General features: G+C 67.4%; 48 protein-coding genes and 1 tRNA gene (1 of these 49 cut by a window edge). 36 read left to right on the top strand and 13 right to left on the bottom strand.

The features are described 5' to 3' along the window. From ACE3OU_RS11690 to ACE3OU_RS11610, 17 genes are all read left to right on the top strand, one after another. Positions 1-1,921 carry the 3' portion of a bifunctional 3-phosphoshikimate 1-carboxyvinyltransferase/cytidylate kinase gene (locus tag ACE3OU_RS11690; RefSeq protein WP_374241738.1) on the top strand. It extends 38 nt beyond the left edge of the window, so the window shows 1,921 of its 1,959 coding nt (coding positions 39-1,959); the start codon falls outside the window, past its left edge; its stop codon occupies positions 1,919-1,921. A gap of 94 nt (positions 1,922-2,015) precedes the next feature. Continuing rightward, positions 2,016-3,722 (top strand): 30S ribosomal protein S1, encoded by a 1,707-nt coding sequence (rpsA, locus tag ACE3OU_RS11685; RefSeq protein WP_374241737.1) that lies wholly within the window; start codon positions 2,016-2,018, stop codon positions 3,720-3,722. Positions 3,723-3,733: 11 nt separating this feature from the next. Further along, entirely contained in the window at positions 3,734-4,018 is a 285-nt protein-coding gene (locus ACE3OU_RS11680) for an integration host factor subunit beta (protein WP_079434022.1), read from the top strand. Between the two features lie 97 nt (positions 4,019-4,115). Then, a complete protein-coding gene (locus tag ACE3OU_RS11675) occupies positions 4,116-4,424 on the top strand; it encodes a lipopolysaccharide assembly protein LapA domain-containing protein (protein WP_374241736.1) in 309 nt (102 codons plus the stop codon). Positions 4,425-4,428: 4 nt separating this feature from the next. Next, positions 4,429-5,604 (top strand): lipopolysaccharide assembly protein LapB, encoded by a 1,176-nt coding sequence (lapB, locus tag ACE3OU_RS11670; RefSeq protein WP_374241735.1) that lies wholly within the window; start codon positions 4,429-4,431, stop codon positions 5,602-5,604. Positions 5,605-5,697: 93 nt separating this feature from the next. Then, positions 5,698-7,020, top strand: coding sequence for a UDP-glucose/GDP-mannose dehydrogenase family protein (locus tag ACE3OU_RS11665; protein ID WP_374241734.1), 1,323 nt, complete (start codon positions 5,698-5,700; stop codon positions 7,018-7,020). A 143-nt stretch (positions 7,021-7,163) separates the two neighbouring features. Then, positions 7,164-8,054 carry a cysteine synthase CysM gene (gene cysM, locus ACE3OU_RS11660; protein WP_374241733.1) on the top strand — a complete coding sequence of 297 codons (891 nt, stop codon included), beginning with the start codon at positions 7,164-7,166 and terminating at the stop codon, positions 8,052-8,054. Between the two features lie 8 nt (positions 8,055-8,062). Then, on the top strand, positions 8,063-8,869 hold the full coding sequence (locus ACE3OU_RS11655; RefSeq protein WP_374241732.1) for a 3'-5' exonuclease: 807 nt from the start codon (positions 8,063-8,065) through the stop codon (positions 8,867-8,869). A 52-nt stretch (positions 8,870-8,921) separates the two neighbouring features. Beyond that, positions 8,922-8,998 (top strand) — tRNA-Val (locus tag ACE3OU_RS11650). 148 nt (positions 8,999-9,146) lie between these two features. After that, positions 9,147-11,063: a threonine--tRNA ligase gene (gene thrS / locus ACE3OU_RS11645; RefSeq protein ID WP_374241731.1), complete on the top strand. Its 1,917-nt coding sequence runs from the start codon at positions 9,147-9,149 to the stop codon at positions 11,061-11,063. A 27-nt stretch (positions 11,064-11,090) separates the two neighbouring features. Beyond that, positions 11,091-11,612, top strand: a complete 522-nt coding sequence (gene infC / locus ACE3OU_RS11640; RefSeq protein WP_374241752.1) for a translation initiation factor IF-3 — start codon at positions 11,091-11,093, stop codon at positions 11,610-11,612. A gap of 175 nt (positions 11,613-11,787) precedes the next feature. After that, on the top strand, positions 11,788-11,985 hold the full coding sequence (rpmI, locus tag ACE3OU_RS11635) for a 50S ribosomal protein L35 (protein ID WP_374241730.1): 198 nt from the start codon (positions 11,788-11,790) through the stop codon (positions 11,983-11,985). A gap of 14 nt (positions 11,986-11,999) precedes the next feature. Then, on the top strand, positions 12,000-12,359 hold the full coding sequence (gene rplT / locus ACE3OU_RS11630) for a 50S ribosomal protein L20 (RefSeq protein WP_141349527.1): 360 nt from the start codon (positions 12,000-12,002) through the stop codon (positions 12,357-12,359). Positions 12,360-12,432: 73 nt separating this feature from the next. After that, positions 12,433-13,464 (top strand): phenylalanine--tRNA ligase subunit alpha, encoded by a 1,032-nt coding sequence (pheS, locus tag ACE3OU_RS11625; protein ID WP_374241729.1) that lies wholly within the window; start codon positions 12,433-12,435, stop codon positions 13,462-13,464. A gap of 3 nt (positions 13,465-13,467) precedes the next feature. After that, complete coding sequence (gene pheT / locus ACE3OU_RS11620) at positions 13,468-15,846, top strand: phenylalanine--tRNA ligase subunit beta (protein ID WP_374241728.1); 2,379 nt, start codon at positions 13,468-13,470, stop codon at positions 15,844-15,846. Between the two features lie 6 nt (positions 15,847-15,852). Beyond that, complete coding sequence (locus ACE3OU_RS11615) at positions 15,853-16,158, top strand: integration host factor subunit alpha (protein WP_374241727.1); 306 nt, start codon at positions 15,853-15,855, stop codon at positions 16,156-16,158. Next, positions 16,145-16,522, top strand: coding sequence for a MerR family transcriptional regulator (locus ACE3OU_RS11610; protein ID WP_374241726.1), 378 nt, complete (start codon positions 16,145-16,147; stop codon positions 16,520-16,522). Before ACE3OU_RS11615 ends, ACE3OU_RS11610 begins: the two co-directional genes overlap by 14 nt. A gap of 122 nt (positions 16,523-16,644) precedes the next feature. On the opposite strand, the gene rsgA is transcribed toward ACE3OU_RS11610, so the two are convergent. Then, positions 16,645-17,538: a ribosome small subunit-dependent GTPase A gene (gene rsgA / locus ACE3OU_RS11605; protein ID WP_374241725.1), complete on the bottom strand. Its 894-nt coding sequence runs from the start codon at positions 17,536-17,538 to the stop codon at positions 16,645-16,647. Next, positions 17,535-18,788 (bottom strand): M48 family metallopeptidase, encoded by a 1,254-nt coding sequence (locus ACE3OU_RS11600; RefSeq protein ID WP_374241724.1) that lies wholly within the window; start codon positions 18,786-18,788, stop codon positions 17,535-17,537. Before ACE3OU_RS11600 ends, rsgA begins: the two co-directional genes overlap by 4 nt. Before the next feature lie 134 nt (positions 18,789-18,922). Here ACE3OU_RS11600 and orn point away from each other — a divergent pair, with 134 nt between their 5' ends. From orn to ACE3OU_RS11565, 7 genes are all read left to right on the top strand, one after another. Beyond that, positions 18,923-19,468, top strand: coding sequence for an oligoribonuclease (gene orn, locus ACE3OU_RS11595; protein WP_374241723.1), 546 nt, complete (start codon positions 18,923-18,925; stop codon positions 19,466-19,468). A gap of 15 nt (positions 19,469-19,483) precedes the next feature. Then, positions 19,484-19,627, top strand: a complete 144-nt coding sequence (locus tag ACE3OU_RS11590; RefSeq protein ID WP_374241722.1) for a hypothetical protein — start codon at positions 19,484-19,486, stop codon at positions 19,625-19,627. Between the two features lie 145 nt (positions 19,628-19,772). Then, positions 19,773-20,261 (top strand): hypothetical protein, encoded by a 489-nt coding sequence (locus tag ACE3OU_RS11585; protein ID WP_374241721.1) that lies wholly within the window; start codon positions 19,773-19,775, stop codon positions 20,259-20,261. 468 nt (positions 20,262-20,729) lie between these two features. Then, positions 20,730-24,110: a site-specific DNA-methyltransferase gene (locus ACE3OU_RS11580; protein WP_374241720.1), complete on the top strand. Its 3,381-nt coding sequence runs from the start codon at positions 20,730-20,732 to the stop codon at positions 24,108-24,110. Between the two features lie 8 nt (positions 24,111-24,118). Continuing rightward, positions 24,119-25,549: an AAA family ATPase gene (locus tag ACE3OU_RS11575; protein ID WP_374241719.1), complete on the top strand. Its 1,431-nt coding sequence runs from the start codon at positions 24,119-24,121 to the stop codon at positions 25,547-25,549. Then, on the top strand, positions 25,546-26,133 hold the full coding sequence (locus ACE3OU_RS11570) for a hypothetical protein (RefSeq protein WP_374241718.1): 588 nt from the start codon (positions 25,546-25,548) through the stop codon (positions 26,131-26,133). Before ACE3OU_RS11575 ends, ACE3OU_RS11570 begins: the two co-directional genes overlap by 4 nt. Before the next feature lie 14 nt (positions 26,134-26,147). After that, on the top strand, positions 26,148-29,003 hold the full coding sequence (locus ACE3OU_RS11565) for a BPTD_3080 family restriction endonuclease (RefSeq protein WP_374241717.1): 2,856 nt from the start codon (positions 26,148-26,150) through the stop codon (positions 29,001-29,003). Positions 29,004-29,090: 87 nt separating this feature from the next. Here the strand turns inward: ACE3OU_RS11565 and ccoG are convergent, their stop codons facing one another. Together ccoG and ACE3OU_RS11555 are read right to left on the bottom strand one after the other, a co-directional pair. After that, positions 29,091-30,482, bottom strand: a complete 1,392-nt coding sequence (ccoG, locus tag ACE3OU_RS11560; protein ID WP_374241716.1) for a cytochrome c oxidase accessory protein CcoG — start codon at positions 30,480-30,482, stop codon at positions 29,091-29,093. A gap of 137 nt (positions 30,483-30,619) precedes the next feature. After that, positions 30,620-32,032, bottom strand: a complete 1,413-nt coding sequence (locus tag ACE3OU_RS11555) for a PLP-dependent aminotransferase family protein (RefSeq protein WP_374241715.1) — start codon at positions 32,030-32,032, stop codon at positions 30,620-30,622. A gap of 106 nt (positions 32,033-32,138) precedes the next feature. Between ACE3OU_RS11555 and ACE3OU_RS11550 the strand changes: the two genes are divergently transcribed. Together ACE3OU_RS11550 and ACE3OU_RS11545 are read left to right on the top strand one after the other, a co-directional pair. After that, on the top strand, positions 32,139-33,974 hold the full coding sequence (locus tag ACE3OU_RS11550) for a caspase family protein (protein ID WP_374241714.1): 1,836 nt from the start codon (positions 32,139-32,141) through the stop codon (positions 33,972-33,974). Beyond that, entirely contained in the window at positions 33,967-34,887 is a 921-nt protein-coding gene (locus tag ACE3OU_RS11545) for a hypothetical protein (RefSeq protein WP_374241713.1), read from the top strand. Before ACE3OU_RS11550 ends, ACE3OU_RS11545 begins: the two co-directional genes overlap by 8 nt. 12 nt (positions 34,888-34,899) lie before the next feature. On the opposite strand, the gene ACE3OU_RS11540 is transcribed toward ACE3OU_RS11545, so the two are convergent. Continuing rightward, on the bottom strand, positions 34,900-35,535 hold the full coding sequence (locus tag ACE3OU_RS11540) for a 3'-5' exonuclease (RefSeq protein WP_374241712.1): 636 nt from the start codon (positions 35,533-35,535) through the stop codon (positions 34,900-34,902). Then, positions 35,532-37,445 carry a DUF294 nucleotidyltransferase-like domain-containing protein gene (locus tag ACE3OU_RS11535; protein WP_374241711.1) on the bottom strand — a complete coding sequence of 638 codons (1,914 nt, stop codon included), beginning with the start codon at positions 37,443-37,445 and terminating at the stop codon, positions 35,532-35,534. Before ACE3OU_RS11535 ends, ACE3OU_RS11540 begins: the two co-directional genes overlap by 4 nt. A gap of 182 nt (positions 37,446-37,627) precedes the next feature. Here ACE3OU_RS11535 and ACE3OU_RS11530 point away from each other — a divergent pair, with 182 nt between their 5' ends. After that, a complete protein-coding gene (locus ACE3OU_RS11530; RefSeq protein WP_374241710.1) occupies positions 37,628-38,305 on the top strand; it encodes an alpha/beta hydrolase in 678 nt (225 codons plus the stop codon). Positions 38,306-38,322: 17 nt separating this feature from the next. Here the strand turns inward: ACE3OU_RS11530 and ACE3OU_RS11525 are convergent, their stop codons facing one another. Continuing rightward, positions 38,323-38,778, bottom strand: a complete 456-nt coding sequence (locus tag ACE3OU_RS11525) for a MaoC family dehydratase (protein ID WP_374241709.1) — start codon at positions 38,776-38,778, stop codon at positions 38,323-38,325. Between the two features lie 270 nt (positions 38,779-39,048). After that, a complete protein-coding gene (locus ACE3OU_RS11520; protein ID WP_374241708.1) occupies positions 39,049-39,951 on the bottom strand; it encodes a LysR family transcriptional regulator in 903 nt (300 codons plus the stop codon). 129 nt (positions 39,952-40,080) lie between these two features. Here ACE3OU_RS11520 and ACE3OU_RS11515 point away from each other — a divergent pair, with 129 nt between their 5' ends. After that, complete coding sequence (locus ACE3OU_RS11515; RefSeq protein WP_374241707.1) at positions 40,081-41,610, top strand: acetyl-CoA hydrolase/transferase family protein; 1,530 nt, start codon at positions 40,081-40,083, stop codon at positions 41,608-41,610. A gap of 110 nt (positions 41,611-41,720) precedes the next feature. On the opposite strand, the gene selD is transcribed toward ACE3OU_RS11515, so the two are convergent. Then, positions 41,721-42,806, bottom strand: coding sequence for a selenide, water dikinase SelD (gene selD / locus ACE3OU_RS11510; protein WP_374241706.1), 1,086 nt, complete (start codon positions 42,804-42,806; stop codon positions 41,721-41,723). Positions 42,807-42,840: 34 nt separating this feature from the next. Between selD and mnmH the strand changes: the two genes are divergently transcribed. Next, a complete protein-coding gene (gene mnmH, locus ACE3OU_RS11505; protein ID WP_374241705.1) occupies positions 42,841-43,902 on the top strand; it encodes a tRNA 2-selenouridine(34) synthase MnmH in 1,062 nt (353 codons plus the stop codon). 84 nt (positions 43,903-43,986) lie between these two features. Here mnmH and ACE3OU_RS11500 read toward each other — a convergent pair whose 3' ends face one another. From ACE3OU_RS11500 to ACE3OU_RS11490, 3 genes are all read right to left on the bottom strand, one after another. Next, complete coding sequence (locus tag ACE3OU_RS11500) at positions 43,987-45,405, bottom strand: PhoH family protein (protein WP_374241704.1); 1,419 nt, start codon at positions 45,403-45,405, stop codon at positions 43,987-43,989. 44 nt (positions 45,406-45,449) lie between these two features. After that, entirely contained in the window at positions 45,450-45,905 is a 456-nt protein-coding gene (locus ACE3OU_RS11495; RefSeq protein WP_374241703.1) for a peroxiredoxin, read from the bottom strand. An 87-nt stretch (positions 45,906-45,992) separates the two neighbouring features. Continuing rightward, positions 45,993-46,370 (bottom strand): Mth938-like domain-containing protein, encoded by a 378-nt coding sequence (locus ACE3OU_RS11490; protein ID WP_374241702.1) that lies wholly within the window; start codon positions 46,368-46,370, stop codon positions 45,993-45,995. Positions 46,371-46,583: 213 nt separating this feature from the next. On the opposite strand from ACE3OU_RS11490, the gene ACE3OU_RS11485 reads away from it, so the two are divergent. From ACE3OU_RS11485 to ACE3OU_RS11465, 5 genes are all read left to right on the top strand, one after another. Then, positions 46,584-47,810, top strand: coding sequence for a pyridoxal phosphate-dependent aminotransferase (locus ACE3OU_RS11485; RefSeq protein WP_374241701.1), 1,227 nt, complete (start codon positions 46,584-46,586; stop codon positions 47,808-47,810). 90 nt (positions 47,811-47,900) lie between these two features. Continuing rightward, the gene (locus ACE3OU_RS11480; protein ID WP_374241700.1) at positions 47,901-49,208 is read left to right on the top strand and encodes a homoserine dehydrogenase; all 1,308 of its coding nucleotides are present in this window, start codon (positions 47,901-47,903) and stop codon (positions 49,206-49,208) included. A gap of 46 nt (positions 49,209-49,254) precedes the next feature. Continuing rightward, the gene (locus ACE3OU_RS11475; protein ID WP_374241699.1) at positions 49,255-50,577 is read left to right on the top strand and encodes a hypothetical protein; all 1,323 of its coding nucleotides are present in this window, start codon (positions 49,255-49,257) and stop codon (positions 50,575-50,577) included. Further along, positions 50,546-52,558, top strand: coding sequence for a tetratricopeptide repeat protein (locus ACE3OU_RS11470; protein ID WP_374241698.1), 2,013 nt, complete (start codon positions 50,546-50,548; stop codon positions 52,556-52,558). The genes ACE3OU_RS11475 and ACE3OU_RS11470 overlap by 32 nt, the downstream gene beginning before the upstream one ends. 51 nt (positions 52,559-52,609) lie before the next feature. After that, entirely contained in the window at positions 52,610-52,876 is a 267-nt protein-coding gene (locus ACE3OU_RS11465) for a DUF2249 domain-containing protein (RefSeq protein ID WP_374241697.1), read from the top strand. Between the two features lie 35 nt (positions 52,877-52,911). Here ACE3OU_RS11465 and ACE3OU_RS11460 read toward each other — a convergent pair whose 3' ends face one another. Next, the gene (locus ACE3OU_RS11460) at positions 52,912-54,087 is read right to left on the bottom strand and encodes an HPP family protein (RefSeq protein WP_374241696.1); all 1,176 of its coding nucleotides are present in this window, start codon (positions 54,085-54,087) and stop codon (positions 52,912-52,914) included. A gap of 73 nt (positions 54,088-54,160) precedes the next feature. Here ACE3OU_RS11460 and ACE3OU_RS11455 point away from each other — a divergent pair, with 73 nt between their 5' ends. Both ACE3OU_RS11455 and thrC read left to right on the top strand, forming a co-directional pair. Next, positions 54,161-55,285, top strand: coding sequence for a hypothetical protein (locus tag ACE3OU_RS11455; RefSeq protein ID WP_374241695.1), 1,125 nt, complete (start codon positions 54,161-54,163; stop codon positions 55,283-55,285). 55 nt (positions 55,286-55,340) lie between these two features. Continuing rightward, positions 55,341-56,780, top strand: a complete 1,440-nt coding sequence (thrC, locus tag ACE3OU_RS11450; RefSeq protein ID WP_374241694.1) for a threonine synthase — start codon at positions 55,341-55,343, stop codon at positions 56,778-56,780. Positions 56,781-56,959 lie beyond the last annotated feature (179 nt).

The following is a 56,959-nucleotide window of genomic DNA, read 5'->3' as shown; positions in this document are numbered from 1 at the left end:
GGGCACCGTGCGCCTGCCCGGCTCCAAGAGCATTTCCAACCGCGTGCTGCTGCTGGCGGCCCTGGCCGAGGGTGACACCCTGGTCGAGGATCTGCTTGATTCCGACGACACCCGCGTGATGCGCAACGCCATCGTCGCCCTCGGCGTCCAGGTGGCGGAGGAGGGCGGCGCGCTGCGTGTTTCCGGCTGCGGCGGGCGTTTTTCGACGCTCCGCGCCGATCTCTTCGTCGGCAACTCCGGGCTCAGCATCCGCACCCTGGTGCCGGCCATCGTGGCGTCCCTGTCGGGTTGCGACGATGCCGCCGCCGAGGTGCGCCTCTCCGGCGTGCCGCGCATGCACGAGCGCCCTATCGGTGATCTGGTGGACGGCCTCACCCAGCTCGGCGCCCGGGTCGAATGGCTGGGCGAGCCCGGCTATCCGCCGCTGGCCCTCAAGCCGGCGACGCTCTGCGCCGAGCGGGTCAGCGTGCGCGGCAACGTTTCGAGCCAGTTCCTCACCGGCCTGCTGCAGGCGGCGCCGCTGGTGGCGCGGGACAAGCCGCTGGTGATCGAGGTCGAGGGCGAGCTGATCAGCCGGCCGTACGTTGAGATCACCCTCAACCTGATGGAGCGCTTCGGCGTGCGGGTCGAGCGTGAAGGCTGGAGCTGCTTCACGGTGCCGGCCGGCCAGCGCTACACCTCGCCGGGGAGGATCGCCGTCGAGGGCGACGCGTCCACCGCCAGCTACTTCCTCGCTGCCGGGGCGCTCGGCGGCGGTCCGGTGCGCGTGGTGGGCGCCGGCCGTCGGAGCATCCAGGGCGACGTGAAGTTTGCCGACGCGCTGGCCGTGATGGGCGCCGAGATCAGCTGGGGCGACGACTGGATCGAAGCCCGGGCGCCGGCCTCCGGCAAGCTCAAGGCCTTCGATCTCGACCTCAACCACATCCCCGACGCAGCGATGACGCTGTCTGTCGCGGCGCTCTTCGCCGACGGGCCGAGCACCCTGCGCAACATCGGCAGCTGGCGCGTCAAGGAGACTGACCGCATCGCCGCGATGGCAGCCGAGCTGCGCAAGCTCGGGGCAACGGTGGATGAGTTCCCCGAGAGCCTGCGCGTCACGCCGCCCGCCGCCCTGCGGCCAGCGGTGATCGACACTTACGACGACCACCGTGTGGCGATGTGCTTCTCGCTGGTGACCCTCGGCGGCCCCTACGTGCGCATCAACGACCCGAAGTGCGTCAACAAGACTTTCCCCGAATACTTCCAGACCTTCGCCGGCATCACCCGGCCGGTGCCGGTGCTCGCCATCGACGGGCCGTCGGCCTCCGGCAAGGGCACCGTGGCGGCGCGGGTCGCTGCGGCGCTGGGCTTCGACCACCTCGACAGCGGCGCGTTGTACCGCATCGTCGCGCTGGCGGCCCTCGACAAGGGGGTCGCCCTCGACGACGAGGCCACGGTGGCCGCCCTGGCGTCAGCCCTGCCGGCGCGTTTCGAGGGCGACCGGGTGCTGCTCGACGGGCGTGACGTGACCGACGCCATCCGCAGCGAGGCCTGCTCCGTCGGCGCCTCGCGGGTCGCCGTGCTGCCGGCCGTTCGGGAGGCGTTGTTCTGGCGCCAGCGCGCCTATCGCCGCGGGCCCGGCCTGGTGGGCGAGGGGCGCGACATGGGCTCGGTGATCTTCCCGGACGCCCCGGTCAAGATCTTCCTTACCGCCTCCGCCGAGGCGAGGGCGGACCGCCGTTATAAGCAGTTGATCGGTAAGGGAATGCCTGCTAACATGGACGATCTTCTGAGAGACTTGCGCGAGCGCGACGAGCGGGATTCCCGACGTGCGGTGGCGCCGCTCCGTAAAGAAGACGATGCGGTGCTCCTCGACACCTCCGACATGACCGTCGATCAGGCGGTCGATTTCGTGATGGCCGAGGCCGCCGCGCTCAGGTAGCCGCTTCAAAAGTTCAGTCCTCCAGCCCCAGTCGGGCGCTGGGGGTTTTTCAACCAGGAGCCGTCTCACGACGGTTGTAAGGTTCTTTTTTCATATGTCCACTGCCACCCCTGTTTCCCTCGAGGATAGCTTTGCCGCGCTGTTCGAGGAGTCTCTCAATCGCCAGGAAATGCGCGCCGGTGAAGTCATCACCGCCGAAGTCGTGCGCATCGACCAGAACTTCGTGGTCGTCAATGCCGGCCTGAAGTCCGAGAGCTACATCCCGGTCGACGAGTTCCGCAGCGACCGCGGCGAGCTGACCGCCCAGGTCGGCGACTACGTTCAGGTTGCCATCGAGCAGCTCGAGGACGGCTACGGCGAGACCCGCCTGTCCCGCGACAAGGCCAAGCGCATCGCCGCCTGGAACGACCTCGACAAGGCCCTCAACGACGCGATCCTCGTCAAGGGCATGATCACCGGCAAGGTGAAGGGTGGCCTGACCGTCATGGTCAACGGCATCCGTGCCTTCCTGCCGGGTTCGCTGGTGGACATGCGTCCGGTCAAGGACACCACCCCGTTCGAAGGCAAGGAATTCGAATTCCGCGTCATCAAGCTCGACCGCAAGCGCAACAACGTCGTCGTTTCCCGCCGCGCCGTGCTGGAAGCCTCCATGGGTGAAGAGCGTCAGAAGCTCCTCGAGACCCTCAAGGAAGGCACTGTCGTCAAGGGTATCGTCAAGAACATCACCGACTACGGCGCGTTCGTGGATCTGGGCGGCATCGACGGCCTGCTGCACATCACCGACCTGGCCTGGCGTCGTGTGCGTCACCCGTCCGAAGTCCTGTCCGTCGGCGACGAACTCGAAGCCAAGGTGCTCAAGTTCGACCAGGAAAAGAACCGCGTCTCCCTGGGCCTCAAGCAGCTGGGCGAAGATCCGTGGGTCGGCATCTCCCGCCGCTACCCGCAGGGCACCCGCCTGTTCGGCAAGGTTACCAACATCACCGACTACGGTGCGTTCGTTGAAGTCGAGCAGGGCATCGAAGGCCTGGTTCACGTCTCCGAAATGGACTGGACCAACAAGAACATCCACCCGACCAAGGTTGTCCAGCTGGGCGACGAAGTCGAGGTGATGATCCTCGAGATCGACGAAGACCGCCGCCGCATCTCCCTGGGCATGAAGCAGTGCATGTCCAACCCGTGGGACGATTTCGCCATCAACCACAAGAAGGGCGACAAGGTCCGCGGCCAGATCAAGTCCCTGACCGACTTCGGCGTGTTCATCGGTCTGGAAGGCGGCATCGACGGTCTGGTTCATCTGTCCGACCTGTCCTGGTCGCTGACCGGCGAAGAAGCCGTCCGCCAGTACAAGAAGGGCGACGAGGTCGAGGCCGTGGTGCTGAACATCGACGTCGAGAAGGAGCGCATCTCCCTCGGCATCAAGCAGCTCGAAGGCGACCCGTTCACCAACTTCATCGCCACCCACGACAAGAACACCCTCGTGACCGGCACGGTCAAGACCGTGGATGCCCGTGGCGCCGTGATCGCCCTGAACGACGATGTCGAAGGCTACCTGCGTGCTTCCGAGTACTCCCGCGACCGCGTGGACGACCTCTCCCAGCTGCTGAAGGTCGGTGACTCCGTCGAGGCCCTGATCATCAACGTCGATCGCAAGACCCGTGGCATCAACCTGTCGATCCGCGCCAAGGATCAGGTCGAGCAGAACGAGGCGATGAGCAAGCTGGCGTCTGACAGCGGTTCCGCTGCCAGTGGCACCACCAACCTGGGTGCGCTGCTGAAGGCCAAGCTCAACGAGCAGAAGTAAGCGGTTCGGGCATGACCAAGTCGGAGCTCATCGCCCGGCTGGCGGAGCGTTTTCCCCAGCTGGTCGCGAAGGACGCCGAGTTCGCGGTAAAGATGATTCTCGATGCGATGACCGACGCCCTGTCGCGGGGTGATCGCATCGAGATCCGCGGTTTTGGCAGTTTTGCCCTCAACTACCGTCCGCCCCGGGTGGGGCGCAATCCGAAGTCCGGTGAAAAGGTGCAGGTGCCCGAGAAGTATGTGCCTCACTTCAAGGCCGGCAAGGAACTGCGGGAACGTGTGGACATGATGGGCTGATGCCTGTCGGTCTCCCGGCCCGGTGGCCATTGGCCCGATCCAGAAGGCGGCGAAAGCCGCCTTCTTTTTTTTGTTCACGTCAGGGATAATTTCGGGCATGCGCCTGCTTATCTGGATCTTCCGGCTGTTCCTTTTCCTGCTGCTCTTCGGGTTTGCAGTGAAGAATGACGACGTGGTCGTCCTGCGTTTCTTCTTCGGTACCCAGTGGCAAGTGCCCCTGGTGCTGGTGATCCTGCTGTTCGTCGTGCTCGGTGTGCTGATCGGCGTGACGGCGACCATCGCCACCCTTTATCGCCAGCATCGCGAGATCGGCCATCTGCGCGGGGAGCAGGGGCGTGCTGCGCCTGTCGAACCCGTCCGCCAGCCGCCGCTGGCCCATGGCCCGGATCTGCCGGAGACCTACTGATTCCATGGAATTCGAACTCTGGTGGTTGCTGGCGTTTCCGCTGTTCTTCGTGCTGGGCTGGCTGGCCGCCCGCATCGACATCAAGCACGTGGTCAAGGAGTCGCGGGCGCTGCCGCGCACCTACCTGACCGGGCTCAACTTCCTGCTCAACGAGCAGCCCGACAAGGCCATCGATGCCTTCATCGAGGCGGTCAAGATCGACAACCAGACCGTCGAGCTGCACTTCGCGCTGGGGAGCCTGTTCCGCCGCCGTGGCGAGACGGATCGCGCGATCCGCATGCACCAGAACCTCATCGATCGTGAGGATCTCTCCGACGATCAGCGTCAGCATGCGCTCTCCGAGTTGGGCCTCGATTTCCTCAAGGCCGGCCTGCTCGACCGGGCGGAGGCCGTCTTCGTCAAGCTGCGTGGCACCCGTTTCAACGACTTTGCCCTCAACAACCTCCTCGACATCTACCAGCAGGAGAAGGACTGGAAGAAGGCCATCGAGATCGCCGAGGTCCTGCCGCACCACGAAGGCGTGCTGTGGGAAAAGGAAGTGGCCAACTTCCATTGTGAGCTGGCGGCCGTCGCCATGGCCAACTCCCGTTTCGACGAGGCCATGGAAAGCCTCGTTCAGGCCCTCGAGCTGAACCGCAAGTCGGTGCGCGCCAACATGCTGATGGGCGACCTCTGCGCCGCCCGCGGCGATGACCGGGCCGCTCTCGAGGCCTGGAAGAAGGTCGAGAACCAGAACCCGATGTACCTCGCGCTGGTCGCCGAGCGCATCATGGACGCCTACCGCCGGCTCGACGAGCTGGAGCAGGGCATGCAGCTGCTGCGCAGCTACCTCGACAAGTATCCGTCCCTGGACCTCCTGGACGCGGTGTTCCAGTGGGAGCTGCAAAAGGAGGGGCCCCAGGTGGCCTATCAGCTCGTCCGCGACGAGCTGCGCCGCAACCCGACCCTGCTCGGGCTCGACAAGCTGCTCGAGGCCGCGCTCCTCACCGCGCCGGCCGAACAGCGCACCGACATCGAGCTCGTCAAGAGCCTGGTCCATGGGCATACCCGCCGCGTCGCCCGCTACCGCTGCGACGCCTGCGGCTTCAAGGCCCGCCAGTTCTACTGGCGCTGCCCGGCCTGTGGTGGCTGGGAGACCTATCCGCCGAAGCGGACCGAGGAATTCGACCTGACCCCCTGAGGCGCCGCTGCCTCGCCGGGGGCAGGCCTGGCAACATCCGTGCGCGTGCCGACTTCCGGGCACGATTTCTAGATTAATCTTGGGAACAACGCTATGAAAATCACCGTGGTCGGTACCGGTTACGTGGGTCTGGTGTCTGGCGCATGCCTGGCCGAAATGGGCAATGACGTGCTGTGCCTCGACCTCGACCCCGAAAAGATCCGGATCCTGAAGGAGGGGGGCATTCCCATCCACGAGCCGGGGCTCGATCAGGTGGTCGCCCGCAACGTGGCGGCCGGCCGTCTGCACTTCACCACCGATGTGCAGGAGGCCGTCCAGTTCGGCACGATCCAGTTCATCGCCGTCGGCACGCCGCCCGACGAGGACGGCTCCGCTGACCTGCAGTACGTGCTGTCGGCGGCCCGCGCTATCGGCCGTCACATGACCGATTACAAGGTGATCGTCGACAAGAGCACCGTGCCGGTCGGCACCGCCGACAAGGTGAAGGCAGCGGTACGCGCCGAGCTCGATGCCCGTGGTGAGAACATCCCCTACAGCGTCGTCTCGAACCCCGAGTTCCTCAAGGAGGGCGCCGCGGTCGACGACTTCATGCGTCCCGACCGCATCGTCGTCGGCGCCGAGGACGACCAGGCGATCTTCCTGATGAAGGCCCTCTACGCGCCCTTCCAGCGCAACCACGAGAAGCTGCTGATCATGGATCTGCGTAGCGCCGAGCTCACCAAGTATGCCGCCAACGCCATGCTGGCGACGCGCATCAGCTTCATGAACGAGCTGGCGTTGCTGGCCGAAACCCTGGGGGCCGACATCGAGCTCGTCCGCCACGGCATCGGCAGCGACCCGCGCATCGGCTATCACTTCCTGTACGCCGGCTGCGGCTACGGCGGCTCCTGCTTCCCCAAGGACGTGAAGGCGCTGATCAAGACCGGCGCCGATTCCGGCCATACCCTGCGCGTCCTCAATGCGGTCGAGGACGCCAACGACGCCCAGAAGCTGGTGCTCGTGGACAAGATCGTCGAGCGCTTCGGTGAAGACCTCACCGGCCGGCATTTCGCGGTCTGGGGCCTGGCCTTCAAGCCCAACACCGACGACATGCGCGAGGCGCCCAGCCGGGTGATCATCGCCGAGCTGTTCCGTCGCGGCGCCACCGTCACCGCCTACGACCCGGTGGCGATGACCGAAGCCCGCCGCGTCTTTGGCGAGGATGCGCGCCTCCGCTACGCCGAGCGCCCGATGCAGGCCCTCGACGACGCCGACGCGCTGCTCATCGTGACCGAGTGGAAGGAGTTCCGCAGCCCCGACTTCGACGTGATCAAGGCCAAGCTGAAGAGTGGCATCATCTTCGACGGGCGCAACATCTTCGATCCGGCCCTGCCGCGCAAGGCCGGGCTCACCTACCTCAGCATCGGTCGTCCCTGACGGGGGCTGCCGGCCGCTTGAAAGGGCTTCTTCGTGAAGCCCTTTTTTCGTTGATATCCCCGTCGCCGGTGCTTCGTGCCGCCCCGGTGTCCGCCGTTTCGGTATCATCGGCCCGAATCGCACCTTCTCCCCTGGATCACATGATGGAATTCAAGACTCTCGAGGACTACGTGGGCCACACCCCGCTGGTCCGGCTCAAGCGCATCGGCGCGGGCCGCAACAACGTCATCCTGGCCAAGCTGGAGGGCAACAACCCGGCCGGCTCGGTGAAGGACAGGCCGGCTCTGTCGATGATCCTGCGGGCCGAGGCGCGCGGCGACATCCAGCCCGGTCAGACCCTCATCGAGGCCACCAGCGGCAACACCGGCATCGCGCTGGCGATGGCGGCGGCGATCCGCGGCTACGGGATGATCCTCGTGATGCCCGAAAACCAGAGCATCGAGCGCCGCCAGTCGATGCGCGCCTTTGGCGCCGAGCTGGTGCTGACCCCCAAGGAGGGCGGAATGGAGCTCGCCCGCGACGTGGCCGAGCGCCTGCGTGACGAAGGGCGCGGCGTGATCCTCGATCAGTTCGCCAACCCGGACAACCCCCAGGCCCACATCGACGGCACCGGTCCGGAGCTCTGGGAGCAGACCGGCGGCACGATCACCCACTTTGTCAGCAGCATGGGCACCACCGGCACCATCATGGGCGTGTCCACCTACCTCAAGGGCAAGAACCCGGCGATCCAGATCATCGGCTGCCAGCCGGCCGACGGCGCCCAGATCCCCGGCATCCGCAAGTGGCCCGAGGCCTATCTGCCGCGCATCTACGACAAGGCCCGGGTCGATCGCCTCGAGTACGTCTCCCAGGCCGACGCCGAGGAGATGACCCGCCGCCTGGCGCGGGAGGAGGGCATCTTCGCCGGGATCTCGTCGGGCGGCTCGATGTGCGTCGCGCTGCGCCTCGCCGCCGAGCTCGAAAACGCGGTGATCGTCTCCATCGTCTGCGACCGGGGCGACCGCTACCTGTCCACCGGCGTCTTTCCGGCGTGATGTATCGCATGGCCAGCACCCTCGTCTTCGACATCGAGACCATCCCCGACGTCGCCGGCATCCGCGCCCTCCACGGCCTGCCGGCCGAGCTCGCCGACGAGGAGGTCGCCGAGTTCGCCTTCCAGCAACGCCGGGCCAGCAACGGCACAGACTTCCTGCCCCATCACCTGCAGCGGGTGGTGACGATCTCGTGCGCCTTCCGGGATGCGGCGCACTTCAAGGTGTTCTCGCTCTCCGAGCCCGACTGCAACGAAGGTGAGCTGATCCAGCGCTTCTTCGACGGCGTCGAGAAGTTCACCCCCCAGCTGGTGTCGTGGAACGGCGGCGGCTTCGACCTGCCGGTGCTCCACTACCGGGGCATGCTCCATGGGGTGACGGCGTCCCGCTACTGGGATCTGGGGGATGGCGATTACAACGACTCCCGCGATTTCAAGTGGAACAACTACATCGGGCGCTATCACACCCGCCACCTCGACCTGATGGACCTGCTGGCCCTCTACCAGCCGCGGGCCAATGCGCCCCTCGACGACCTCGCCAAGCTGATGGGCTTCCCCGGCAAGCTCGGGATGGACGGTTCGGCGGTGTGGAAGGGCTACTGCGAGGGGCGTATCGGCGAGATCCGCGACTACTGCGAGACCGACGTGGTCAACACCTACCTGGTCTTCCTGCGCTTCCAGCTGATGCGGGGCGTCTTCGATCGGGCCCACTACGACGCCGAGGTTGCGTTCGTGCGGGAATCCATCGGCCGTCTCGAGGCGGAGCACTGGCAGCGTTTTCTGGGGGCGTGGCCCGAGGGCGGGCTCCCCGCAAAATAATTCTGGAAAGCTGTTGACAGTTTTTAGGGCTCGTCTATAATGCGGGCTTCTTAGGCGCGTAGCTCAGCTGGTTAGAGCACCACCTTGACATGGTGGGGGTCGTTGGTTCGAGTCCAATCGCGCCTACCAAACACCTAAGAGGAAAACGCGGATGTTTCGAACTTGCAGCGCGAAGACTAAGTAAAATCTGGTCTGCTGCAAGGCGTTTTTCGGTAGAGAAAAAAGTGCGGCCTGGCCGCACTTTTTTTTTGCCCTCAAATTTTTCGCGCGAGCCATCATGCCCAACATCACCTTGCCCGACGGTTCTGTTCGCAGTTTCGAGCAGCCAGTGACAATCGCCCAGGTCGCCGCCTCCATCGGTGCCGGTCTGGCCCGTGCCGCGCTTGCCGGCAAGGTCGATGGGCGTCTCGTCGACACCTCCCATCTCATCGAGAGCGACGCCCGGCTGGCCATCGTCACCGACAAGGACGCCGATGGCCTCGAGGTCATTCGTCACTCCACTGCCCATCTGCTGGCCTATGCCGTCAAGGAGCTGTTCCCGGAGGCGCAGGTGACCATCGGGCCGGTGATCGACAACGGCTTCTACTACGATTTTTCCTACAAGCGTCCGTTTACGCCCGAAGATCTGGCCAAGATCGAGGCGCGCATGGCCGAACTCGCCAGGCGCGACATCCCGGTCGAGCGCAGCGTGCTGCCGCGGGACGAGGCGGTGGCCTACTTCAAGTCCATCGGTGAGCACTACAAGGCCGAGATCATTGCCTCCATCCCCCAGGGCGAGGATGTCTCGCTGTACCGCGAGGGTGATTTCACCGATCTGTGCCGTGGCCCCCACGTGCCGTCCACCGGCAAGCTGAAGGTCTTCAAGCTGATGAAGGTTGCCGGCGCCTACTGGCGTGGCGACTCGAAGAACGAGATGCTGCAGCGCATCTACGGCACGGCCTGGGCCCGCAAGGAAGATCAGGACGCCTATCTGCACATGCTGGAGGAGGCCGAGAAGCGCGACCACCGCCGCCTCGGCAAGCAGCTCGACCTGTTCCATCTTCAGGACGAGGCGCCGGGCATGGTGTTCTGGCACCCCAACGGCTGGACCCTCTGGCAGCAGATCGAGCAGTACATGCGCCGCGTGCTCACCGAGGCCGGCTACCAGGAGGTCAAGACCCCGCTGGTGATGGATCGCCAGCTGTGGGAGCGTTCCGGTCACTGGGACAACTACCGCGACAACATGTTCACCACCGAGTCGGAGAAGCGCGACTATGCGGTGAAGCCGATGAACTGTCCCGGCCACGTGCAGATCTACAACCACGGCCTGCATTCCTATCGCGACCTGCCGCTGCGCCTCGCCGAGTTCGGCTCCTGCCACCGCAACGAGCCCTCCGGCGCGCTGCACGGCCTGATGCGCGTGCGCGGTTTCGTGCAGGACGATGCTCACATCTTCTGCACCGAAGAGCAGATCGTGGCCGAGGTCACCGCCTTCAACGAGCTGCTGTCCCGCGTCTATCGCGACTTCGGCTTCACCGATGTGGCGGTCAAGCTGTCCCTGCGCCCCGAGAAGCGCGCCGGCAGCGACGAGGTCTGGGACAAGGCCGAAGGCGGTCTGCGCGAGGCGCTGGCGGCCTCGGGGCACCAGTGGGAGGAGCTGCCCGGCGAGGGGGCTTTCTACGGCCCGAAGATCGAATATCACGTCAAGGACGCCCTCGGCCGCTCCTGGCAGTGCGGCACGATGCAGCTCGACTTCGTGCTGCCCGAGCGTCTCGACGCCGAGTACGTGGCCGAAGACAACTCCCGCCGCCGTCCGGTGATGCTGCACCGGGCGATCCTGGGGTCGCTGGAGCGTTTCATCGGCATCCTCATCGAAAACCACGCCGGTGCGCTGCCCTTGTGGCTGTCGCCGGTCCAGGCGGTGGTGCTGAACATCTCCGAAGCCCAGGCCGATTATGTGACCGAAGTCGTCAAGGCGCTCCGCGCGAAGGGCTTCCGCGTCGAGGCCGATTTGCGCAACGAGAAGATTACTTATAAAATACGCGAACATAGCGTACGAAAGCTGCCCTATCTTCTCGTCGTCGGCGACAAGGAAAAAGCAGCAGAGGTTGTCGCCGTGCGCGCCCGGGGTAATCAAGACCTCGGTCAAATGTCCCTCGAGGAGGTCGTCGAGCGTTGGCAGCGTGAAATTTCCACGTTTGCCGGCACGGCCTGATTTTTTGTTTTTTTGGAGACTTGAACCATAGCTCAGGATAAAAAGCTGCGCGTTAACGGCGAAATCAATGCGCCGGAAGTGCGCCTGACGGGTGAGGACGGTGAGCAGATCGGCATCGTCTCTTTGCGTGCTGCGCTTGAAGCGGCGGAAGAAGCGGGTGTGGATCTCGTAGAGATCGCGCCGATGGCGAAGCCGCCGGTGTGCCGCCTGATGGACTTCGGCAAATACAAGTACGAAGAAGCCAAGCGCGCCCACGAAGCCAAGCAGAAGCAAAAGCAGATCCAGGTCAAGGAAGTCAAGCTGCGTCCGGGCACGGACGAGAACGACTACCAGATCAAGCTGCGCAACCTCATCAAGTTCCTGAACGAAGGTGACAAGGCCAAGGTAACGCTCCGCTTCCGCGGTCGCGAGATGGCGCACCAGGAGTTCGGCATGCGCCAGCTGGAGCGGGTCAAGGCTGACCTCGAAGAGATCGGCCAGGTCGAGCAGATGCCGAAGATGGAAGGGCGCCAGATGATCATGGTCATCGCGCCCAAGAAGAAGCACTGATACCCACCGGCGGCCGCGCCGCCGGGGTTTCACAGGATTCCCGGTGTCTGGCGGGCAGCCAGGCGTCGGAATACGGCGGGCAGGATAGCCCGCCGGAAACAAGTGGTGACGGGTTGTTGAAGCGTGTCCGGAAGTCGGACGCCACCCGGGGCCATGTCATAAGCTGGAGTACTTCATGCCCAAGATGAAGACCAAGAGCGGGGCCGCCAAGCGGTTCAAGATCCGCTCTAGCGGTAGCATCAAGCGTTCGCAGGCGTTCAAGCGCCACATCCTGACCAAGAAGACGACCAAGAGCAAGCGCCAGCTGCGCGGCATGACTGCCGTGCATGCTTCGGACGAAAAGTCCATCCGCGCCATGATGCCCTACGCCTGATTTAGGAGAACGCAATGCCTCGAGTTAAACGCGGTGTAACCGCTCGCGCCCGTCACAAGAAGGTCCTTGATCAAGCCAAGGGCTATCGCGGCCGTCGCAAGAACGTATATCGGATCGCCAAGCAGGCGGTCATGAAGGCCGGCCAGTACGCTTACCGCGACCGTCGTCAGCGCAAGCGTCAGTTCCGTGCCCTGTGGATCGCCCGTATCAACGCCGCCGCGCGTGAAGTCGGCCTGACCTACAGCCGCTTCATGAACGGCCTCAAGAAGGCCTCCATCGAAGTGGACCGCAAGGTGCTGGCCGACCTGGCCGTCTTCGACAAGCCCGCTTTTGCGGCGCTCGCCGAACAAGCCAAGGCCCAGCTCGCTGCGTAAGCTTACGCGGCACAAAAAAAGGAGGCCTGGCCTCCTTTTTTTTGTCCTGAACACCCGGGATACAGACTGAAAAATGGATCAACTCGATCAACTCGTGGCGCAAGCCGGCGTCGACTTCGCCGCCGCGGCCGACAGTGCCGCCCTGGAAACCGCCAAGGCCCGCTATCTCGGCAAGGGTGGTTCGCTGACGGAGCTCCTGAAGGGGCTCGGCAAACTCGACCCCGAAGCCCGCAAGACCGCCGGCGCCGAGATCAACAAGGCCAAGTCCGCCATCGAGGCGCAGCTCAACGCGCGCCGTGACGCGCTGCAGCAAGCCGCCCTCGAAGCCCAGCTCGCCGCCGAGGCGCTGGATGTGACCCTGCCCGGCCGTGGGGCCGGCATTGGTGGCCTGCACCCGGTGGTGCGCACCCTCGAGCGGGTCGAACAGTTGTTCCGCTCGATCGGCTTCGACGTGGCCGAAGGCCCGGAGATCGAGACCGATTTCTACAACTTCACGGCACTGAACACCCCGGCCAACCACCCGGCGCGTTCGATGCACGACACCTTCTATCTGGAAAACGGCGACAAGGTGCTGCTGCGCACCCACACCAGCCCGGTCCAGATCCGCGCCATGCAGGCCCACGTCGAGGCCCACAAGGATCGCGACACCATGCCCGAGCTGCGCGTGATCGCGCCGGGCCGCGTGTATCGCGTCGACTCCGACGCCACCCATTCGCCGATGTTCCACCAGATCGAAGGTCTGTGGATCGGCGAGTCGGTGAGCTTCGCCGACCTGAAGGGCGTGGTGGCCGACTTCCTGCGCAACTTCTTCGAGAGCGACGACCTGCAGGTGCGTTTCCGGCCGTCCTTCTTCCCGTTCACCGAACCCTCCGCCGAGATCGACGTGGCCTTCATGAGCGGCGCCCTCAAGGGCCGCTGGCTGGAGATCGCCGGCTGCGGAATGATGCACCCCAACGTGCTGCGGCACGGCGGCATCGACCCCGAACGCTATACCGGCTTCGCCTTCGGCATGGGGCCGGATCGGCTCACCATGCTGCGCTACGGCGTGGGCGACCTGCGCCTCTTCTTCGAAGGCGATCTTCGTTTCCTCGGTCAATTCAGGTAAGCCATGCAATTCTCAGAACTCTGGTTGCGCAGTTTCGTCAGTCCGAGCCTCGATTCGGACCAGCTTGGGCATCTGCTCACCATGGCGGGGCTGGAAGTGGAAGAGCAGGACGGCGTGGCCGCCGTGTTCTCCAAGGTCGTCGTCGCGCAGATCGTCGAAGCCGAGAAGCATCCCAACGCCGACAAGCTGCGCGTCTGCAAGGTGGACGCGGGGCAGGGCGAGCTGCTGCAGATCGTCTGCGGCGCCCCCAACGCCGCCGCCGGCATCAAGATCCCCTGCGCGCTGGTGGGCGCCGACCTGGCCGGCTTCGGCATCAAGGCGGCCAAGCTGCGCGGCGTCGAGTCCTTCGGCATGCTGTGCTCGGCCAAGGAACTCGGCATCTCCGACGAGAGCAGCGGCCTCCTGGTGCTGCCCGAGGACGCGCCGGTCGGCACCGATCTGCGCGATTACCTGGCCCTCGACGACACCCTGTTCACCATCAAGCTGACGCCCAACCGCGCCGACTGCCTGAGCCTCAGCGGCATCGCCCGCGAGGTGGCCGCCCTCACCGGCAGCCCGCTCAGCCTGCCGGCCTGCGAGCCGGTGGCCGCCGGCCATGGCGACACCCGGGCGATCGTGCTCGACGCGCCGGAAGCCTGCCCGCGTTACTGCGGTCGCATCATCCGCGGCGTCGACGCCAAGGCGCCGACCCCCGAGTGGATGAAGCAGCGCCTGCTGCGCAGCGGCATCCGTTCGATCAGCGCCCTCGTGGACGTCACCAACTACGTGATGCTCGAACTCGGCCAGCCGCTGCACGCCTTCGACAACGCGAAGCTCGCCGGCGCCATCCACGTGCGTCTGCCCAAGGCTGGCGAGCAGGTGCTGCTCCTCAACGGCCAGACCATCACGCCGGCCGCCGACACCCTCCTGATCGCCGACGAAGCCCGCGCCCTGGCGCTGGCCGGCATCATGGGCGGCGAGGAGAGCGGCATCACCCTCGACACCACCGAACTCTTCCTCGAGAGCGCCTTTTTCGCGCCCGACGCCATTGCCGGCCGCGCTCGCGCCTACGGCTTCTCGTCGGATGCCTCCTACCGCTTCGAGCGCGGCGTCGACTTCGCGCTGGCCGGCAAGGCCATGGAGCGCGCCACGCGCCTGATCCTCGACATCTGCGGCGGCGAAGCCGGCCCGGTGGTCGAGGCCGTCGCGGCCGACAAGCTGCCGGCCCGCGCCCCGATCCGCCTGCGCGCCAGCCGCGTGCGCCGCATGCTCGGCATCGACCTCAGCGCCGACGCGGTGGCGGGCATGTTCGAGCGCCTCGACCTGCAGGTCAGCCGCGACGGCGACGACTTCGTCGTCACGCCGCCGTCCTACCGCTTCGACGTGGAGATCGAGGAAGACCTGATCGAAGAGATCGCCCGCATCCACGGCTACGACAACATCCCGATCCGCGCCCCCCGTGGCCCGATCACGATGCTGCCGCGCCCCGAGGCGAAGCGCGACGCGATGTCGCTGCGCCGCCAGGTGGCCGCCCGCGAGTACCAGGAAGTCATCAACTTCGCCTTCGTCGAGGAGGCCTGGGAGAAGGACTTCGCCGGCAACACCAACCCGGTGCGCCTCGCCAACCCCATCGCCAGCCAGATGAGCGTGATGCGCTCCTCGCTGATCGGTGGCCTGGTGGCCAACGTGGTCACCAACCGCAAGCGCCAGACCAACCGCGTGCGGGTCTTCGAGATCGGCCGCTGCTTTGCCCACGACGCCGCCGGCCAGCCGGTCGACGGCTACCACCAGCCGGTACGCATTGCCGCGCTGGCGGCGGGCACCGTGAAGCCCGAGCAGTGGGGCGAGGCCAATCGCAACGTCGATTTCTTCGACGTCAAGGCCGACCTCGAGGCGCTGCTCTTCCCGCGCGTCGCCGAGTTCGAGCGGGCCAGCCATCCGGCCCTGCATCCGGGCCGCTCCGCCTGCGTGAAGGTGGACGGCAAGGCCGTCGGCGTCATCGGCGAGCTGCATCCGGTGTGGGTCCAGCGCTACGAGCTGGGCACCGCGCCGGTGCTCTTCGAGCTCGACCTCGACGTGCTCCTCGAAACCGTCACCCCGGCCTACACCGAGCTGTCGCGCTTCCCGGCGGTCACCCGTGACCTGGCCCTGGTGGTCGACCAGCAGGTGGCCTCGGGCGGCCTGCTCGCCGGCCTGCAGGCAGTCGCGCCGGCCATCGTGCAGCGCATCGAGCTGTTCGACCAATACCAGGGCAAGGGCATCGAGCCCACCCGGAAAAGCCTTGCTTTCCGGGTGGTGATGCAAGACACTCAGCGCACCCTCGAAGATGCCGAAGTGGATGCCGCCATGGCCGCCTTGACCCGTCACGCCGAAGAACAGCTCGGCGCCAAGCTGCGAGGTTGATGCGCCATGGGCATGACCCTTACCAAGGCTGAGCTGGCCGACATGCTGTTCGAGCAGGTCGGGCTCAACAAGCGTGAAGCCAAGGACATGGTGGAGTGCTTCTTCGAGGAGATCCGTCTGGCCCTGGAGCGCGGCGACTGCGTCAAGCTGTCGGGCTTCGGCAACTTCCAGTTGCGCGAGAAGCCCCAGCGCCCCGGGCGCAACCCCAAGACGGGCGAAGAGATTCCGATTACAGCCCGGCGCGTGGTGACCTTCCACGCCAGCCAGAAGCTGAAGGCCAATGTGGAGCAGCTGAGCAATGTTGCAGAGTGACACCCCGGTGGCGGCCGAACTGCCGCCGATCCCCGCCAAGCGTTATTTCACGATCGGCGAAGTCAGCGAGCTGTGCGGCGTCAAGCCCCATGTGCTGCGTTACTGGGAGCAGGAATTCACCCAGCTGCGGCCCGTCAAGCGGGGCGGCAACCGGCGCTATTACCAGCACCACGAGGTGCTGCTGATCCGTCGCATCCGCGAGCTGCTGTACCAGGACGGCTTCACCATCTCCGGCGCCCGCAACCGCCTCGACGAACTCGCCGCCCGCAAGCGCGAGGACGCCGAGGAGTCCATCGGCCTGCGGGAGCAGCTTTCGTCCGTGCGCTCCGAGATCAAGTCCATCCTCCAGCTCATCCAGAGCTGACGATCGTGGCGGCGCCCCCGGCTGCCAGCGGGGGAAAGGCGGCTTGTGAAGCCCCATACAAACACGGCGCCCCGCGGGGCGCCGTGTTGCTTTGCATGCCCTGAAAACTGCGCCAGCCGGGCTTACCAGCCCTGGGCCTGGCGCCGGGCCTGCTCGCACTCGTGGCGGAACATCAGAAACTGGCGCAGGCGGCGCGGATCGATCTGGCCGGCTTCGGCCGCCGCCTGCAGCGCGCAGCCGGGCTCCGCGTCGTGGCGGCAGTCGCGGAAGCGGCACTGGCCCACGTAGGGCCGGAACTCCCGGAAGCTCGCCTCCAGGGCCTCGGCGTCCAGGTGAGCGAGGCCGAAGGTCTGCATCCCCGGGCTGTCGATGATGCCGCCACCCTCGGGCAGCGGGTAGAGCCGCGCGAAGGTGGTGGTGTGCTTGCCGGTGTCGAGTACCTCGGAGATCTCGCGGGTCTCTGCCCGCGCTTCGGGGATCAGGGCGTTGGTGAGCGTCGATTTGCCCATCCCCGACTGGCCCACCAGCAGGCTCGTCTCGCCCACCAGGCGCTCGCGCAGCAGGGCCACGTCGCCCAGCGCCGACAGCTCGAGGATCGGATAGCCCAGCGCCGCGAAGGGGGCGAGGAGGGCGCGGCTGCTCGCGAGGCCGGCGGCCAGGTCGGCCTTGTTGAGGACGATCAGCACCTTGAGCTGCTGGCTCTCGGCGGCACACAGGCAGCGCGACAGGAACTCGTCCGAGAAGCTCGGCTCGGTGGCCACCACCAGTACCACCTGGGTCGCGTTGGCGGCGATCAGCTTCTGGCGCCAGGCGTCCGAGCGGTACAGCAGGCTGCGGCGCTCCTCCAGCTTCTCGATGACGCCCTGGCCGGGGCCGGTGACGGCCACCTTCACATGGTCGCCGCAGGCGAACACGCTCTTCTTGCCCCGCGGCACGCACAGCAGGATCTCGCCCGCCGCGGTGCGCGCTTCATACTGGCGCCCGAAGGCGGCGATCAGGGTTGCATCGAGTTTCATCGGGCGGCGGCCTGCAGGCGCGCGATACGGATCGCAGCGGGGGGGTGGGAGTCGTAGATGCTGGAGTACAGCGGGTCGGGCGTGAGCGTGGAGGCGTTGTCCCGGTACAGCTTGACCAGCGCGCTGACCAGCTCGGCGGCGGGGGCCTGGCGCGCCGCGTAGGCGTCGGCCTCGAACTCGTGGCGGCGCGACCACATGCTCATCAGCGGGGTGAGCGGAAAGGTGAACACCGGCAGCACCAGCGCGAACAGCACCAGGGTGGCGGCGGTGCCCGGCTGGGCCAGCCCCAGCCCCTCGAAGAACCACGCCTGGCCGGCCAGATGGCCGAGCAGCGCGAAGAAGGCCAGGCTGCCGGCGCCGATCACCGCCAGGCGCTTCCACAGGTGGTGGTGGTGGTAGTGGCCCAGCTCGTGGGCCAGCACCGCCTCGACCTCGGCCGGCTCCAGCTTGGCCAGCAGGGTGTCGAAGAAGACGATCCGCTTGCTGGCGCCGAAGCCGGTGAAGTAGGCGTTGCCGTGGGCCGAGCGCTTCGAGCCGTCCATCACGAAGAGGCCCGACAGGCGGAAGCCGCAGCGGGCCAGCAGGGCCTCGATGCGCGCCTTCAGGGGGCCGTCGGCCAGGGGCTGGAACTTGTTGAATAGCGGCGCGATGAAGGTGGGGTAGACCAGCATCACCAGCAGGTTGAAGCCTAGCCAGAAGGCCCACACGTAGGCCCACCACAGCCCGCCCATCGCCTCCATCAGCCACAGCACGAAGGCGATCAGCGGCAGCCCGATGACGGCCGCCAGCACCACGCCCTTCACCGTATCGGCCACGAACAGGCCCGGCGTGAGGCGGTTGAAGCCGAAGCGCGCCTCCAGCCCGAAGCTGCGGTAGAGGCCGAGCGGCAGCTCCACCAGCCAGCTCACCACGCCCACCGCGCTGACGAAGGCGACCCCGTGGGCGATGCCACCCGGCTCGGCGAAGCGGGCGCACAGGTCGTGCAGCGCCTGCAGCCCGCCGCCCAGCGTGAGGGCCAGCAGCAGCGCCGCCGACAGCAGGACGTCGACCATGCCGAGCCGCACCCGCGCCACCGTGTAATCGGCGGCCTTCTGGTGGGCGTCGAGGCTGATCGTGGCGGCGAAGGCGGCGGGCACTGCGCCCCGGTGGGCGGCCACGTGGGCGGCCTGGCGCCGGGCCAGCCCCAGCCGGCACAGCAGGCCGACGCCCAGGGCGACGAGGAACAGGGTGGAGAAGTGGCTGGAAGTCATGGGGCAGGGCGGGAGGAGAGAACGGCGGGGAGGGGGCCGTGGGGGGATGCCCGAAGCGGCGCCGCGCTGCGCCGCAACAGCCCGCGCAGAGGGCGTAGAATCGCGCCTTCACCGAAAATCGATCGGACCAAATTATGGCACAGGACCAGAATCACCTCATCTGGCTGGACATGGAAATGACCGGCCTCAACCCCGACAGCGACCGCATCATCGAGATGGCGATGGTCGTCACCAACAGCAACCTCGACGTGATCGCCGAAGGCCCGGTGGTCGCCGTGCACCAGCCCGACGCCGTGCTCGACGCGATGGACGAGTGGAACAAGAACACCCACGGTCGCTCCGGCCTGATCGAGCGGGTCAAGGCCTCGACCCTCGACGAGGCCGCCGCCGAGGCCCTCTACCTCGACTTCATGCGCGAATACATCCCCTCGCGCACTTCGCCCATGTGCGGCAACTCCATCGGCCAGGACCGCCGCTTCATGGCCCGCTACATGCCCAAGCTCGAGGACTGGTTCCACTACCGCAACCTCGACGTGTCCACCCTCAAGGAGCTCTGCCGCCGCTGGCGCCCGGATGTGTACAAGGGCCTCGAGAAGAAGGGCGCCCACAAGGCCCTCGACGACATCCTCGAATCCATCGCCGAGCTGCGCTACTACCGCGAGCACTTCCTGAAGGTGTAAGCGCGAGGCCCCCGCGTGCTCCCCTTCACCTGGCGCGCCTGGCTCAAGCGCCGGCGCCGCCGGCTCATCGGCCTGGCGCTGCTCGTCGCCTTCTTCTACGCCCTGGGCTACTTCAGCCACCCGGTTACCTCGCCGCTGATGTGCAAGATCTACGGCTGAGGGTGGGCGCGTGCCGCCGGCTTGTGCCAAACGCATTTTTTCGTATCCGTAATGATTGGAGCCGGGTAATATCTGCTCCTTTTTTATGCTGTATGAAACCCCGGCCGAGCCCGGCCGTTCATTCATCTGGAAACAGGAGCGCACCATGCTGCAGGATCTCATCTCCATCACCATCGCCCCCGAACGCCTGAAGGCCATCGACGCCGCCCTGACGGCCCTCGAAGCGCAGCTCGACGACTTCATTGAGCTGTCCGTCGAGCAGCGCCGCGAGCTCGTCAAGCTCGGCCCCCGGAGCGAAGTCTTCTGCCGCGAGACCCTCTCGGTGATGGAGCGCAGCCCCGGCGCGCTGCCGGCCGACTTCCCGATGGACAGCGTGCGCCAGGACCGCGAGGCCCTCGACCAGGTGCGCCCCATCCTGTCCCGCCTGCGTATGCTGGTCACCCTCGCCGAAGACACCGAGATGGCCCTCGGCAGCGATCTCTACAAGGCCGCCCTGGAGGGCTACCGCTTTGCCCGCGCCGGCGGCAAGGGGGCGATGCTCGACGAGCTCAAGGCCCAGGCGAACCCCCGCTTCGGCAACCAGGGGCGCCGCCGCAAGCCTAGCAACGGCACTGGCACCGGCGACCCCGCCTGAGCCTGCCTCCCGCCATCCCCGCCGGGGTGGCGGCTCGCCAGTCCGGCCCACCCTGGCGGCCGCGTTGATCCCCCCGTGGGGGGAAGGCAGTTACTCTCCGAGCCCAACTATTTATCCTCACCAGGGTAAATGGTTGGCCTCCGAACCCAACTTGTTACCCGCCAAGGCTAAATCGTTAGCCTCCGAACCTCACTATTTACCCGTCGAGGGTAAATGGTTGCCTTCTGAACCTGGCCAGTTACCCTCCGAGGGTAAATAGTTGCCCTCTGAACCTTACTGCTTGCCTTCGGAGGCAAACTAGTTCGCCTCCGAACCTAAATAGTTGGCCTCCGGGGCTAACTCGCCAGCTCAAGCCCGCCGCCGCCCGGGCTGGGCCCATCCCCCATGACAGATGCAGGGCCCGGAGGCGATAATCAGGCCCCGGCGGCCGCCGGCCATCCACAACAAGAAGATCAGGGAGTGTATTCCATGTCCAGCCTGCATGAGCGCGTCAGGCGCGCGATGCTTTCCAGCGTCCCCGCCGACGGCGCGGCGATCGGCAACACCGCGCTGCGCCGCGCCATCGAGGGCCTGCTGCAGGCCGAGGGGCTGGCGTTCGGCGACGACGACTACTGGCAGGCCCACGCCGCCCTGATCGCCGAGGGCGTGCTGGTGAAGGGGCAGGGCCGCGGCGGCTCGGTGCGGCGGGCGCCGGTCGGCGCCGTGGCGGAGCCGCCGGTCGAGGCTCCCGCCGACCTCGCCGACGCGGCCGACGGCTTTGCGCTGCAGATGCAGCCGCGCCCCGAGCCGGCCCCGGCCAAGGCGCCCCCGAGCAAGAAGCCGCCCGCCGCCCGCCCCGTCGAACCCCAGCCGCGCGCCGCCGCCGGTGAAGCGGCGCAGATCATCTCCTACCGCCACGCCGACAAGCGCAAGAACAACCCCGAGGTGGGCATGGTCACCCCGGCCACCGACCCCGAGGCCGGCAAGACCCGCTGGGCCTTCGACCCCCACCTCGACCCCGCCCTGCAGTTCGACCCCCAGCGCGCCGCCATCGAGCAGCTGATCGACGACGCCCTGGCCTCGGGCGAGGTCGAGCGCATGCGCGAAGCCCTCGAAGAGCTCAGGCGCCTGCAGTCCCCCTACCTCGCCTGGGCCGGCAAAGCCGAGCGCACCAGCTTCGAGGTCGACACCGTCAGCCTCCACGTGCACGAGCGCATCGACCCGGCCAGCATCCTGTCGGCGGTGCGCAAGGCGATGAAGGGTGAGGGTAAAGCCAAGGGCGCGGCGAAAGCCATCCAGCCCGGCCTCTTCGACGCCCCCTTCGAGAACCTGCCGCTACGCGACGCCATCGACTTCTACCGCCACGAGCGCGGCTGGGCCAACCGGCTGGTGGCCGGCGACAGCCTGTTGGTGATGAACAGCCTGCTGCACAAGGAGAGCCTGGCCGGCGGGGTGCAGATGATCTACATCGACCCGCCCTACGGCATCAAGTACGGCAGCAACTTTCAGCCCTTCGTCGGTAAGTGTGCGGTCAAGGATGGAAAGGATGAGGATTTGACCCAGGAACCCGAGATGATCAAGGCCTTCCGGGACACCTGGGAGCTGGGCATCCACTCCTACCTCACCTACCTGCGCGACCGGCTGCTGCTGGCGCGGGAGCTGCTGCATGAGTCGGGCAGCGTGTTCGTGCAGATCTCGGACGAAAACGCTCACCTAGTCCGAAACTTGCTGGACGAAATTTTCGGAAAAAATAACTTTTGCTCTCAGATCGTTTTTAGGAAAACGACCGGGAAAGCAAGCGATCAGCTTGATGCCACCTGCGATTTTCTAATCTGGTACGCGAAAGATGTGAAGCGTGTGAAATTTCATCCTGCATATGAACCGCGAGGCCCACAAGATGATTACAACCTCCGATTCGTCCAGTTGCCAGATGGTCGGCACCGTGGCCTAACAAACCACGAGATTGACGGTTCAGTTCCGTTGCCCACAGGGGCTAGAATTTTTCGGCCCAATCCAATCACGAGTGCCAGACCACCTACACCTAACGACTTGCAGGCGTTCGACTACGCGGGAAAGACCTTCACTCCCGGTACAAGAACTTTTAGCACCGACGAGCGTGGACTCAAGCGACTTAATAAAGCCGGAAGATTGACCGCTCAAGGCAACACACTAGGGTTTCTCCGATATCTCGATGACTTCCCGTTCAAGCCGGGAAACGATATTTGGGATGACACACGCCAGAGCGGTTTTGCTGACAGTAAAGTTTATGTCGTTCAGACGGCCGTTCGCGCGATTGAGCGTTGCCTCCTCATGACCACCGACCCCGGCGATCTGGTGCTCGACCCGACCTGCGGGTCCGGCACCACCGCCTTCGTCGCCGAGAAGTGGGGCCGCCGCTGGATCACCTGCGACACCTCCCGCGTCGCGGTGACGCTGGCCAAGCAGCGCCTGATGACCGCCAGCTTCGACTACTTCGAGCTGAAATACCCCCACGAGGGCCTGAAGGGTGGCTTCATCTACAAGACGGTGCCCCACGTCACGCTGAAGTCGATCGCCAACAACCCGGACATCGACGCGATCCATGAGCGGATGCACCCGGCTGTCGAGGCCGCGTTGGCGCAGCTCAACACCTTGCTCCGGGATGCCGCCCGGGACTTCGGGATTTCCTGGTTCACCGTGACCGAGGGTGGCCGCAAGGGCACGCAGCTGGATTTCCACGCGGGGCAGGGGCTGCTGGAGTGGGAGGTGCCCTTCGAGCTGCCGGAAGCGTGGTTGCCTGAGGACGTGCGGGCATGGGACGAGCGGGCGCTGCCGGGCCAGCAGCGCGAACCCACCGGGGTCGAACAGGCCTTCGACGCCTTCCACGCCGCGCGCCAGGCGATGCAGCGCCAGATGGACGCCTCGATTGCTGCCCACGCCGACCAGGAGGTACTCTACGACCAGCCGGCGGTGGCGAAGAACAAGCTGCGCATCACCGGCCCCTTCACCGTCGAGGCGGTGCCCTTCCCGAGCGTCAAGTCGCTGGACGAGGCGAGCGGGCCGCAGGAGGCCGACGCCAGCATCGCCCGCACCGGCGAGTCGGGCCGCCAGCACCAGTGGCGCGACGAACTCTTGAAGACCGGCATCCGCGGCAAGGGCGGCCAGATGCTGAAGTTCGCCGATCTGGAGGCGCTGCCCTTCGACGCCGACATGGCCAACCTGCACGCGGTCGGCCACCTGGACAGCGGCGAGCGGGTGGTGGTGAGCTTCGGCCCCGAGCACGCGGCGCTGGAGCAACGTCAGGTGGCCAACGCCCTCAACGAGGCGGGCAACCTGTTCCCGCTGCCCAAGATGATCGTGTTCTGCGCCTTCACCTTCGACCCGGAGGCGGCCAAGGACATCGACGCGCTGAAGGGCATAACCGCGCTGAAGGCGCAGATGAACACCGACCTGCTCACCGAAGACCTGAAGAAGGCCCGCGCCAGCAACCAGAGCTTCTGGCTGATGGGCCAGCCGGACGTGGAGCTGCGCCGGCTGGGGGACGGGCGCTTCGAGGTGGAGGTGCATGGCTTCGACTACTTCGACACCGCCCGCGGCGAGCTGGTGTCGGGAGGCAAGAGCAAGATCGCGATGTGGGCGCTGGATACCGACTACGACGAGCGCAGCCTCTTCCCGCGCCAGGTGTTCTTCCCGATGGCCGGCAAGGGCGAGGGCTGGGACAAGCTGAAGAAGAATATCCGCGCCGAACTCGACGAAGCCCGCCTGCACCAGTTTCACGGTACGCTCAGCCTGCCCTTCGAGGCCGGCGACCATCGCAAGGTCGCGGTGAAGATCGTCGATGACCGGGGGATCGAGTCGTTGAAGGTCTTGAGTTTGCCCATTGTTTCGTGAGGGAGCATATGCCTTATACACAGCTACAGTTTTCGATCAAAAATCTGGGTTGCATCGAGGAGGGGCATTTTGCGCTGAAGCCGCTGACCCTGTTGTGCGGACCTAACAACACCGGCAAAACCTGGGCGATGTATGCACTCTATGGTTTCCTCAACCAGCCAACGATGCAGTCGGCCCAATCTCGTACGACGGCGCTTGGACTGGATGCGGTGTGTGAGCAGCTGGAGCGCGAAGGTACGGCGACGCTCGATCTCGGCGTGTGGTTGAGTGCCTATGCGGACAAGCTCCTCGATGAATGTCATCGAGGAATGAAACGCCGGCTGCCCGAGATTTTTCGTGCCGAAGCCACGCTATTCGCGCGCAGTCAATTTGACTGGATTTGCGAGCGTGAGGCACTGATCAGCAGTGCCGTTGAGCGGAGCCTCAAATATCGCCTGGCGCTGGGTAGTGAAGATAAGGAGTATTTGCGGGTTGATAAGCCTGCTGCCGATCCGACGATCAAGCTTACGTTGCTGGAGTCGGGTTTTCCTGATTTGGAGCAACTGCTGGTCGAACTGCTCATATCTCATCTGATTGGCAGCATGGAGCGTCGCCCTGCGTTTCTGATGCCTGCCGAGCGTAACGGCCTGCACCTGTTCTTCAGGGAGCTGCGTAATCAGCGCACGGCGTTGCTGCATCATGCAGCCAAAGAAAAGATCGACCTGGCAAATTTGCTGCGGGATGTCCTGCGTTCCCGCTATGCAGAGCCGATCGCACACTACATTGATTGGCTCAACGAGCTGCCGACTCGCCGAAAGAACAAGAACGGCCCCTTTCATGCTTTGGCGGAGGACCTTAAGCGCCAATTGATCGGTGGTCGCTATGACGTCGATGCGGAAGGAAACATCAACTTTACGCCCTACAAGAAAAGCCGCGGTAATGGCGGTGAGATGCCGACGATGGAGCTGCATTTGACCTCCTCGACCGTCAAGAGCTTGTTTGGGCTGTGGTTCTACCTGGAGCATCAGGCTCAGCCAGGCGATGTCCTGATGATCGATGAGCCGGAGCTCAATCTTCACCCAAGCAATCAGCGTCAGATTGCCCGCCTGATTGTTCGCCTCGTCAATGCTGGTTTGAATGTGGTGGCGAGTACACACAGCGATTATCTTGTCCGCGAAATCAACTCGATGATCATGCTGAGCCGTCCTCACCCGGAGCATGCGCGCTTGATGCGTCTGGGGGGGTTCTCGCAAGATGAACGGCTGTCTCCGGACAAGATCGGCGCGTATCTTTTTGATCAACGCGAGCTCAATCTGATGGAGGTGAATCCTGAAGAAGGGATCGTTGCCACGACCTTCGATGAGGTCATTCATTCTCTCAATGAAACCAGCGATGAGATATTTTATGCGTATCGCGATATCGACGAAGAGGGCGCTCCGAAGGTGGGGGGCGACGAATGAGCCTAGTTCAGGTTTTCGAGCAGCTGATCGCGGCGGAATGGAAGCTGGAGCGACGCGGCAGCGACTGGCTGGTTGTTGAACCGAATTCGGAAAATAATCTGCTCCGAGTCGGAGGCGGGCGTTCTTTTGCGTTTTCTCTCGATCAGAAGGGGCGGGATCGCTTTCCGTTCATGAGGCCCAATACCCCATTAGTGGGCGTTCGTTCGACCTGCGATGCAATCGTTGTTGCAGATTTTGATGGCGATTGTATCGTCGTGGCGATCGAGATGAAGACGAAAGAAGCCGACAAAGGGGACGCGATGAAGCAGATCGAAGCGGGGCGGCATTGGCTTCAGTGGATTTTCAACTTGATCAGGATGCACGGTCATTGGCGTAATGACTGCCGTTTTTGTAGCGTCGTCAGCCTGAAGCCGCGCAGGCAGGTGCGGAAAGGCATCACTTCACGACGTTCGATGCCTGTCCTTCCCAGCGCCGAGAGCGGTCGCTGCGGAGAGCCGATGTTTGTGCTCAAGAACCACCCGAAGTTGAACCTCTCTGATCTGATCAACGCTTTGGCTCCATCGGCAGCAGGTGTCTGCTTGTGACCTCTCCCAAATCATTGATCATCAGCTCGCCCTTCGAGCCGCCGACCCACCACTGGCGCCGCAAGAGCGACAGCAAGCTGGAACTCATCGAGGGGCGTCGGCCGGCGGGCTACGAGATTTTCGATACCCGCAACAACACGATCCGCAGCGTCGAGCTGGACCAAGTCAACCGTATCCGGGAGCGGGTCGATGCGTGGCGGGCGGCGGGCTATCCCGGCGTGACGTCGGTGACACGGCAGTTGCTGGGGCACTGGCAGGACGGCGAGATCAGCCGGCAGTACGCCTTCTACTTCTGCCAGCTCGAAGCCATCGAGACCTTGATCTGGCATGTCGAGGCACCCCCCGACTACAAGCAGGGGATCGCCGTGCCGGGCGATGGCGGCGCGTGGGAGCGCCTGTGCAGCAAGATGGCGACCGGTAGCGGCAAGACGACGGTGATGGCGATGATCATCACCTGGCAGGTGCTGAACGCGCTGACTTATCCGAAGCGCACGCGGGACTTTTCGCGGGCGGTGTTCGTCGTGGCGCCGGGCCTCACGGTGAAGGAGCGGCTGCAGGTGCTGCGGCCCGGGCACCCCGACAACTACTACGATGCCTTTGCCTTGTGCCCCAACGAGGGCCTGCGGCAGAAGCTGAACCAGGTCGAGATCCTGATCGAGAACTGGCACAACCTGATGCCGCTGAAGGAGCAGGACCGCTCGGTGGTGAAGAAGGGGGCGGAGAGCGACGAGGCTTATGTGCGCCGCGTGCTGGGCAGGCTCGCGACCTGCAAGGACATCATCGTCATCAACGACGAGGCCCACCACGCCTACCGCAAGCCCGCCGAGAGCAAGGTGAGCAAGCGGGACACGGAGGCGCTCGGCATCGACCTGGAAGAGGCGACGCGCTGGGTGGAGGGGCTGGACCGTATCCACCGGATGCGGCGCATCAGCCGCTGTTTCGACCTGTCGGCGACGCCCTTCGCGCCGACCGGCAAGACCAGCACCGAGGCGGCCTTGTTCGAGTGGGTGGTGTCGGATTTTGGCCTGTACGACGCGATCGAGGCCGGGTTGGTGAAGACGCCGCGGGTGGTGATCCGCGACAACGCGCTGCCGAACGCGCAGACCTACCGGAGCAAGCTCTATCACCTGTACCGCGAGCCGGAGGTGGCCGACGATCTGAACGCCCGGGGCGCGGCCCCCGAGCAGCCGTTGCCGCAGATCGTGCAGGAAGCCTATACCTTGCTGGGGGCGGACTGGCGCGAGACCTTGACGGCGTGGCGGGCCAACAATCACACCTCACCGCCGGTGATGCTGACGGTGTGCAATCGCACGGAGACGGCGGCGCGGATCGAGCATTATTTCCGCTCGGGGGATGCCCACTGGCCGGAGCTCCATGCGCCGGCGCACACCCTGCGCGTGGATTCCCGGGTGCTCGACAAGGCCGAGCTTGGCGAGACGGCGGCCAGCGACAAGGCCTACGAGGCGGTGCTGCAGGCGATCGTCGAGGCGGCGAACATCCTGCCGACGCGCAAGGCCGAGCTGCTGGCGCTCAAGAAGGAGGAGCTGCTGCGGGCGATCATCGACAATGTCGGCAAGCGGGGCACGGCCGGGCAGGACCTGCAGAATGTGATTTCGGTGGCGATGCTGTCCGAGGGCTGGGATGCCAAGAACGTGACTCACATCATGGGGCTGCGGGCGTTCACCAGCCAGCTGTTGTGCGAGCAGGTGATCGGGCGGGGCTTGCGCCGCGTCTCCTACGACACCGAGCCAGTGGTCTGCCCGGACGGCAGGGAGCGGATGCTGTTCAAGGCTGAGTACGTGAACGTGTTCGGTGTGCCGCTGTCGGTGTTCGAGGGCGGGGACGACGGTGGGCCGCCTCCACCGCCGCCCCGAAACAGCACGCAGATCGAGGCGATCAAGGATCGCAGCGAACTGGAAATCAGCTGGCCGAATGTGCTGCGCGTCGATGTGGTGGTGCGCTCGGAGTTGAAGGCCGATTGGTCGAAGGTGCCGGTGCTCAAGCTCGACCCGGCCAAGATCCATGTGAGCGCGGATCTGGCGCCGGCGCTGGGGGGCGCCGCGGAGCTCAGCAAGGCGGTGTCCATTGACCTGGAGAAGTTGCCGGAAGACTTCCGGCTGCAGCGGCTGCTCTTCGTCGCCGCGCGCAAGGCCTTTGCGGGGATGAAGCATGGTTTCACCGGCGGTCCGGAATATCTCGTTCAGCAACTGGTGCGGCTGGTGGAAGGGTTCTTTCTGTCGGATCGGCTCGACATTCCGTCCCTCTTCCATCAGGAGCCGCTGCGCAAGCGCATCCTGTTTGCGCTGTCGATCGACGTGATCGTGCAGCATGTGGTCGATCACCTGCAGCAGGTGAACGCCGAGCGGCTGGAGCCGGTGTTCGATAACGAGTTCCCGATCGGCTCGACCTGCAACATGCGCACTTGGTACACCACCAAGCCTTGTGTCGATACGGCCAAGTCACAGATCAGCCATGCAGTGGTTGACAGTACCTGGGAGGCCTATACGGTCAATCGGCTCGAGCAGTGCGCCGCGGTGGCGGCTTATGCCAAGAACGATCACCTGGGCTTCCAGATCTATTACCTGTGGCGCGGCAGCCGTCGCCGCTTCATTCCGGATTTCCTGATCGAACTGGCCAACGGCAAGCGCCTGGTCCTCGAGATCAAGGGGGAGGACTCCGACCAGAACCGCGTCAAGCGCATGGCGCTCGATGCCTGGGTGCGGGCGGTGAATGCGCGCGGGGGCTTCGGGACGTGGTGCTGGGATGTGGTGAAGGCCGAGCCTTCGAAGGTTGACGATGTCCTCGCGCATCACGGCCGCGATGCGGCCCCCTCGGGGCCGATCGGTGAGGGTGTTCTGTTGCCCGGGTAGGAGTCTGACGGATGTCGGGCCCGACATAGCGGTTGGTGTCTCTGAAATCAGCGCTCGAGCCCTGTGCTCTCCCGGGCCAGGCCGGGGTTACGGCAGCACGAAGCTGCTCTTCTCCTCCACCGCGGTTGCCGGGTCGTGCAGGGCCGCGATGTGGAAGCGGATCGGCTGGATGCCCCGGGCGGTGCTGTCGGCGGGCAGGGCGACGGTGAGGAGCACGGGGCGGATGCTGCCGCCGGCTACGTCGAACTCCCGTTCGCCAACGATCCCCAGGCCGGGCAGGCCGCTCACCTCCACGCGGAAGCGGCGCGGCGTCTCGTCGAGGTTCATCAGCTTGAGCGTGTAGGCGTTCTCGATGGTGCCGTCGGCGGTCTCCCGGTGCAGGGCGCCCCGGTCGCGCAGCACATCCACCCGCAGCAGCGAGCGGTCGGCGAGGGTCCAGGCGCACAGGCCGGCGAACACCAGCAGCAGGCTGGCGTAGGCCGCCACCCGGGGGCGCTGCCACAGGCCCCCGGGCGGGGTGTCGCCGGCGACCTCGGTTTCCGACATGAAGCGGATCAGCCCGGTCGGCTTGCCGACCTTGGCCATCACCTGGTCGCAGGCGTCGATGCACACCCCGCAGTTGATGCACTGGTATTGCAGGCCGTCGCGGATGTCGATGCCGGTGGGGCACACCTGCACGCAGATGCCGCAGTCGATGCAGTCCCCGCCGCTGCCGGACGGGCGCCCGGCGCTGCGGGGTTCGCCGCGCCGCGCGTCGTAGGCCACGTTGCGGGTGGTGGGGTCGAACATCACGCCCTGGAAGCGGGAGTAGGGGCACATGTGCTGGCACACGGCCTCCCGCGCCAGGCCCGCCTGAACATAAGTGAAGGCGCCGTAGAAGATCAGCCAGAAGGCCTCCCAGGGGCCGACGCTCCAGCTCGGCAGGGTGGCCAGCAGCTCGCGGATGGGGGTGAAGTAGCCGACGAAGGTGATCCCCGTCCACGCCGAGAACAGCAGCCACAGGCCGTGCTTGGTGGCCTTGAGGGCCAGCTTGCGGGGCCCCAGGGGGGCTTGGTCGAGCTTGAGGCGGTCGAGGTGGTCGCCCTCCACCTTGGCCTCGATCCAGGTGAAGATGGAGGTGTACACCGTCTGGGGGCAGGCGAAGCCGCAGAACAGGCGCCCGGCGAGGGCGGTCACGAAGAACAGGGCGGTGGCCGCCAGGATCAGCACGAAGGCCATCAACAGGGCGTCCTGGGGCCACAGGACCAGGCCGAAGAGGTAGAGCTTCTCGTGGGCGATGTCGAGCAGCACCGCCTGCCGCGCAACGCCGCCGGTGTCCCAGCTCAGCCAGCAGGTGCCGAAGAAGATCAGCTGGGTGAGCCAGACCATGGCCCAGCGCAGGGTGGTGAAGCGGCCCGCGCTGGCCTTGGCGTGGATCTTGCCCTTCTTTCGATACAGCTCCAGCTTGGCTTCACGCACCTTGCTCACGGGTTTGCCCATTGCGGTTTCCTTCCGGTCACGGTGCCGGGGGCGAAGGCCCCGGCAAACATGGGAGCGGAGTAAACCACCCGGCCGCAAACGAAAACAGATTCAGATTTTGTGGTTTGTAATAGGAACAGATGGCCGGCTGCCGGCCATCACAGCTGCCCGGCGATCAGCGCCCCCAGGGTGGCCATCGCCGCTTCCAGGCGCTTCGGGTCGGGGTGGCCGAAGTTGAGGCGCAGGTGGTGGCGGAACGCCCGCGTGGCCGAAAAGATCGGCCCCGGGGCGATGCTGATGCCGCGCGCCAGCGCCTCCTGATGCAGGCGCAGGGTGTCGACCCGGGCCGGGAGCTCCAGCCACGTGAAGTAGCCGCCCTGGGGGCGCGCCAGCCGGGTGCCGGGCGGGAAGTGCCGCTCGACGGCCCGTGCCAGCTCCGCCTCCTGCTGCACGAGGGTCTGGCGCAGGCGCCGCAGGTGATTCTCGAAGCCGCCCTGGCGGAGGTAGTCGGCCAGCGCGATCTGCACCGGGATGGTCGTGGCGAGGCTGAAGGACAGCTTCTGGCGCTGGATGCGGCCGGCGTAGCGCCCGGCGGCCACCCAGCCGACCCGGTAGCCCGGCGCCAGGCACTTGGAGAACGAGGAGACGTGCATCACCAGCCCGGTCTTGTCCTCGGCCTTGCTGCACAGCGGTGCCTGCTGGCCAAAGTACAGCTCGGCATACACGTCGTCCTCGATCAGCGGCACGTCGTGGCGACGCAGCAGCGCCAGCAGCGCCCGCTTGTCGTCGTCCGACAGGCGGCTGCCGGTGGGGTTGGCAAAGTTGAGCATCAGCAGGCAGGCCTTGATCGGGTGCCGCCGCAGCGCCTCTTCCAGCGCCGGCAGGCTGACGCCGTGGCGGGGGTGGCTGGGGATTTCGATGACCTTGAGGCCCAGCCGCTCACTCGCCTGCAGGCCGGCGTAGAAGGTGGGCGACTCGATGGCGATCAGGTCGCCGGGCTGGGTGACGGCCTGCAGGCACAGGTTGAGCCCCTCCATCGCGCCGGAGGTGATGACGATCTCCTGCGGCGAGACGCTTGCCCCCTGGGCTAGGTAGCGCAGGGCCAGCTGCCGCCGCAGTGCCTCGTTGCCCGGCGGCAGGTCGGTGACGGTGGCCAGGGGGTTGAAGCGCCGCGCCGCGCCGGCCAGAAAGCGCCCGAGCTTGTCGAGCGGATACAGATAGGGGCTGGGGAAGCTGGAGCCCAGCGGCACCACCGACGGGTCGCGCACGCTGTCGAGGATCTGGAAGATGAAGTCGCTCACCTGCAGCTGCGTCGAACCGCCGGCGGGGTGGCTCATCTCCGGCTCGGGCAGGCGCGGGTCGAGGCGGGCGCGCACGAAGTAGCCGGAGCGGGGGCGGGCTTCGATCAGCCCGCGGCTCTCCAGCAGGTAGTAGGCCTGGGTCACCGTGACCGGGCTGATGGCGTGGATGCGGCAGGCCTGGCGCACCGAGGGCAGCCGCTCGCCCGGGCGGAGGAGGCCATCCGCAATCAGCCTGGCGGTGTGTTCGGCGAGTTCCTGGTAGCGGCTCATGGCGGGATGTTAACAGGGGAAACCCGCAGCGGCGCGCGGGCGTCCGCCCGGCTTGCCTCGATTTCCCGGCATCCCCCGTCTAGACTCGAAGTGTTATCGAAGAAGCATGCAGCGGGAGGCGGCGATGAAGCGGGCGGCGGTATTGATCGGGGTTAACCGTGTCAAGGGCCTGCCGGCGCTCAACGACGCCGTGCGCGGCGCGGCGAGGATGCGGGAGTGGGCGCTGGCCCAGGGGTTTGCGCCGGAGCGGGTCCGGCTCGTCACCGACAAGGCCGGGGAGGTGACGGTGCAGGACGTCCGCCGGTGCATCGGCGAGCTGCTCGACCCGATGGCGGGGGTCGAACAGCTGCTGATCTACTTTGCCGGCCATGGGCTCAACATCAACTACGGCGAATACTGGCTGCTCACCGGCGGCATCGAGTGGCCGGCGGAGTCGGTGGATGTGGCGCGCAGCGCGGTGCTCGCCCGCTATTGCAGCGTGCCCCACGTGGTGTTCATCTCGGATGCCTGCCGCACTGCCGCGGTGGGGGTGCAGCAGCAGTTCATCACCGGCTCGCCGATCTTCCCCGGCGTGGCGGGGGGCGGCGTCGAGAAGGCGGTGGACCAGTTCTTCGCGTGCACCCTGGGCAATCCGGCCCTGGAGGTCCAGGCCCAGAGCGTCGACAACGCGGCCGGCTTCACCGCCCTGTACACCGAGGCGCTGCTGGAGGTGCTGGGGGGCGGCGAGCCGACCATCATCGAGGTCGCCAACGACGGCGAGAGCCCCGACGGGGTGATCCGGCCGTGGCCGCTCAAGCGCAGCCTGCGCGAACGGGTCAGCCGCCGGCTGATCGAGCTGAACCTCCCGACCCGCGCTTTCCAGACGCCGGACGCGCGGATCACCTCGGAGCCCGATGTGGCCTGGCTCGCCCGGCTGGCGCCTCCGCCGCCCGCGCCTGCGCCGCGCGGCGGGGTGTTCTTCAGCCTTCCCCGCGGGGCCGGCGGCTGGCCTGACGCGCCTCGCGGCGAGGCGCGGGAGCTTGCCAGCGCCCCCGGGCTGCCCGTCAGCCTGCCCGAGTGGGTCGATGGCGCCCTCGACGCGATCCTCGAGCGGCGGCCTCCGCTGGCTTCCGACACCCTGCCCGACGGGGCGCTGGCCATCACCGACGAGGCCGAGCGCCGGGCCGGGGAGTTCGGCCCCCGGCATTTCGAGACCCGCTGCGGCATCAAGCTGCGCGGTGCGCAGGCGGTGCATGCGCTGTGCCCGGGCACCCGCATCGAGTGGGCCGAGCCGGGCGAGGTGCTGCGGGCTTATCCCCGGTCCGATCAGGCCGGCGACCGGGTGCTGCTGGTGCTGGCGGACGGGTCGGCGGTGGTGGTGCCGCTGCTGCCCGAGTTCATCGCCGAGCTGGGTTTCGAGAACGGCGAGTGGGTGAATCTGGCCTACGAGCCCTCCGACAACTCGCCCTTCCACCCCCCCGACCCGGCCCGCCGGGCCCACCGGCGCGAGCTGCGGGAGTTCGTTGCGGCGGCGGTGGAGCGGGGGGTCTTCCAGCCGGACCGGGAGACCCTCGAGGCGCTGGTCGCGCTGCTGCTCGACGACCCGGTGCCCGACCCGGTGCTGCTGCTCTTTCTGGCCTACGCCCTCGACGACGCGGGGCTGGTGTCGCGCCTCCGCGAACTCGTGGCGCTGACCCGCGCCCGGGGTGTGGCGCCCCTCTTCGATGTGGCCCTGCTGGCCCACCGCCCGGGCGAGCCCCTCGACGCGCTGCTGGCCTGCCCGCCGGGCATGCCGCTCCTCGCCCGGGGCTGGGCGGGCCTCGCGGCCCGCGGGGTGGATCTGCCCGACGACCTGGCCGGCCTGGCGCAGCGCCGCCTGCCTACCCTGTGGACCTGCTTCAACGCCGAAGCCGGGGCCATGCTGCTGCAACATTTCTCGCCGATGGAGGCTTGCCATGCGTGATCTGGTTTTTGTCCACGGACGTGCCCAGGAGAAGAAGGATTCAAAGGCCCTCAAGGAGGAATGGATCACCGACTGGGAGGCGGGCCTTGCGTTGAGCGGCCTGAGCCTGCCGCTGCCCCGCGAGCGCATCCATTTTCCGTACTACGGCGACACCCTCGACCAGCTGGTGGCGGGCAAGTCGCCCGACGAGGCCGCCCGGATCGTCATCCGTGGCGCGGCGCCCGATGCGGCGGGGGATCTCGGGGCCGAGGAGAAGGCCTTCATCGAGGCGGCCCTGCTGGAGATGGTGGCGCGCTTCGAGGCCGACCCCGACCTCGCGGTGCAGCGGGCGCTGCCGGCCGGCCGGCTCGTCGAGCGGGGCGTGCTCAACTGGGAGTGGGTGCAGGGCATCCTGAAGGTGCTCGACCGGCATGTGCCCGGTGCGAGCGGCGCCAGCGTGGCGCTGGCCACCCGGGATGTCTTCCAGTACCTCACCAACGACGGCATCCGCGGCGTGATCGAGGCCGGCACGGCGGCGGCGATGCCGACGGACCGGGAAACGGTGGTGGTGTCCCATTCATTGGGGACGGTGGTGGCCTACAACCTGCTGCGCCTGAACGGCCAGCAGAAGGGCTGGAAGGTGCCGCTGTTCGTGACCCTCGGGTCGCCGCTGGCGGTCACGGTGATCAAGCAGAAGCTGGCCGGCATCAAGCCGATCGGCTTTCCGCGCTGCGCGGCGGCCTGGTTCAACGCGATGGACGAGCGCGACGTGGTCTCGCTCTACCCGCTCGACACCCGGAACTTCCCGCTCACCCCGGCGATAGACAACAAGGTCAACGTCCACAACAAGACGTCCAACGCCCACGGCATCTCGGGCTATCTGGGCGACAGGGAGGTGGCGAAGCGGATCCACGACGCGCTCACCGCGCCGTGAGCGGATGCCGCGTCAGCCCCCCCGCAGCCATTTGCGGCTGCTCTGGGTTTCGAGCAGATCCTGGGCGCTGGCGAGGCCCTGGTGGCGGGCGCGGGTGAGGGCGACCTGGTGGAGCTGGGCCACCGCGTAGGCTTCGAGGAGGGCGTCGCGGGGGGCGAGGCGGTCGATGCCGAAGGCGCTGAGCCAGGCGTCCATGCGAGCCTGGCCGCCGATCCGCTCAGGGTAGAGGCTGGGGAGCAGCACCATCAGGTCGAGCCATTCCAGCGCCGGCTGGCTGCCGAGGTGCTGGTCGAAGGCGCGGGCGAGGGTGCCCTGGTTGAAGGGAGCGTTGAAGACGACCACCGGGGCCCGGGCGATGAAGCGCAGCAGGCCGACCAGGGCGTCGGCCGGCTGCTCGCCGAGCCGCGCGTGCCAGGCGTCGCCCGGGTGGATCAGGCCGCGGTTGATGGCCACCGCGCCCACCGCCAGCAGGCGCTGGCCGGCGCCGTCGGCGGGGCCGGTCTCGGTGTTGACCACCACGTAGCGGGTCTCGTAGTGGGAGCGGGTGAGATCGGGTGCCGGCAGGCCGGCGACGAGGTCGAGGCCGGCCTGCTGCTCGGGGCTGAGGCCCGGGCCGCCGCCGGGCAGGAATCGGGAGAGCCAGTTCATGAGATTTGGTAGTCGAGCTTGAGGCGGAGCTGGATCTTGCGGGCCTGCCGGAAGGCCTCTTTAAGGATGCGCCGGTCGAGCTCGTTGAGGTTGTCGGGCTTGACCCGGTTGTCGCCGGGGGCGCCGTGGTCGGTGTCGAGGTGCTGGTGGCGCAGGCGCAGCAGCTGGATGAAGTGGAAGCCGTCGGCCATCGCGGCGAGCTCTTCGGCCGGCATGCCGATGCGCGAGCCGCCCTGGCGCAGGCGCTGAACGGTGCTGGTGGCCTCGACGCCGGTGCGCAGCGCGAGCACGCGGGCGGCATCCACGAACAGGCGGGCGCCGAACTTTTTGAGGTCGATGGTGCCGGGGTGCTTGGGGTCGTCGTCGGTGACGAAGTCGCGGATCTTGCCCAGAGGCGGCGCCACGTCGAGGGCGTTGGTGGCCATCGCCTTCAGGAAGGCCGGGTTGCCGCCGGTGAGGGCGAGCAGCCAGTGGCGCAGCTGGTGCGCGACCTTCTCGTCGCCGTAGAGCACCCGGAAGTCGAAGAAGATGGTGGCGTTGAGCAGGGCCTCGGGGTGGGGCTCGCGGATCCAGGAGCTGAACTTCTCGCGCCATTCGTCGACGGTGAGGCACAGCTCGGGGTTGCTGGCCATGATGTTGCCCTCGCACAGCGGGAAGCCGCAGGCGGCGAGGTCGTTGTTGACGTCCCTGGCGAACTCCAGGAGGCGCAGCTTGAGGGGCTCCTTGTCGGCCCACTCGGGCAGCACGTAGATGATGCCGTTATCCTGGTCGGTGGACAGGGTCTGCTCGTGGCGGCCCTCGGAGCCGAAGGCGAGCCAGGCGTATTCGATGCCGTAGAGGTCGTGGCGGTCGAGGTTGAGCTCGAGGATGCGGCGGGTGAGGGCGTCGTTGAGGGCCGAGATGAACTGGGTGAGCTGCTCGGCGCCGATGCCCTGGGCAAGCAGGTTGAGGGCCAGCTGGCGGATGTCGCGGCTGGCACGCTGGAGGGCCTCGATGTCGGCGGCGCTCTCGATGCCGGAGCGGATCTGGCGCAGGCCGATGCGCTGCAGCGCGAACAGGTCGCGCTCGGATACCACCCCCTTCAGCCGGTCTTCGGAATCGACCACCAGGATGTGGCGCACGCCGTGGGTGGCCATCTCGAGGGCGGCGTCGTAGGCGGTGGCGCTGCCGCTGAGGGTGTGGGGCGGGGTGGTCATGACCTCGGCGATGGGGCGGGCGAGGTCGTAGCCGGTGAGCACGATGCGCTTGAGGATGTCGCTCTGGGTGAGCACGCCGACGGGCTTGCCGTCGTCGTCGGCGACGGCCATGCAGCCGACGCTGGCCTCGGCCATCTTCTCGAGGGCGGCACGGGTGGCCAGGGTGGGGCTCACGTACACCGGCGCCTTCTTGACGAGGTTGGCCAGCGAGGTGGTCATCGTCTGCTGCTCGGTGGCGCGCTGGGCGAACTGCACCTGCAGTTGCTCCCGCGACTGGCTCATCAGGCTGGCGATGTAGCGGGTGCAGAAGATCTGGAAGCTCGGGCTGAGCTCCTGAAGGCGCAGGAAGTCGGCGGCGGGCAGCTGGAAGCAGTAGGTGTCCTCGACCGCCACGTGGCTGTTGGTGGAGGGCCGGCCGGCCGAGATCGCGCCGATCGGGAAGCCCTCGCCGGGTCCGAGGGTGAGGGTGGAATACTCGGTGACCGACACCGCGCCGGCCTGGCGGGCCTGCACCTTGCCCCGGTAAACAATATAGAAGAAGCGCGGCGGGCCGTCTTCGGGCACCAGGATTTCCGATTCGGCCGGGTAGAAGCCTGTGGACATCCGCTCGCCCAGGAAACGCAGGGCTTCGGGCTCCATCCGGTCGAACGGGGCGTGGCGGCGCAGGAAGTCGAGGTGGGTGCGGATCAGGGTGTCGGAGGCGGTGGTGTCCATGGGCGGCACGGGGCAGCGGGCAAAACCCCGAATCTACTCCGAAGGTGCCCTAATGTCATGATCTTGCGCAATAAAACCCGCTTTTTCGGGGGGTGTGGCGGGGGCTTTGCAAACTTTGCCACGGTCGCCGCGGGGGCGCCGGCTCGGCTACAATCGGGCGCCCTTCATTGCCAGGATCCGCCATGACCGAGGCCCTGCTGCCCACCGTCGAAGTCCTCACCGGGCCCGCCCCGACCCACGCCGTGATCTGGCTGCACGGGCTGGGGGCCGATGGCCACGATTTCGAGCCGGTGGTGGACGAGTTCGACGCGGCCCGCCTGCCGCCGACCCGCTTCGTCTTTCCCCACGCGCCCAAGCGGGCGGTGACGATCAACGGCGGTTATGTGATGCGGGCCTGGTTCGACATCTATTCGCGCAACTACGGCAACCGCGCCGAGGACGGCGAGGGCACCGACGCTTCGGCGGCCCAGGTGGAGGCTCTCATCACCCGCGAGAACGCCCGCGGCATCCCCGACGAGCGCATCGTGCTGGCGGGCTTCTCCCAGGGCGGTTCGATCGCCCTGCACACCGGGCTGCGCCACCCGCGCCGGCTGGCGGGGATCATGGCCCTGTCCACCTTCATGCCGCTGGTCGAGCGCTTCGCCGGCGAGGCCCACGCGGCCAACCGGGACGTGCCGATCTTCATGGCCCACGGCCAGGGTGATTCGGTGATCCCCCATGCGTTCGCGCAGCAGTCGGCCGAGCTGCTGCGGGCCGCCGGCTATCCGCTGGAGTGGCGCAGCTACCCGATGGAGCACTCCTTGTGCCTGCCGGAAGTGCGTGACATCGAGGACTGGCTGGCCAGGGTGCTGGCGGCCTGAGCCGGCCCGCTCGGGTTTCAGGCGGTGCCGGGGCGGCGCTTCAGCAGGTTGTTGCCGATGAAGCTCAGCACCGTCTCGCCGCGCTGGTTCTCGGCCTGGTAGCGCAACCGGGCGATGCCGCGGTCGGGCTTGGATTTGGAGGGGCGCACCTCCAGCACCTCGACGACGCTCCGCAGGGTGTCGCCGGGGCGCACCGGGGCCAGCCAGCGCAGCTCGTCGAGGCCCGGCGAGCCGATGCTCGACTCGGCAAAGATGCCGCTCTGGATGAACAGCCGGAAGCACACCGCGATCGACTGGAAGCCGCTGGCGATCAGCCCGCCATAGGGCGACTCGGCCGCCGCGTTGGCGTCGAGGTGGAAGGGCTGCGGGTCGTAGCGGAAGGCGAAGTCGATGATCTCGGCCTCGGTGAGGGTCAGGCCGCCGCTCACGAAGCGGTCGCCGGGCTTGAGGTCGTCGAGGTATCGGGTGTCCATGGGGTGTCTCCTCGGTTTGGAATCGGGCTGAGGCCGGGATGTTAGCCGATCCGCCGGCCGGCGCCTGAATGGGGTGGTCGGGCGGCTCTTCTTGATGCCTGGCCGACAGCTTTAATGGCACCGCGCCGTTTGCTGCCCTGGCGACCCGGGCCCGGCAGGAGGCGGAGCGGCGTCACCTTCCCGAAGGCCCCGGCGGAGCGGGCCGGAGAGCCGCGGATCGCCGAGATCCGGCGCGCCTGGCGCGAGCGCTGAGACGTCGCCCGCCGCCGCTCAGGGGCGAGGCTGGGCGACGAGCACCGCCTCGCACACCTTCAGCCAGGCCCGGGCGGCGTGGGACATGTAGCGCTCGGCGGACCACACCAGCGCCACGTCCCACGCGAAGGCCGGGTCGGCGAGGGGGCGCACGGCCAGCTCCGGCCCCAGGTTGAGCCGCGCCAGCAGCGGCGCCGGCATCAGCGTGCTGCCCAGGCCGGCGGCGGCCATCGCCACCAGAAAATCCCACTGGCCGCTGCGGGCGGCGATGCGCGGCGCGAAGTGGGCGTCGCCGAAGGCCTCGCGGATCCGCCGGGTCAGCGAGAAGTCGTCCTCCAGCAGGATCAGCGCCTCGTCGCGCAGGGCCGCCAGGCTCACCGGGCCCGGGCCCTGCGCCCAGGCGGCGTGGCGCGGGCCGATCACCAGCAGCGGGTAGCGGCCGAAGCTGCGGGTGGCGAGGCCGAGGCCCGGGGCGACCGGGAGCAGGGTGGCGCCCACTTCGAGCTCGCCGTTCGCCACCCGCTGTTCGATCAGCTGCCCGCCGGCTTCCTGGAGGGTCAGGCGGATGCCCGGGTGGCGCTCCCGGAAGTGCTTCACCACCGGCGGGAAGAGCTGATTCACCATCGGCGGCATGCCCACCGTCAGCTCGCCGCGGGCGAGTTCGGTGAGGTCGGCCACCTCGCGGCTCAGCCGGCGCACCCCGTCGAGGGTCTCCTGGCCGCGCTCGAAAACCACCCGGCCCACGTCGGTGAGGCGCAGCTGGCGCCCGTCGCGGATCAGCAGCGGCTGGCCGATCTCGTCCTCGAGCTGGCGGACCATCTTGCTCACCGTCGACTGGGTGACGTGGAGCGCGTCGGCCGCCTGGGTGAAGCTGTTGTGGCGGACGGTCTCGATGAAATAACGGAGGGCGCGCAGGTCCATGGGTTTGCATGAAAAAAACGACTTGATGGTAGTAGTTTAAGTCATGAAGCGCATCTTTCGTCGCGCCTATACTCGCGCCGATGCGCCCGCGGAGGCGCGCCACGCACAACAGAGGAACGGAGAAAAAGCATGCCCATGGATCGTATTCGCCTGCCCCGCCTGCGGGACCGCATCATGTCGCCGGAGGCCGCCGCCGAGCTGTTCGCCGACGGGATGACCGTCGGGATGAGCGGCTTCACGCGGGCCGGCGACTGCAAGGCGGTGCCCTTCGCGCTGGCCGAGCGGGCCGCCCGGGAGCCGCTGTCGATCACCCTGATGACCGGTGCGTCGCTGGGCAACGACATCGACAAGGTGCTGACCGAGGCCAACGTGATCCGCCGCCGCATCCCGTTCCAGTCGGACCCGACCCTGCGCCGCAAGATCAACGCCGGCGAGGTGATGTTCATCGACCAGCACCTCTCGGAGACCGTCGAGCAGCTGCGCGCCGGCCAGATCGCGCCGGTGGACATCGCGGTGGTCGAGGCCACGGCGATCACCGAGAACGGCGGCATCGTGCCGACCACCTCGGTGGGCAACTCGGCGAGCTTCGCGGTGCTGGCCAAGAAGATCATCGTCGAGATCAACCTGACGATGCCCGAGGGCCTCGAGGGCCTGCACGACATCTACATCCCCACCTACCGGCCGCACCGCCTGCCGATCCCGCTGATCTCGCCGGACCAGCGCATCGGCCTACCCTTCATCCCCGTCGACCCGGAGAAGATCGTCGCGATCGTGGTCACCCAGAAGGCCGACAGCCCGTCCAACGTGCTGCCGCCGGACGCCGAGACGCGGGCCATCGCCGGCCACCTCAATGAATTCCTGGCCCACGAGGTGAAGGCCGGGCGCCTGTCGCCGGCGCTGCAGCCGCTGCAGGCGGGCATCGGCACCATCGCCAACGCGGTGCTCCACGGCATGCTGGATTCGCCCTTCCACGACCTGCGGATGTACTCGGAAGTGCTGCAGGACAGCACCATCGAGCTGATCGATGCCGGCCGCCTGAGCTTCGCGTCGGCCTCGTCGATCACCCTGTCGAAGGACACCTACGAGCGCGTGCTGGGCGACATCGAGCGCTACAAGCGGAGCCTGGTGCTGCGCCCCCAGGAAATCAGCAACCACCCGGAGGTGATCCGCCGGCTGGGCCTGATCACCATCAACACCGCGCTGGAGGTGGACATCTACGGCAACGTGAACTCCACCCACGTGGGCGGCACCCACATGATGAACGGCATCGGCGGCTCGGGGGATTTCGCCCGCAACGCCCACCTGTCGGTGTTCGTCACCAAGGCCGCGGCCAAGGGCGGGGCGATCTCGAGCGTGGTGCCGATGGTCTCCCACGTGGACCACACCGAGCACGACACCGACATCTTCGTGACCGAGCACGGCCTCGCCGACCTGCGCGGGCTGGCCCCGCGGGAGCGGGCGCGGCAGGTCATCTACAACTGCTCCGAGCCGGTGTATCGCGACATGCTGTGGGATTACTTCCAGCGCGCCAGCCGTCGCGGCGGCCACACGCCGCACCTGCTGCAGGAGGCCTTTGCGTGGCACCTGCGCTTCGAACGCACCGGCTCGATGCTGGAGCATCAGCCGGACGAGGCGCCGGCCCAGGCCGTGCCGGCCTGAGCCCCGAACCGGAGCGCGCCCAGGCCGCGCTCCCGTCCGCCCCGGTGTCGACAGCGCCCTTCGAGCCGGAGCGGGTTTCAAGCCTGGTCCCTGCCGGGCAAGCCGCCGCGTTACACGGGTAACCCCCCGGGTAAGCGGCGCCCGCCGCAGGCCCGGACCCGCACCATCGGCAGGCCGTCTTCCATGTGGCCGATCACCCCCGCCTCCAAAAAACCGCCCTGGCGGAAGACCTCCAGCACGTGGGGCACCGACGCCTTGTCGCAGGCTACCAGCAGGCCGCCGCTGGTCTGGGCGTCGGCCATCACGCTGCGCTGCCATTCCTCCACGCCTTCCTCGAAGCTCACCGACGGCCCGTAGCTGGCCAGGTTGCGGCCGATCGCGCCAGGGCCGATGCCCTGTTTGGCGAAGCCGACCGCGGCCGGCATCACCGGCAGCAGCGACGCCGACACGTTGGCGGCCAGGCCGGCGCCGCGGCACACCTCGAGCAGGTGGCCGAGCAGGCCGAAGCCGGTGACGTCGGTGAGGGCATGCACGCCGGGCAGCGCCGCCAGCGCCGGCCCGACCTTGTTGAGGCGGGTCGTGGCGGCGATCATCTGGGCGTAGCCTTCGTCGCCCAGCACGCCCTTCTTCATGGCCGAGCCGAGGATGCCTACGCCCAGCGGCTTGCCGAGGATCAGCACGTCGCCGCGCCGGGCGTCGCGGTTGCGCTTGATCACGTCCGGGTGGGCGAGGCCGAGGGCCACCAGGCCGTAGATCGGCTCCGGGGAGTCGATGCTGTGGCCACCGGCCACCGGGATGCCGGCCTCCGCACACACGCTGGCGCCGCCTTCGAGGATGCGGCCGATGGCCGACACCGGCAGCTTGCCCACCGGCATGCCGACGATGGCCAGCGCCATGATCGGGGTGCCGCCCATCGCGTAGACGTCGGAGAGGGCGTTGGTGGCGGCGATGCGCCCGAAGTCGAAGGGGTCGTCGACGATGGGCATGAAGAAGTCGGTGGTGGCGATCAGGGCCTGCTGGTCGTTGAGCTTCCAGACGGCGGCGTCGTCGGAGGTCTCGGTGCCCACCAGCAGGTTGGCGAAGGGCTGGGCCGCCGGCATGTGGGCGAGCATTTCGGACAGCGCGGCGGGGGCGATTTTGCAGCCGCATCCGCCCCCGTGAGACAATTCGGTGAGTCGCAGAGGTGCTTCGGTCATCTCGGTTTTTCCTGTTCAATCAATCGGTTCAAACGTGTCTGCCCATCCCGCCCCTTTTTCTGTCGGTCTCGACCGGCTCGACGAATTCGACACCATCATCGATGTCCGCTCGCCGGCAGAGTTTGCCGAAGACCATATCCCCGGGGCGATCAACTGCCCGGTGCTCGATAACGAGGAGCGCATCCGGGTCGGAACCCTCTACAAGCAGGTGTCGCCCTTCGAGGCGCGCAAAGTGGGGGCGGCGCTGGTGTCGCGCAACATCGCGCGGCACATCGAGACGCATTTTCTCAGCAAGCCGAAGGGCTGGAAACCTCTGATTTACTGCTGGCGCGGCGGCCAGCGCAGCGGCTCGATGACGGTGGTGCTCGGCCAGATCGGCTGGCAGGCACGGCGGCTCGACGGCGGCTACAAGGCGTTCCGCCAGCGGGTGCTCGACGAGCTCGAAGCGCTGCCCGAGGCGCTGCGTTTCAACATCCTGTGCGGGCCCACCGGCAGCGCCAAGACGGCCCTGCTCGATGCCCTCGCGGCGGAGGGCGCCCAGGTGCTCGACCTCGAGGGCCTGGCCTGCCACCGCGGCTCGGTGCTGGGCGGCGCGCCCGACGGCGTCCAGCCGGGCCAGAAGGCCTTCGAGACGCGGCTGTGGGCGGCCCTGCGCGGCTTCGACCCGGCGCGTCCGGTGTGGGCCGAGTCCGAGAGCCGGCGCGTCGGGCGGCTGCATGTGCCGGGGGGGCTCTTCGAGCGCCTGCGCGACGGCGACTGCACCCTTGTCCAGGCGCCGCTGGCGGCGCGGGTGGAGCACCTGCTCGAGCGCTACACCGACCTCATCGCCGATCCGGCCGCCTTCAACGCCAAGCTGGAGCGCCTGGTGGGCCAGCACGGCCATGAGCGGGTGCAGGGCTGGCAGGCGATGGTGGCCGCCGGCGCGTGGCGCCAGCTGGCAGAGGAACTGGTGAGCCAGCACTACGACCCGGCCTACCGGCGCGGCGGGGAGGGCTTGTATCGCCGCCTGGGGGACGCCCGCGCGCTGCCCCTCGCGACGCTGGATGCGGCCAGCCTGGCCGTGGCCGCGCGGGCGCTGGCCGCACCGGTGGGGTAATCGCGCCGGGGCCGCGCCGGGTTGGCGATGGCCCGGCTTGTCCCGGCGCCGGCCCGGGGTGATGGCCGGGCTGGGGCGGCGGCCTTACAGCACCTCGGCCGCGTGGTCGGCGAGGCGCGAGCGCTCGCCCCGCTGCAGGGTGATGTGGCCCGAGTGGGGCCAGCCCTTGAAGCGGTCGACAACATAGGTGAGGCCCGACGAGCCCTCGGTGAGGTAGGGCGTGTCGATCTGCGCGATGTTGCCCAGGCACACCACCTTGGTGCCGGGGCCGGCGCGGGTGATCAGGGTCTTCATCTGCTTGGGCGTGAGGTTCTGGGCCTCGTCGATGATCAGGAACTTGTTGATGAAGGTGCGCCCGCGCATGAAGTTGAGCGACTTCACCTTGATGCGGCTGCGGATCAGGTCGCGGGTGGCGGCGCGGCCCCATTCGCCGCCTTCGCCGGTGCTGCCGTTGAGCACGTCGAGGTTGTCCTCGAGGGCGCCCATCCAGGGGGCCATCTTTTCTTCCTCGGTGCCCGGCAGGAAGCCGATGTCCTCGCCCACCGGCACGGTGACGCGGGTCATGATGATCTCGGAGTAGCGCTTGGTCTCGAGCACCTGGGTCAGGCTGGCGGCCAGCGTGAGCAGGGTCTTGCCGGTGCCGGCCTGGCCGAGCAGGGTGACGAAGTCGATCTCCGGGTTCATCAGCAGGTTGAGGGCGAAGTTCTGCTCCCGGTTGCGGGCGGTGATGCCCCACACGTTGTTCTTGGTGTGGGAGTAGTCGATGAGGGTCTCGAGGGTGACGCTGCGCCCGGCCTTCTCCTTGACCCACGCCAGCAGCGGCTGCTCGCCGTTCTGGAAGACGAACTCGTTGATCAGCAGGTCGGCGGTGCCGGGGCCCTTGAGCTTGTAGTAGGTGCGGCCTTCCTGCTTCCAGGACTCCATGTCCTTGCCGTTGGCCTCCCAGAAGGCGCTGTCGATCTCCTGGGTGCCGGTGTACAGCAGGTCGGTGTCCTCGAGCACCTTGTCGTTGTAGTAGTCCTGCGCGGCGAGGCCCAGCGCGCGGGCCTTGATGCGCATGTTGATGTCCTTGGTGACGAGGATCACCTGGCGCTTGCGCTCGAACTTCTCGAAGAGATGCATCACCACCGCGAGGATCTGGTTGTCGCCCTTCACGGTGGGCAGCGCGGCGGGGAGCTTGATGTCGATCAGCTCGGTCTGCAGGAACAGCCGCCCGCTGGCCAGCTCCGACGATGGACCGACGAGGCTGATGCCGGCCTCGATGCCCTCGGGGCAGGCGTTGACGATCTCATCGAGGGTGCGGCTCGCCTGGCGGGCGTTGCGGGCGACTTCCGACATGCCCTTCTTGTTGGAGTCGAGCTCTTCGAGGGTCATCATCGGCACGAAGATGTCGTGCTCCTCGAAGCGGAACAGGCTGGTGGGGTCGTGCATCAGCACGTTGGTGTCGAGGACGAACAGCTTGGTGGCGGGGAGCTTGGACTTCGCGGTGCGTCGGGTGGCCATGATGGTCTCGCTGCTGTCGGGGGAAGGGGGCTTGCCGTACGGTTTCAGAGGCTCTGCACGTAGTCCAGCACTTCCTGGGCGTGGCCGGGCACCTTCACGCCGCGCCACTCGCGCCGCAGCACACCGTCGGCGTCGATGACGAAGGTGCTGCGCTCGATGCCCCGCACCTGCTTGCCGTACATGTTTTTGAGCTTCATCACGCCGTAGAGGTTGCAGGCGGTCTCGTCCGGGTCTGACACCAGGCTGAACGGCAGGGCCTGCTTGGCACAGAAGTTTTCGTGGGACTTGATGCTGTCGCGGGAGATGCCCAGCACCACCGCGCCGGCGGCGATGAAGGCGTCGTGGAGGTCGCGGAAGTTCTGGCTCTCGGTGGTGCAGCCGGGGGTGCTGTCCTTCGGGTAGAAATACAGCACCACCTTCTTGCCGCGCAGGGACGACAGGCTGAAGGCGGGGTTGCCGGTGGCGGGAAGGGTGAAGTCGGGTGCGGCCTGGTCGAGCATGGTCTCTCCGTGGGTTGGGGTTGTACCCCGGGAGCCTAACCGCACGCCGCCGGGCTGGCAATCGGGCCCGCGCCCGGCGGCCGGCGTTCAGGCCGGGTCGAAGACCAGCGCGGCGGCCACGTTGCGGTGCTCGGCCACCAGGATGTTGTAGGTGCGGCAGGCGGAGCCGAGGTCCATCACCTCGAGACCGATGCCGGCCTCGACCAGGGCGCGCATCAGCCGCGGCTGGGGGAAGCGCTGGCGCATCCCGGTGCCGAGGATCAGGATCTCGCAGCCCAGGCCCGCCAGGCGGGCGAAGGCGGCTTCGTCGAGGCTGTCGAAACCGCCGGTGTGCCAGTCGGCGTCGATGCGCTCGGGCATCACGACGAGGGGGCTTTCGTAGCGGGTCTCGCCGACCTGCACGTGATGGGCGTCGTAGCGGGTGATGGTGTTGTATTGGGCGCTCTTGTCGAGGTGGAGTTTCATCGTGGCGGCTCTCGGGGGCTGGCGGTTGGGAGGCTCGCCCGGGCCGGCGGCTGATTTGCCCGGCTCGGGTGGCTTGGGTAACATTATAGCTTTGCGCCGTCGTGGGTCCGCCCGCGCGCGCCGGAAGCCATGACTCGCCACGCCAGACCGCGTGCCCCCTCGAAGCCCGTGTCGCCCACGCCGGCACCCAACCGCCAGGAAACGGAAACCACCGTGCAACCCATCCGCAAGTCCGACAAGCTCGCCAACGTCTGTTACGACATCCGTGGCCCCGTGCTGCAGAAGGCGAAGCAGATGGAGGACGAGGGCCACAAGATCATCAAGCTGAACATCGGCAACCTCGCCCCGTTCGGCTTCGACGCGCCGGAAGAAATCCAGCTCGACATGATCCGCAACCTGCCCAACGCCGCCGGCTATTCGGATTCCAAGGGTATCTTCTCGGCCCGCAAGGCGATCATGCACTACACCCAGCAGAAGCAGATCAAGGGTGTGACGCTGGAAGACATCTACGTGGGCAACGGTGTCTCCGAGCTGATCGTGATGTCGATGAACGCGCTGCTCAACACCGGCGACGAGGTGCTGGTGCCGGCCCCCGACTACCCGCTGTGGACCGCCGCTGTGAGCCTCTCGGGCGGCACGCCGCGCCACTACATCTGCGACGAGGCCAATGACTGGCAGCCCGACCTCGACGACATCCGCGCCAGGATCACCCCGCACACCCGCGCGATCGTCATCATCAACCCCAACAACCCCACCGGCGCGGTGTACCCCGACGAGACCCTCAAGGCCATCGTCGCCATCGCCCGTGAGCACGGCCTGATCATCTACGCCGACGAGGTCTACGACAAGGTGCTCTACGACGGCGTCACGCACACCTCGATCGCCTCGCTGTCCGAGGACGTGCTGACCCTCACCTTCAACGGCCTCTCCAAGAACTACCGCTCCTGCGGCTACCGCGCCGGCTGGCTGGTGGTGTCGGGCGACAAGCGGCCGGCGGCCGACTACATCGAGGGTCTCAACATGCTGGCCTCGATGCGCCTGTGCGCCAACGTGCCCGGCCAGTTCGCGATCCAGACCGCCCTCGGCGGCTACCAGAGCATCGACGACCTCGTCGCCCCCGGCGGCCGCATGTGCCGCCAGCGCGACCTGGCCCACGAGCTGATCACCGCGATCCCCGGCGTCACCTGCGTCAAGCCCAAGGCCACGCTCTACATGTTCCCGCGCCTCGACCCGGAGATGTATCCCATCACCGACGACCAGCAGTTCATCGCCGAGCTCCTCGAGGCCGAGCGCGTGCTGCTGGTCCAGGGCACCGGCTTCAACTGGCCCAACCCCGACCACTTCCGGCTGGTCTTCCTGCCCCACGAGGATGACCTGCGCGACGCCATCGCGCGCATCGCCCGCTTCCTGGCCGGCTACCGCAAGCGTCACGGGCGCTGAAACGGTAGGCGCGCACGACGAGTCCGCTCCCGTCCGCGCCGCCCGACCGCTCTTGTTTCCACCCCCTTACTCCTTACTCCTGACCGCACAATGAAACCCATCAATGTTGGCCTCCTGGGCATCGGCACCGTCGGCGGTGGCACCTTCACCGTCCTCAAGCGCAACGAAGAAGAAATCACCCGCCGCGCCGGCCGGCCGATCCGCATCACCACGGTGGCCGACAAGAACCTTGAGCTGGCGAAGAGCGTTGCCGGCGAGGGCGTGAAGCTCACCGACGACGCCTTCTCGGTCGTCACCGACCCCGAGATCGATATCGTCGTCGAGCTCATCGGCGGCTACGGCGTGGCCCGCGAGCTGGTGCTGAAGGCCATCGAGAACGGCAAGCACGTGGTTACCGCCAACAAGGCGCTGCTTGCCGTGCACGGCAACGAGATCTTCGCCGCCGCCCAGAAGAAGGGCGTGATGGTCGCCTTCGAGGCCGCCGTCGCGGGTGGCATCCCCATCATCAAGGCGCTGCGCGAGGGCCTGTCGGCCAACCGCATCCAGTGGCTGGCCGGCATCATCAACGGCACCACCAACTTCATCCTGTCCGAGATGCGCGACAAGGGCCTCCCCTTCGCCGAGGTGCTCAAGGAAGCCCAGGCCCTCGGCTACGCCGAAGCCGACCCCACCTTCGACATCGAAGGCGTCGACGCCGCCCACAAGGCCACCCTGATGGCCTCCATCGCCTTCGGCGTGCCGGTGCAGTTCGACAAGGCCTACGTGGAAGGCATCACCAAGCTCGAAGCCGCCGACATCAAGTACGCCGAGCAGCTGGGCTACCGCATCAAACTGTTGGGCATCGCCCGCCGCCGCGAGCAGGGCATCGAGCTGCGCGTGCACCCCACGCTGATCCCCGAGAAGCGCCTGATCGCCAACGTCGAAGGCGCGATGAACGCCGTGCTGGTGCAGGGCGACGCCGTCGGCGCCACCCTCTACTACGGCAAGGGCGCCGGCGCCGAGCCGACCGCCAGCGCCGTGATCGCCGACCTGGTCGACGTCACCCGCCTGCACACCGCCGACCCCGAGCACCGCGTGCCGCACCTGGCCTTCCAGCCGGACCAGATCACCGAGCTGCCCGTGCTGCCCATCGACGAGGTCGAGACCAGCTACTACCTGCGCCTGCACGTGGAAGACAAGCCCGGCGTGCTCGCCGACGTCACCCGCATCCTGGCCGACCAGTCGATCTCCATCGACGCCATGCTGCAGCGCGAGCCCGAAGAGGGCGAGGCCCAGACCGACATCATCATCCTGACCCACCTCACCATCGAGAAGAACATGAACGCGGCGATCGCCAAGATCGAAAGCCTCGACGCGGTGACCGGCAAAGTGGTGCGCCTGCGGCTCGAGAACCTCTGATCGTGCTGTTCGAGCCGGGGCTCGTCCCCGGCGACAAGGAGTCGCCATGGCACTTACCCCGGCTACCCGAGCCAAACTGAAAGCACTCTACACAGCGTTGGCAGATCGGGTTCTGGAGCCCACCGACCCGGTCTACCTGAGGGATCTCAACAGCAAGGCCGATTTCGGCGGTGACCCGGTCGAAGAACTGGCGACGGAGATCGATTGGCAGGAGGGTGGTGGTGTCTGCTTGTTTACCGGGCAGCGGGGCACCGGAAAGAGCACCGAACTCAAGCGCCTTCAGGCCACACTGGAAGAACTCGGGATCGTCGCGTTTTACGCCGATATGTCCGAGTACCTGCTTCTCACCAAGGAAGTCGAGATCAGCGATTTTCTGGTGACGATCGCCGGTGCGTTGTCCGAGCAGCTCTCCCGGCGATACGGCGCGACGCCGGGGGGTCGGAGCTACTGGGAGCGTTTCACGGCATTTCTCAGCCAGGATGTCCAGCTGACCGAGATCAAGATCGGCGCGTCCGGGTTCGACATCAAGGCCGCGCTCAAGGCCGATCCCGATTTCAAGAAGCTCGTTCAGCAGAAGTCCCGCGGTTACACGGCGCAGATCGTCGCCAGCGCCCACGATTTCATTGCTGAGGCGGTTGCCTGGGTGCGGGAGCGTGAGAACGATCCCGACAAGAAAGTCGTGCTGATCGTCGATTCGGTCGAGCGGATTCGCGGCGTCGGCAGTGACGCGATGAGCGTTTACGAGAGCGTGCGCAATCTGTTCTTTGCCCATGCCGACAGTCTGCGCATTCCGCTGCTGCATGTCGTATTCACGGTGCCTCCCTATCTGCCTATCCTGGCCGCCGGAACGGGCGCAATGCTCGGCGGGGCCGCGACGCGCCGGCTGGTGAGTGTCCACGTTTTCAAGGACCGTAGCCGGGAGCCGGACCCGGCGGGGCTGCAGTGCCTGCACCAGGTGGTTGCGGTGCGCTACCCCGACTGGCACGAGATTTTCCAGATCGAGGCGCTCGATGCCCTGGCGGTCAGCTCGGGTGGCGATCTGAGAGAGTTTTTCCGACTGATCCGGATGACCCTGCCGTCCGTCCGGGACGACGCCCAGCTGCCGCTCGGCGTGGAGGGCGTTCGCCCGGCCCTGAACGCGGCGCGGAACGAGATGCTGCCCATCCCCGCCGATCACCTGCGTTGGCTCAAGCGTATCTCCGAAACCCACGACACCTGCCTGAGAGCCGATAGCGAGCTGCCCATCCTGGCCCACTTCCTCGACAACCGGCTCGTCCTCAACTATCGAAACGGCAAGGACTGGTACGACATTCACCCGCTCCTGCGCGAGGTGGTCGATGCCTATCGCGAAGATGGTCGGCAGCCCTGACGACGCTGGGTTCGAAGACACTGCGGTCCGGCTGCTGCGCCATCTGGAGTGGCAGGATGGTTTCTCGCTGGTTTTCCTGTTTGCCGATGAAGGCGGGGCCGAGCGGCTGCGTCTGTGGCTGAATCAGCGGCTGGATTTTGCCGGTCGTCCGCTGCAGCGCGTCGAGCCCGCCGAGTTTCCCGGTGAGGCACCGGATTTCGTCACGCGCCTGCTCAGGCTTGGCCAGGATCTGCCGCCCGAACTGCCGGTCTGGGTCGAGGCCTATACCCACCCGGGCGATGCCGGATGGGACGCCGCCCGACGCCTTTTCCTGGCGCGGATCAACGAACGCCGCTTTCTGCTGGAGCGCGATTTTCTACGGCCGCTGATCCTGCTGCTGCCGCGGAGCTTCCGTGCCGAGGCTGCCGCCATCGCCCCCGACATCTGGCATATCCGGGCCTTCAGCGACACCCTTGCGGCGCCCTTTGCATCGTCCTTTGCATCGCCCATGCACGAACCCACGGCGCCGCTCGCCCCGTCACCCATGCCGCCCGATGCCGCAGCCCTGAGTGCCGAGGCCGAGTGGGCACGCTTGCGCTCCCACCAGGCGGGCAAGGTCAATCTGGCTGTCGGCTGGCGCGCCACTCGCTTGATGGAGCAGGCCGGCGCCCTGTATGAAGCCAGTCAGACGGCCCAGGAAGTGCTGGCGCTTGCTCGCTCCCGTTGCCTGGCCGCGCCCGAGGAGGCGCAGGCCCTGCGCGACCTGTTGATCTCCCTCGACGATGTGGGGCGCATCGCCCGGGCCCGGGGCGCGTGGGACGAGGCGGAGCAGGCCTACCGGGAGAGCCTGGCGGTGAGCCGTCAACTGCTGGCGCGGCTGGGGGATACGCCGGAGGCGCTGCGCGACCTGTCGGTTTCCCTGAACAACGTCGGGGGCATCGCCCGGGCCCGGGGCATGTGGGACGAGGCGGAGCAGGCCTACCGGGAGAGCCTGGCGCTGAGCCGTCAGTTGCTGTCGCGGCTGGGGGACACGCCGGAGGCGCTGCGCGACCTGTCGGTTTCCCTGAACAACGTCGGGGGCGTCGCTCGGGCCCGGGGCGCGTGGGACGAGGCGGAGCAGGCCTACCGGGAGAGCCTGGCGGTGCGCCGTCAACTGCTGTCGCGGCTGGGGGACACGCCGGAGGCGCTGCGCGACCTGTCGGTCTCCCTGAGCAGCGTCGGGCGCGTCGCCCGGGCTCGGGGCGCGTGGGACGAGGCGGAGCAGGCCTACCGGGAGAGCCTGGCGGTGAGCCGTCAGTTGCTGGCGCGGCTGGGGGACACGCCGGTGGCCCTTCGCGATCTGTCGATCTCCCTCGACAACGTCGGGCGCGTCGCCCGGGCTCGGGGCGCGTGGGACGAGGCGGAGCAGGCCTACCGGGAGAGCCTGGCGGTGCGCCGTCAACTGCTGGCGCGGCTGGGGGATACGCCGGAGGCGCTGCGCGATCTGTCGGTCTCCCTCGATAACGTGGGAGGCGTTGCCCAGGCTCGGGGCGCATGGGACGAGGCGGAGCAGGCCTATCGGGAGAGCCTGGCGGTGTGCCGTCAACTGCTGGCGCGGCTGGGGGACACGCCGGAGGCGCTGCGCGACCTGTCGGTTTCCCTGAACAACGTCGGGGGCATCGCCCGGGCCCGGGGCGCGTGGGACGAGGCTGAGCAGGCCTACCGGGAGAGCCTGGCGCTGGCGCGCCGGGTGCTGAGCGCAAGCCCAAACCGGCAAGGCGCACGCGAGGATGTGGCCGTGCCCTTGTCGCTCCTCGGCCTGGTGAGGCTGCGGCAGGGCGATGCGGAGGTGCTGCGGCAGGCGATCGACATGTACGCCGAGCTGACGCGGGATTTTCCGGAGGAGACATCCTACCGCCAGAGGCGGGAGGCGCTGGAGAGCGCCCTGGCCGCTGGGGCGGAGGCGGAACCTGGCAAAGCCGATCCAGATCAAGGAAAGCCCCCGCCACGGCCGGCACACTGACGATACCCGACAAATTCAGTCGGCTTTATCGAACTTCAGGAGCTCCTCAGCATGCAAACCATCCACGTCTGCAACCACACCACGCCCGAAGCCATCTACCCCTTCGACGCCCGCGGCATCGCCAAGCGGTTTCGCCACGCGGCGATCTTCGGTGCGCTGGATGCGCTGATGCCGGGCGAGACCATGCGCTTCTGCAACGACCACGATCCGCTGCCGCTCCTCGGCCAGCTCCAGCAGCGCTACGGCGAGAAGGTGACGATCACCTACCAGCAGCGCGAGCCGGGCGCCATCGTCATCGATTTCGCCAAGGTGGCCTGAACCGCGCCGACGGGGGAGGGCGGCCGCCCTCCCCCTCAGGCGCCATCGCCCCGGATGTGCCCGAGGGCTTCATGGTGGAACAACACCGCATTGAGTCCCGCCGCGCCGAGCATGCCGACCAGGCCGCCCTGCGCGTCCACGATGGGCAGCGCGGCCTGACTTCCCTGGCCGAGCACCTCGGCGGCGACCGCGATGCCGTCGTCGCGGCGTGCCAGCCGCAGCCCGTGTGCCGGCGTCTGCATGATCTCGCCGACCCTCCGGGGTGTCCGCGACCGGCGGCCGGGCCGGGGGCGCAGCAGGCGCCGGACGCGCTCGCCCAGGCGCAGGCCCCGGTCCGCCTCGACGTGGTGCAGGAAGTCCTCCAGGCCCAGCAGCCCGACCACCTTCCCGTCCTGGTTCACCACCGGCAGCGCCGGCCGGGCGTGGCGGCGCATCAGCCTCCAGGCCGTGTCGAGGTCGGTGTCGGCCGCGAGGCTCGCCGCCACCGGTTCCATCACTTCCCCGCAGGTGAGCAGCACATGGCGCCGGAAGGCGTGGTGGGCGGCGCGTCGGAAGAGCTGCGACAGGTCGTCCGCGCTGATGTCCAGGTAGGCGTCGATCTCGGCGAGGGCGGCGGCCAGATCGGGCTCCTGCACGCCCACCGGGCTCTGCCGCACCCGCTGCGGGGTGGCGGGCGTCGGGGGCGAGCACAGCGGGTAGCGCCGCCCGGGGATGAGGTTGTTCACCGCCATCGCGGCGATCAGGATCGCCACCGTGTTCCAGCCCACCGCCGCCAGGCTGATGCCGGGTGCCACGCCCTCGCCGGCGGCGACCGCCATCACCAGGGCCATCGCGCCGCCCGGCGGGTGGATGCAGCGCAGCCAGCCCATGATCCAGATCGAGATGGCCACCGCCAGCGCCGGCGCCAGCCAGCCGGCCGGCAGCCAGTTGCCGCAGGCGAGGCCGATCAAAGCCGGCAGCAGCAGCCCGCCGATGACCGACCAGGGCTGGGCGAGGGGGCTGTGGGGCAGCGTGAACACGATCACCGAGGTGGCCCCGAGCGGAGCCAGCAGCCGGTGGGCCTGGGGCGACACCGGCACGACGAAGAGCACGCCCTCGAAGATCAGTACGCCCAGCAGCGCGGCGGTGGCACTGCGCCAGCGTTCTGCGGGGGAGAGGGGCGCCGCGTCGGCGAGGAGATAACGCCGGGCAAAACGGGTCAGAATAGTCATGGCGCGATCTTGGCGACGCGAGCTCTTCCCCTTCCTTGATTCACGCAAAGCCCACATCAAAATCCCACTGTCCATGATCCTCATCTACCTCGGCTGTACCGCGATTGCTGCCTTCGCCCTGGCGCTCGTCCTCGGTTTCATGGGCGCCGCGCCGGCTGCCGTGGCCCACGCGGCCTTCGCCATCGGCGCGTTGCCGCTGATCTTCGCGGCGATGAGCCACTTCGTGCCGGTGCTTACCCGCAGCGGCGGGGCCGAGCCGGGCATCCACCGCCTGCCCCTGGTGCTGCAGGCGGCGGGCGTGGCGGTGGTGGCGGTGCTTGCCGGGTGGGCGCCGGGCTGGGCGCTGCATGGGGCGCTGGTGGCCGGGCTTGCGGCGAGCGGGGTCTTGATGAGCTGGGCCATCCGCCGCGGGCGGGCCAGCCTCGGCAAGCCCCATCCGGGCCTCGCCTGGTATCTGGCGGCCCTCGGCTGCCTGGCGCTGGCCCTGGCGGCGATCCTCGCCGGCCTGCTGTGGCCGGCAGCCTACGGCGCGCTGCGCCTCGTGCATCTGCACCTCAACACCCTGGGCTTCATCGGCCTCACCGCCCTCGGCACCCTGCACGTGCTGATGCCGACCGTGCTCGGCAAGCCCGACCCCCGGGCGGCGCTGCGCCTGCGCCGGCAGCTGCCCTGGGCCCTCGGCGGGGTGGCCTGCGCCGCGCTGGCGGGGCTGGTGCCCTGGCTGACAGCACTGGGCGCGGGGCTGTTCGGCGGGGTGGTCGTCCATACCCTGTGGGGCTGGTGGCGCGGCTGGGGCCCGGCGGCGCTGTTCGGCGACGGCGCCGCGGCCTCCCTGTTCGGCGCCGGGCTGGGCCTGCTGATGGTGGTGCTGGCGGGCCTCGCCCATGGGCTCGGGTGGCTGCCGGGGCGGCCGGCGGTGGCCGGCTTCTTCGTGCTCTTCCTGCTGCCGCTGGTCAGCGGGGCGCTGGCCCAGCTGTTGCCGGTGTGGCGCTTTCCCGGCCCGATGAGCCCGGCGCGGGCGGCCATGCGGGCGCGGCTGGTGCGCTTCGGGGCGCTGCGGGCAGGGCTCTTCCTGCTGGGCGGCGGGCTGATGATGGCGGGTTTCGAGGCGGCGCCGGCGCTGCCGGCGGCGGGGGTGCGGTGGTTCGGGGTGGCGCTGGTGCGGGCCCGCGCCCCGGCGGGGGGCGGGCGGGCCTGAAGGGCGCCGGGCTGTGCTATCTTCTTGGGTTTTCGTTTTCAACTCGGCGAGAACCATGCGCTACATCTCCACCCGCGGCCAGTCTGCCCCCCAATCCTTCTGTGACATCCTGCTTGGTGGCCTGGCGCCCGATGGCGGCCTCTACCTGCCGGAGACCTATCCGCAGGTCAGCCGCGCCGACCTCGATGCCTGGCGCACGCTCTCCTACGCCGAGCTGGCCTTCGCGATCCTGTCGCGCTTCATCGACGACATCCCCGCCGCCGACCTCAAGGCCATCTGCGACAAGACCTACACCGCCGAGGTGTATGGCTACGTGCGCGACGGCGCCAAGGCCGCCGACATCACCCCGGTGCATTGGCTGGAGCCGGGCAAGCTGGGCCTGCTGGAGCTCTCCAACGGCCCGACGCTCGCCTTCAAGGACATGGCGATGCAGCTGCTGGGCAACCTGTTCGAGTACGTGCTCGACAAGCGCGGCGAGCAGATCAACATCCTCGGCGCCACCTCCGGCGACACCGGCTCGGCGGCGGAGTACGCGATGCGCGGCAAGCACGGCGTGAGGGTGTTCATGCTGTCGCCCCACGGCCGCATGAGCGCCTTCCAGCGCGCCCAGATGTATTCGCTGCAGGACGCCAACATCTACAACATTGCCGTGCGTGGCATGTTCGACGACGCCCAGGACGTGGTGAAGGCGGTCTCCAACGATCACGCCTACAAGGCCAAATACAAGATCGGTGCGGTCAATTCGATCAACTGGGCCCGCGTCGCGGCGCAGATCGTCTATTACTTCAAGGGCTACTTCGCCGCCACCGAGAGCAACGACCAGCAGGTCGCCTTCGTGGTGCCGTCGGGCAACTTCGGCAATATCTGCGCCGGCCACATCGCCCGCATGATGGGCCTGCCGGTGGCCAAGCTGATCCTCGCCACCAACGAGAACGACGTGCTCGACGAGTTCTTCCGCACCGGCGTCTATCGCCCCCGCAACACCGCCGAGACCCACGCCACTTCCAGCCCGTCGATGGACATCTCGAAGGCTTCCAACTTCGAGCGCTTCGTGTTCGACCTGGTCGGCCGCGACGGCAACAAGGTGCGCGAACTGTGGAGCAAGGTGGATGCCGGCGGTGCCTTCGACCTGTCCGCCACCCCGGAATTCGCCGCCATCGGCCAGTACGGCTTTGCCTCCGGCAGCAGCAATCACGCCGCCCGCCTGGCAACCATCCGTCTGGCCGACGAAAAATACGCCACCGTGATCGACACCCACACCGCCGACGGCCTCAAGGTGGCCCTCGAACTGCGCGACCCGGCGGTGCCGACCCTGGTGCTCGAGACCGCCCAGCCGGCCAAGTTCGAGGAGACCATCGTCGAAGCCCTCGGCCGCAAGCCGGCCCGCCCGGCCGGCCTCGAGAACATCGAGGCGCTGTCCCAGCGCGTCGAGGTGATGGACGCCGACGCCGAGGCCATCAAGGCGCTGATCGCCCGCACCGTGAACGCCGGCTGAGCTGCTTTCCCGGCTGTCGTTCCCATGCAAAAGCCCCGCGGTTGCGGGGCTTTTCAGACTGCTGACAAAGCCCCAAGCCCCCACCCGTCGGGGGCTTGGTTTTTTTATAATCTCGGCATGCTCAAGCCTGCCGCCGCCACCGCTCAGACCGAACTGGAGATGGTGACGCTGGACCAACT

Origin of the sequence: Zoogloea sp. (assembly GCF_041908905.1) — a bacterium.
GTDB lineage: Bacteria > Pseudomonadota > Gammaproteobacteria > Burkholderiales > Rhodocyclaceae > Zoogloea.
This window is presented reverse-complemented; position numbering and strand designations above follow the sequence as displayed.

Excerpts from the sequence above, each read along its gene's own strand:
- rpsA (WP_374241737.1), top strand. The coding sequence starts at position 2,016 with ATGTCCACTGCCACCCCTGTTTCCCTCGAGGATAGCTTTGCCGCGCTG.
- ACE3OU_RS11680 (WP_079434022.1), top strand. The coding sequence starts at position 3,734 with ATGACCAAGTCGGAGCTCATCGCCCGGCTGGCGGAGCGTTTTCCCCAG.
- ACE3OU_RS11675 (WP_374241736.1), top strand. The coding sequence starts at position 4,116 with ATGCGCCTGCTTATCTGGATCTTCCGGCTGTTCCTTTTCCTGCTGCTC.
- lapB (WP_374241735.1), top strand. The coding sequence starts at position 4,429 with ATGGAATTCGAACTCTGGTGGTTGCTGGCGTTTCCGCTGTTCTTCGTG.
- ACE3OU_RS11665 (WP_374241734.1), top strand. The coding sequence starts at position 5,698 with ATGAAAATCACCGTGGTCGGTACCGGTTACGTGGGTCTGGTGTCTGGC.
- cysM (WP_374241733.1), top strand. The coding sequence starts at position 7,164 with ATGGAATTCAAGACTCTCGAGGACTACGTGGGCCACACCCCGCTGGTC.
- ACE3OU_RS11655 (WP_374241732.1), top strand. The coding sequence starts at position 8,063 with ATGGCCAGCACCCTCGTCTTCGACATCGAGACCATCCCCGACGTCGCC.
- thrS (WP_374241731.1), top strand. The coding sequence starts at position 9,147 with ATGCCCAACATCACCTTGCCCGACGGTTCTGTTCGCAGTTTCGAGCAG.
- rpmI (WP_374241730.1), top strand. The coding sequence starts at position 11,788 with ATGCCCAAGATGAAGACCAAGAGCGGGGCCGCCAAGCGGTTCAAGATC.
- rplT (WP_141349527.1), top strand. The coding sequence starts at position 12,000 with ATGCCTCGAGTTAAACGCGGTGTAACCGCTCGCGCCCGTCACAAGAAG.
- pheS (WP_374241729.1), top strand. The coding sequence starts at position 12,433 with ATGGATCAACTCGATCAACTCGTGGCGCAAGCCGGCGTCGACTTCGCC.
- pheT (WP_374241728.1), top strand. The coding sequence starts at position 13,468 with ATGCAATTCTCAGAACTCTGGTTGCGCAGTTTCGTCAGTCCGAGCCTC.
- ACE3OU_RS11615 (WP_374241727.1), top strand. The coding sequence starts at position 15,853 with ATGGGCATGACCCTTACCAAGGCTGAGCTGGCCGACATGCTGTTCGAG.
- ACE3OU_RS11610 (WP_374241726.1), top strand. The coding sequence starts at position 16,145 with ATGTTGCAGAGTGACACCCCGGTGGCGGCCGAACTGCCGCCGATCCCC.
- rsgA (WP_374241725.1), bottom strand. The coding sequence starts at position 17,538 with ATGAAACTCGATGCAACCCTGATCGCCGCCTTCGGGCGCCAGTATGAA.
- ACE3OU_RS11600 (WP_374241724.1), bottom strand. The coding sequence starts at position 18,788 with ATGACTTCCAGCCACTTCTCCACCCTGTTCCTCGTCGCCCTGGGCGTC.
- orn (WP_374241723.1), top strand. The coding sequence starts at position 18,923 with ATGGCACAGGACCAGAATCACCTCATCTGGCTGGACATGGAAATGACC.
- ACE3OU_RS11585 (WP_374241721.1), top strand. The coding sequence starts at position 19,773 with ATGCTGCAGGATCTCATCTCCATCACCATCGCCCCCGAACGCCTGAAG.
- ACE3OU_RS11580 (WP_374241720.1), top strand. The coding sequence starts at position 20,730 with ATGTCCAGCCTGCATGAGCGCGTCAGGCGCGCGATGCTTTCCAGCGTC.
- ACE3OU_RS11575 (WP_374241719.1), top strand. The coding sequence starts at position 24,119 with ATGCCTTATACACAGCTACAGTTTTCGATCAAAAATCTGGGTTGCATC.
- ACE3OU_RS11570 (WP_374241718.1), top strand. The coding sequence starts at position 25,546 with ATGAGCCTAGTTCAGGTTTTCGAGCAGCTGATCGCGGCGGAATGGAAG.
- ccoG (WP_374241716.1), bottom strand. The coding sequence starts at position 30,482 with ATGGGCAAACCCGTGAGCAAGGTGCGTGAAGCCAAGCTGGAGCTGTAT.
- ACE3OU_RS11555 (WP_374241715.1), bottom strand. The coding sequence starts at position 32,032 with ATGAGCCGCTACCAGGAACTCGCCGAACACACCGCCAGGCTGATTGCG.
- ACE3OU_RS11550 (WP_374241714.1), top strand. The coding sequence starts at position 32,139 with ATGCAGCGGGAGGCGGCGATGAAGCGGGCGGCGGTATTGATCGGGGTT.
- ACE3OU_RS11545 (WP_374241713.1), top strand. The coding sequence starts at position 33,967 with ATGCGTGATCTGGTTTTTGTCCACGGACGTGCCCAGGAGAAGAAGGAT.
- ACE3OU_RS11540 (WP_374241712.1), bottom strand. The coding sequence starts at position 35,535 with ATGAACTGGCTCTCCCGATTCCTGCCCGGCGGCGGCCCGGGCCTCAGC.
- ACE3OU_RS11535 (WP_374241711.1), bottom strand. The coding sequence starts at position 37,445 with ATGGACACCACCGCCTCCGACACCCTGATCCGCACCCACCTCGACTTC.
- ACE3OU_RS11530 (WP_374241710.1), top strand. The coding sequence starts at position 37,628 with ATGACCGAGGCCCTGCTGCCCACCGTCGAAGTCCTCACCGGGCCCGCC.
- ACE3OU_RS11525 (WP_374241709.1), bottom strand. The coding sequence starts at position 38,778 with ATGGACACCCGATACCTCGACGACCTCAAGCCCGGCGACCGCTTCGTG.
- ACE3OU_RS11520 (WP_374241708.1), bottom strand. The coding sequence starts at position 39,951 with ATGGACCTGCGCGCCCTCCGTTATTTCATCGAGACCGTCCGCCACAAC.
- ACE3OU_RS11515 (WP_374241707.1), top strand. The coding sequence starts at position 40,081 with ATGCCCATGGATCGTATTCGCCTGCCCCGCCTGCGGGACCGCATCATG.
- selD (WP_374241706.1), bottom strand. The coding sequence starts at position 42,806 with ATGACCGAAGCACCTCTGCGACTCACCGAATTGTCTCACGGGGGCGGA.
- ACE3OU_RS11500 (WP_374241704.1), bottom strand. The coding sequence starts at position 45,405 with ATGGCCACCCGACGCACCGCGAAGTCCAAGCTCCCCGCCACCAAGCTG.
- ACE3OU_RS11495 (WP_374241703.1), bottom strand. The coding sequence starts at position 45,905 with ATGCTCGACCAGGCCGCACCCGACTTCACCCTTCCCGCCACCGGCAAC.
- ACE3OU_RS11490 (WP_374241702.1), bottom strand. The coding sequence starts at position 46,370 with ATGAAACTCCACCTCGACAAGAGCGCCCAATACAACACCATCACCCGC.
- ACE3OU_RS11480 (WP_374241700.1), top strand. The coding sequence starts at position 47,901 with ATGAAACCCATCAATGTTGGCCTCCTGGGCATCGGCACCGTCGGCGGT.
- ACE3OU_RS11475 (WP_374241699.1), top strand. The coding sequence starts at position 49,255 with ATGGCACTTACCCCGGCTACCCGAGCCAAACTGAAAGCACTCTACACA.
- ACE3OU_RS11470 (WP_374241698.1), top strand. The coding sequence starts at position 50,546 with ATGCCTATCGCGAAGATGGTCGGCAGCCCTGACGACGCTGGGTTCGAA.
- ACE3OU_RS11465 (WP_374241697.1), top strand. The coding sequence starts at position 52,610 with ATGCAAACCATCCACGTCTGCAACCACACCACGCCCGAAGCCATCTAC.
- ACE3OU_RS11460 (WP_374241696.1), bottom strand. The coding sequence starts at position 54,087 with ATGACTATTCTGACCCGTTTTGCCCGGCGTTATCTCCTCGCCGACGCG.
- ACE3OU_RS11455 (WP_374241695.1), top strand. The coding sequence starts at position 54,161 with ATGATCCTCATCTACCTCGGCTGTACCGCGATTGCTGCCTTCGCCCTG.
- thrC (WP_374241694.1), top strand. The coding sequence starts at position 55,341 with ATGCGCTACATCTCCACCCGCGGCCAGTCTGCCCCCCAATCCTTCTGT.